This is a genomic window from Streptomyces sp. PA03-5A (assembly GCF_033792725.1).
GTDB lineage: Bacteria > Actinomycetota > Actinomycetes > Streptomycetales > Streptomycetaceae > Actinacidiphila.
This window is the reverse complement of the sequence record NZ_JARAVL010000021.1, coordinates 112,331-169,691: the sequence shown is the minus strand read 5'-3', so window position 1 is coordinate 169,691 and position 57,361 is coordinate 112,331. Positions and strand designations below refer to the sequence as shown.

Below are 57,361 nucleotides of genomic sequence, written 5' to 3'. Positions count from 1 at the left end.
CCCCGGTGGGCACCGCCTTCGCCGCGCTGCGGCGGGCCGCCGCCGTGGGCGGGCAGCGGCTCGGCGACGCGGCCCGGGAGGCGGTGGTGGCCGCGGTCGACGCCTGGGACGGCGCGCATCCGCCGCTCGGCGGCGACTGGACCGCAGCTCCGCTCGCCGCCGTACCCGCCGCCGAACGGCCCGGCGCACGGCTGGCGCTGCTCGCCGCACTCGCCCCGTACCGGATCACCGAGGCGGACGCCGAGGCCTGGCGGATCGCCGATCCCGACCCCTACGACGCCGATCTGGTGAGGGTGCTGGCCTTCGGCGCGATGACCGCGGTGCACCGGATCGAGACCTCGGTCCACGAGCCTTTGCGTCGCCCCAGGTTGACAGCCCATTGACAGAGCCACGACGATGCGTGGTGCCACTGGGGCCGATGAGCCCCGTGTGCACTTCGACCACTCGCCCGGTGACGCCTCGGCCTGCTCACGTACGGGGAGAGCTGCCGTCAGCCGCGCCCGCCGGGCCACGCAACGCCAAGATTGGGTTCTGCATGTCCATATCGCGACGTGTCACCGTCGGACGGCTGCTGGGCGTGAGCGCCGCGGCCGTCGCCCTCACCGCCGTGGGTGCCACCTCCGCCTGGGCCGGCGACTGCCCGGGCGGCAAGGGCTGGGACCGCGGTGGCCACCACGGCTACAAGCCCGGCCAGGGCGGCGGCACCAAGACCTCCACCGACCGCTGCGAGTTCTCGCTCGACGGCACGGCCTGGTACCCGTCGGTCAAGGTCGACGACGTCAACCTCAAGCCCGGCGAGGACGGCAAGGTCCACGTCAAGGTCCGGGTCGCGGACGGCTCCTCGTCCTGCACCGTGTCCCTCGCCTCCTACCGCACCCACGGCGCCACCTTCCAGACCTCCGGCAAGCAGGTGTTCCACGACTGGGACACCGTGAAGATCACCACCGGCACCGACACCCTCGACGTGGCCGTGCCGGACGTCACCTGCTTCGCGCAGATCGACCTGTACTACGGCAACAAGAAGTACGACGGCGTCCTGGACGCCAACGACGGCTACGAGCACGGCGACCTGCCCGAGGGCCCGGACCACGCGGTCATCGGCGACAAGAAGATCGCCTGGTGGAACGGCGGCACGAAGGACTGCACCACGCAGACCGTCCCGTCCACCCCCGCCACCTCGACCCCGACCACCCCCTCGGGCGGCGAGACCACCCCCGCCGGTGGCGAGACCACCCCGGCCGGCGGCGAGGAGACCACCCCCGCCGCGACCGAGACCCCCTCGGCCACCGCCCCGGCCTCGGAGTCGGCGTCGGCGTCCGCCTCGGCGTCCGAGTCCGTCGAGGCCGCGACCTCCGAGTCCCCCAACGGCGGCTCGGGTGACCTCGCCGAGACCGGCAGCAGCAACGTGGGCATGATCTCGGCCGCCGCGGCCGTGCTGCTGGCCGCCGGTGGCGGTGTGGTCCTCGCGACCCGTCGCCGTCAGGCCGCCGGCCGGCACTGACCGCGCACCGGCACCCGCCGGGCGGAGAAGGGGTACGGCTGCGTCAGCAGCCGTACCCCTTCGCCGTGTCGGGTCCGACAGCCGCCCGACGCGCTCTAGCCCCGGCTCCGTACGGATTGGAACAATCCGAACCTGACCGTAGGGACCGATGCGGGGGGCTGCATGACATCTCCGGGGGAGACCGCTGTCGGCGAGCGCTACCCGACCGTGGACGAGGTCGCCGCGGAGGCCAGGGCCCTGGCGCTCCGCCGGCCCGACGTCTGCCGGCTGCGGACGGTGGGCCTCTCCCGGGCCGGGGAGCCGCTGCTGCTGCTCTCGGTCGGGCACGGATCGCGCAACGTCCTGGTCGTGGCCGGCCCGCACGCCAACGAGATGGTCGGCGGTGCCACCGTGCTGCTGCTGGCCCGGCGGGTCACCGCCGACCCCGTGCTGCGGGACGGGGCCGACGCCGCCTGGCACTTCCTGCTCTGCGCGGACCCGGACGGCGCCCGGCTCAACGAGGCCGTCCCCGACGCCCGGTTCACCATGCTCGGCCACTACCGGCACTTCTTCCGCCCGCGCGCCGCCGAGCAGCCCGAGTGGCTGCCGGACGACGGCACGCTGGACGGCGCACTGCCCGAGACCCGCGCGCTGATCGGGGTCATCGACGAGCTGCGGCCGGTGCTGCAGTGCTCACTGCACGGCATCGACGTGGGCGGCACCTTCATCCAGGTGACCCGGGAGATCCCACGGCTCGCGGAGCGGATCGCCAAGTCCGCCGCCGAGTTCGACATCCCCCTGGAGGCCGGTTCCTCCGACGCCTTCCACTGGCCGAGCCCCGGCCCGGGGGTGTACGTGCTGCCGCCGCCCGGCGGCCCGCGCGAGGACGCCTCCAACTCGACCTGGACGTACGCCCACCGGTACGGCGGGGTCACCGCGATCGTCGAGGTGCCCATGTGGGCGTGCGACCGCGCCGCCGACACCTCGCCGCACCCGGGTGCCGACGGCGCGCTGCGCACGGCGGGGGAGGCGCTGCGCCGCGCGAGCCTGCTGGTCGGCGGGCTCATCGGGGAGGTGGGCCCGCACCTGCCCGGGGACGGCGGGCCGTTGCTGCGCGCGGCGCGGGAGATCGTCGCGGTCGGCCCGGCGCTGGCCGCGGACTGGGACCCGGCCCTGCGCACCGCGGCCGCGCCGCCGCTGCCCGCGATGACCCGGGCGCGGGTCAGCAGCGTCGAGATCTACGCGCAGCGACTGCCGCTGCGCGCCGCCGCGATGCTGCTGCGGGTGGTCCGTACCGTGGACCACGGGCCGACCCCGCTGGTGGCCGTGCGTGAACTGCTGGAGGGGCTGGTGGCGGACTGGTGCGAGGCGTACGAGACCGCCCACCGGGCCCGCTGGATCCCGGTGCGCCAGCAGGCGGAGCAGCACGCACGGGTGGTGCTCGCGGCCTTCGATCTGCTGCCCGGGTGACGCGACACGGGTAAAGCCTTGCGGAAGGCTTGCGGGTGGCAACCCTGAGTTGTCAAGCTGTTGCACACAGTCAACCCGAGGGAGGGGCACGTGCCTTTCGGTGAGCAGCCCGCGTACCTGCGCGTCGCCGAGGATCTCCGCCGCAAGATCCTCGACGGCAGCCTCCCTCCGCACACCCGCCTGCCCTCGCAGGCCCGCATCAGGGCGGAGTACGGGGTGTCGGACACCGTCGCCCTGGAGGCCCGCAAGGTGCTGATGGCCGAGGGCTTCGTCGAGGGCCGGTCCGGCTCGGGCACGTACGTGCGCGAACGCCCCGACCCGCGGCTGGTCGTGCGCACCGGCTACCGGCCGGGCAGCGGCCAGGCGACGCCGTTCCGGCAGGAGCAGGCCGACGAGGGCTTCAAGGGCACCTGGGAGTCGAACAGCTTCCAGGAGGCGGCGAACGCGCGCGTCGCGGAGCGGCTCGGCATCAAGCCGGGCGACCGCGTGATGCGCACGCGCTACCTCTACCGGACGGAGGGCGAGCCGATGATGATGGCCACCTCCTGGGAGCCGCTGTCGGTGACCGGCCGCTCGCCCGTCCTGCTACCGGAGGAGGGCCCGTTGGCCGGTCAGGGCGTGGTGGATCGCATGGCCGCGCTCGACGTCGTGGTCGACAACGTGGCCGAGGACGTCGGCGCCCGGCCAGGACTCGCCGAGGAGACCGCGGTGCTGGGCGGGGTGCCCGGTCACGTGGTCATCGAGATCCACCGGACGTACTACGCCTCCGGGCTCCCCGTCGAGACCGCGGACATCGTCATCCCGGCCGACCGCTACCGGGTGTCGTACCGGATGCCGGTGAAGTGACGCCGCCCGGGCGCCGGGCGAGGCGGGCAGCGCCGCTTCCGCGCCGGTGTCCGCAAATCCGCTGGTGGGCCGCGTGGGCGCGGGGCGCCGGCGGTGCGCGGGGTGTGCAGGGCGGCTCCGGGGCGCGCGCCGATGCGCGCGAGGCGCGGACAAGAGCCCCTTCTGAGTCAACTCCCAATCGAACATGGCCCGATCGAGTCGAATACTGCCCGAACGTGTCCGGCGCGTCACGTTCGGGCGTAGGCTCCGGCATATGCGCATCGCCGTTTCCTCGGACATGGACGAGCCCGTTGCGCGGCTGGTCGTCGACGAACTGCGCCGCCGCGGCCACACCGTGATCGCCTACGGCGCCCTGCGCGCCGGCGACCGCAAGGACTGGGCGTGGAGCGCGGAGAGCGCCGCCCGGGACCTCGCGGAGGGCCGCGCGGACCAGGCCGTCGTGTGCTGCTGGACGGGCACGGGGGCCGCCATCGCCGCCAACAAGGTGTCCGGCGTCCGTGCCGCCCTGTGCGTCGACGCCTACTCCGCGGACGGCGCCCGCAAGTGGAACGACGCCAACGCCCTCGCCCTGAGCCTGCGTCTGACCAGCGAGCCCCTGCTCAAGGAGATCCTCGACGCCTGGTTCGCCGGCGTCCCGAGCGGCGAGGACGACGACCGGGCCAACGTGGCGCACCTGGAGGACATCCGATGAGCGAGCTGGTCTGGGTCGTCATACGTCAGGACGACAACGGCAACCGATACCGGGTCGGCCGCTACGCCACCCGGCAGGAGGCCGAACATGTCGCCGACACCCTGGACGCGCGCGGCCACAAGCAGCTGTACCTCATCGAGCGGATCGACCGCCGCGCGTCGTAGCCGTCCACCGACGGCCGCCGCGGACAGCCGCCACGGATAGGGTGCCGCCCATGACGACGCACGACGTGACGGTGGTGGTCGGCGCGGCCGTGCTCGACCGGGGCAGGCTGCTCGCGGCGCGGCGCAGTGCGCCGCCGGAGCTGGCGGGGCGGTGGGAACTGCCCGGCGGCAAGCTCGAACCCGGGGAGACGGCGCCGCAGGCGCTGACCCGTGAGCTGCGCGAGGAACTGGGCGTGGAGGCCGAGGCGCTGGAGCGGGTCCCCGGCGAATGGCCACTGGGTCGCGGCTACGTCCTGCAGGTGTGGACGGCCCGCATCCTGTCCGGGGAGCCCCGGCCGCTGGAGGACCACGACGAGCTGCGCTGGCTCACGCCCGACCGTCTCGACGAGGTCGACTGGCTCGACCAGGACCGTCCCGCGGCCGCCTGGGCGGCGGCCCGGGCCGTCCAGGGGCCGACCCCGGGCTGACCGACCCGGCTTCCCCGGGACCGCCCCACGGCGCGCCAGGACGGATATGCGGCGCGGAATATCGGGTATGGGGGGATTGATCCGCCGACGGTCGGCCGGCCCTGAGCCGGTGGCCCTGCAATGGTCTGGGGTCCCCACACGTGAGCGGGAGCGAGGACGGCACAGGCAAGGGCGAGGACCCGGGACCCCCCGAGTCCCCGGCCGGGCACGGACGTGCCCACGCCGGTCTCCAGCCCGGACCCGCGGGACCGGCGCCGGGCGGGCCCACCGCTTCGGGGAGGCTCCTGGACACACTGCGGCTGGCCGTGGTCATGCTCGACACCTCCGGCCGCGTCCTGCTCTGGAGCCCGCTCGCGGAGGAGATGCTCGGCTGGGCGGGCGAGCACATCGTGGGCCGCCGGGTCTCCGCCCTGATCGGCCCCGGCGAGGACGGCCGGCCGTGGAGGACACCGCCCGCCGCCCGCCGGACGGCCTCCGTGCCCCGCCCCGGTCCCGCCGAACGCATCCTCGCCGAGCTGCTGCGCACCGGCCGCTGGGAGGGCATCCTCTCCGTCCGGCACCGCGACGGCCACCAGGTGCAGGTCGAGGCGCGCGCCTCGCTCCTCGTGGACGGCGACGGCCGGCCCTTCGTCCTGGTGTCGATCGCCGAGACCAGCCGGATCCGCAGCATGGAGCACGACCTGGCGGCACTGGACTCGCTCTTCGGCTCCTCGCCCCTCGGCGTCGCGATCTTCGACACCGAGCTGCGCTACGTCCGTGTCAACGAGGCCCTCGCGCGGATGAACGGCGTCCCCGCCCAGGACACCCTCGGGCACCGCGTCGAGGAGATCGTGGCCGCCGAGGCCGCCGACGAGCTCGCCACCCTCCAGCGGCACGTGCTGGCCACCGGGCGCGCGGTCATCGACGTCGTGGTGCCGGGCCCGGCCGGGGGGTGGCGCTCGGTGTCGTACCACCGGCTGGAGGACCGGGCGGGCCGGGTGCTGGGCATCAGCTGCACCGTGATGGACGTGACGGAGCGCCAGCAGAGCGCCGAGAAGATCGAGCGGGCCCGGCGCCGGCTGGCGCTGCTCAACGACGTCGGCTCACGCCTGGCGGACCTGCTGGACGTACGGCGGATCGCCGAGGAACTGGCCAGGACCGTCGTGCCGCGGTTCAGCGACTACAGCGGGGTGATCCTGCACGCGGCCGTGCCGGACGGCGGGGAGCTGCCCGGCGCCCCGTACGGGGAGCGCACCGAGATGCGCCAGCTCGGCATCGGGGCGGCCAAGGAGGGCCCCCTGGTCGACCGGATGATCGGCATCGGCAAGGTCATCCAGGTCGACCGGGCGTCCGTCTTCGGCTCCGTGCTGCACAGTGCGCGGCCCGCCCTGGTGCGCAGCGCGGACGAACTGCGCGACACCGTCGCCACCTTCCCGGGCGACCCCAAGGTGCAGGCCGCCCTGGACCTCGGCATCCACTCGCTGATGGTCGCCCCGCTGCGGGCCCGCGGCATCGTCCTCGGGCTGCTGGTCGTCAGCCGCGCCGGCGGGCGCGAACCCTTCGACGCCGACGACGTCGCCCTCGCCATGGAACTGTGCGACCGCTCCGCCGCCGCCCTGGACAACGCCCGCCTCTACATCCGCGAACGCGAGGGCGCCCTGATGCTGCAGCGCAGCCTGCTGCCGCAGAGCGTGCCCGAGCCGCCCGGCGTCGACCTCGCCTTCCGCTACGTCCCCGGCAGCACCGGGGCGGCGGCGGGCGGGGACTGGTTCGACGTCATCCCGCTCGCCGGCGGCCGGGTCGCCCTCGTGGTCGGGGACGTCATCGGCCACGGGCTGCGCGCCGCCGCCACGATGGGCCGGCTGCGCACCGCCGTACGGACCCTTGCCGCCCTGGAGATGGCGCCGGAGGAACTGCTGCGCCGCGTCGACGACCTCGGCGACGACCTGGCCGCGGGCACCGCCGAGGGCTGGACCGCGACCTGTGTCTACGCCGTCTACGACCCCTCCACCCGGCGGCTCGTCGTGGCCCGCGCCGGGCACCCGCCGCCGGTCCTGGTGGAGCCCGGCGCCCACGGGGGCGGCCGGGCCCGGCTGCTGGACTCCCCGGCCGGGGTGCCGCTGGGCGTCGGCGGCGTGGACTTCGAGTCGGTCGAGCTCGACGTGCCCGACTCCTCCGTCCTCGTGCTCTACACCGACGGCCTGGTCGAGGCGCGCGGCGAGGACATCGGGATCGGCATGGACCGGCTCCGGTCGGTGCTCGCCCGCCGTCCGCTGCGCTCCCTGGAGGAGGCCTGCGACGACCTGCTGGCCACCCTCGCCCACGGCCGTGAACCCGACGACGTGGCCCTGCTCATGGCCCGCCTCGGCGGCCTCCCGGAGGGCAGCACCGCCCACTGGACGTTCGCGGCCGAGCCGAGCGCCGTCCGCCGTGCCCGGCGCCAGGTACGGGAGACCCTCCGGGACTGGGGGCTGCGCGACCTCACCGACGTCACCGTGCTGCTCGTCAGCGAACTCGTCACCAACTCCCTGCGGTACGCCCGCGGACCCATCGGCGTGCGCATGGTGCGCGGCACCTCGCTGCTGGTCGAGGTCTCCGATCCGCTGCCCGACCCGCCCCGCCGGCGCGCCGCGGGCGAGGAGGACGAGGGCGGCCGCGGGCTGCAACTGGTCGCCCGCACCTCCCGTCGCTGGGGCACGCGGCACGGGCCGCTGGGGAAGACGGTCTGGTTCGAGCTCGCCCTCCCCGCCCCGGTGACCGCCCCGGGCGGCCCGCGCGGATGACCGGTCACGCACGGTTCGGCGGGCCGGAGCAGGGTAGTTGAAGTGGGGCGTCGGCGGAATTCGTACGCCTCGAGATGATGCTGTGATCGACAAGTGCATGTGCGGAACGGGGGTAATGCTGAATACTCGGCACCAGCCGGTCCGTATGTGTGAGCTGGAGGGGTCGGGCGTGAACGATGAGCCGTCGGGGGTTGTTGGGCCCCGGAACCCTGAGGCCGTGACACAGAGCGCCTGGCAGTCCAGTCCGCCCGGCTCCCTCTACGACTACATCCGGGTGGCCTCGTTCTCCCTCGGCCCCGACGGGCGGATCGAGCAGTGGAGCGAGCGCGCCGAGGAGTTCTTCGGCGTACCCGCCTCCGAGGCGCTGGGCCAGGACCCGATCACCGCCTTCGTCCCCGAGGACCGGCGTACCCGGGCGCACGAGCGCATCGCGGAGATCCTCGACGGGCGCGAGTGGATCGGCACCGTGCCGTACCGCGACAAAGCCGGCCAGGAGGGCCTGGCCGAGGTCTACGTCATGCCCTCGCGGAGCGAGACCGGCGGGCGCGGGGCGCTCTGCATCGCCGTGGACGTCCGCGTCCTGCGTCAGATCGAGACCGATCTCGCCTCCTCGCAGGCGGTGTTCGGCCAGTCGCCGATGGGCTTCATCCTCTTCGACACCAACCTCAAGCTGCTCCGCGTCAACCAGCGCTTCGCCACCGTCTTCGGCCGCAGCCCCGGCGACCACCGGGGCCGCACCCCGCACGACTTCCTCTCCCGCGTCGAGGCGGACCGGCTCACCGCCGCGCTCAAGCAGGTGCTCGACAGCGGCGACCCGGTGCTCGACATGACGATCGTCGGCACCGTCTCCTCGGGGTCCGGCGCCAACAACCGCAGGCGCTGGGCGATCTCGCTGTACCGGCTGCACAGCGGCAGCGGCCGCCCCATCGGCGTCGCCGGCCTCGCCCAGGACGTCACGGGACGCCAGCGCGCCGAGCGGGAGGCCGCGCACACCCGGCGCAACCTGGCCCTGCTCAACGAGGCCAGCCGGCGCATCGGCAGCTCCCTGGACCTGGAGACCACCGCCCGCGAACTGCTCGACGTCGCCGTGCCGCACTTCTGCGACCTGGCCTCCGTCGACCTCTACCAGGCGCTCCTGGTCGGCGAGGAGGGCCCGGTCGGCACCGCGGACGGCAGCGGCGAGGTCCGCCGGGTCGCCTTCGCAAGCGCCGTCTCCGACGCGCCCGTCGCCCCCCTGGACGGCGGCCACACGGGCGGCCCGGTCTCCGTGGGCGCCGTCCACCGCTACCCCTTCAACTCCCCCTGGGCGGGCGCCCTGCGCACCGCCCAGACCCAGGTCATAGGCGCCGACGGCGGCGATCCGGAGGTGGAGCTCGGCGAACTCGGCGGGGGCCTGGTGCAGTCCACCCTCGCCGTGCCCGTCGTCGCCCGCGACACCGTCCTGGGCCTGGTCCAGTTCGCCCGCGCCAAGGGCAGCGAACCGTTCTCCGAGCGCGACCGGATGCTCGCCGAGGAACTCGCCGCCCGCGCCGCCGTCTTCATCGACAACGCCCGGCTCTACCGGCGCGAGCACGAACGCGCCCTCATCCTGCAGCGCAGCCTCCTCCCGCCCGGCAACCCCGAGGCCGCCGGGCTCGACATCGCCTGCCGCTACCTGCCCGGCAACATGGAGACCGAGGTCGGCGGCGACTGGTTCGACGTCATCGAGCTCCCCGGCCACCGCACCGCGCTCGTCGTGGGCGACGTCATGGGCCGCGGACTGCGCGCCGCCGTCGCCATGGGCGAGCTGCGCACCGCCGTACGCACCCTGGCGCTCCTGGACATCGAGCCCGCCGACGTGCTCTCCGCCCTCGACGAGGTCGCCCGCGGCCTCGGGGGCAGCGGCGACGGCCGCAGCAACCGGCGCGGCAAGGAGGCCGACGGCTCGGACCTGTCCGAGGTCTACCTCGCCACCTGCGTCTACGCCGTCTACGACGCCATCACCCGGCGGGTCACCATCGCCAACGCCGGCCACCTGCCGCCGGTCCTGGTCGAACCCGGCGAGCAGGCCATGATGCTGGAGGTGCCCACCGGCATGCCGCTGGGCGTCGGCGGCGAGCCCTTCGAGGAGGTCGAGGTCGACCTGCCGGACGGCGCCCTCCTGGCCCTGTACACCGACGGTCTCGTCGAGTCCCGCAACCACCCGCTCGACGAGGGCCTGCGCGCCTTCCGTGCCGCGCTCGACGAACCCCAGCGCCCGCTGGAGGACGTCTGCGACCACATACTCGCCCGGCTCGACACCGCCCACGGCGAGGACGACATCGCCCTGCTCATGGCGCGCGTCCACGGCCTGCCCGAGGACTCCGTGGGGGACTGGACGCTGGAGCCCAACCCCCGTTCGGTGGCCCGCGCACGCGAGCTCGCCCGCGACTGCCTGGTCGCCTGGGGCCTGGCCGCGCTGGTCGACACCACCGAACTGCTCGTCAGCGAACTGGTCACCAACGCCCTGCGGCACGGCCAGGGCGACATCCGGCTGCGCCTGCTGCGCGACCGCACCCTGGTGTGCGAGGTCTGGGACGACGCGCTCGCCCAGCCGCGCCGCCGACGCGCCCGGGCCACCGACGAGGGCGGCCGCGGACTGCAGCTGGTCTCCCTGCTCAGCACCCGCTGGGGTTCCCGGCGCACCCACCGGGGCAAGACCGTCTGGTTCGAGCTGGACCTGCCCTCGGACGGCGAGGGCAGCACCGGCGAGGACACGATAGAGGCGCTGCTCAGCCTCTTCTGAGCAGCGCCTCCACCGCGGGGGAGTACCGCAGGGGTCAGCTCCTGCGCCGGATCCTGTTGCCGAGCCAGACCAGCGGGTCGTACTTGCGGTCCACCGCGCGCTCCTTGAGGGGGATGAGCGCGTTGTCGGTGATCTTGATGTGCTCGGGGCAGACCTCGGTGCAGCACTTGGTGATGTTGCAGTAGCCGAGCCCGTGCTCGTCCTGGGCGGACCGTTTGCGGTCCAGGCCCTGCTCCTCCGCCGCGTCCAGCGGGTGCATGTCCAGCTCCGCCACCCGCATCAGGAAGCGCGGACCGGCGAACGCCTTCTTGTTCTCCTCGTGGTCACGGACCACGTGGCAGGTGTCCTGGCACAGGAAGCACTCGATGCACTTGCGGAACTCCTGCGAGCGCTCCACGTCCTCCTGGAGCATCCGGTACTCGCCCGGCGCCACGCCCTCGGGCGGGACGAAGGACGGCACCTCCCGCGCCTTCTCGTAGTTGAAGGACACGTCCGTCACCAGGTCCCGCACCACGGGGAAGGTCCGCATCGGCGTGACCGTGATGGTCTCGTCCCGGCCGAACACCGACATGCGGGTCATGCACATCAGCCGCGGCCTGCCGTTGACCTCCGCACTGCACGAGCCGCACTTTCCGGCCTTGCAGTTCCACCGCACCGCCAGGTCGCCCGCCTGGGTCGCCTGCAGCCGGTGGATGATGTCGAGGACCACCTCGCCGTCGTGGACCTCGACCTGGTAGTCCTGCAGCCCGCCGCCGTCCGCGTCGCCACGCCAGACCCTGAAGTGCGCCGTGTACGTGCTCACCGGTCCAGCTCCTCGTCCGTCAGGTACTTCAGCAACTCGTCCTTCTCGAAGAGCGCGAGCAGGTCGGGCCGGATCGGGTCCATCTCGCGCCGCGTGACCGACACCTCGCCGAACGCGTCCGCCGGCTCGGCCAGTTCGCAGACCAGGTTGAGCTTGCGCCAGCGGCGGTCCATCTCCGGGTGGTCGTCGCGGGTGTGGCCGCCCCGGGACTCCGTGCGCTCCAGCGCCGCCCGGGCCACGCACTCGCTGACCAGCAGCATGTTCCGCAGGTCGATGGCGAGGTGCCAGCCCGGGTTGAACTGCCGGTGCCCCTCGACGCCGGCCCGCCGGGCCCGTACCCGCAGCGCGTCCAGCCGGGTCAGCGCCTCCTCCATCTCGCCCTGCCGGCGGATGATGCCGACCAGGTCGTTCATGGTCTGCTGCAGTTCCTGGTGGAGCGTGTACGGGTTCTCCGGGACTTCGTCCGGCACGGCCCCGGCCTCCGCGCTGAACGGCCGCAGCGCCTCCGCCGCGGCGGCGTCGACCTGCCACTCCGCGACGGCCGGACGCGTGCCGCCGGTCCCGGCCGCGTACTGCGCCGCGTGCAGGCCCGCCCGGCGCCCGAAGACCAGCAGGTCCGAGAGCGAGTTGCCGCCCAGCCGGTTGGAGCCGTGCATGCCGCCGGCCACCTCGCCGGCCGCGAACAGCCCGGGCACCCCGGTCGCCGCAGCCGAGTCCGGGTCGACGTCCACGCCGCCCATCACGTAGTGGCAGGTGGGGCCGACCTCCATGGCCTCGGCGGTGATGTCGACGTCCGCAAGCTCCTTGAACTGGTGGTGCATCGAGGGCAGTTTGCGCCGGATGACCTCGGCCGGCAGCCGGGTCGACACGTCCAGGAAGACCCCGCCGTGCGGGGAACCACGGCCGGCCTTGACCTCGGAGTTGATGGCGCGGGCCACCTCGTCGCGGGGGAGCAGTTCCGGGGGCCGGCGGTTGTTGTCCGGGTCCTCGTACCAGCGGTCGCCCTCGTCCTCGCTCTGGGCGTACTTCTCCTTGAAGACGTCCGGGACGTAGTCGAACATGAACCGCTTGCCCTCGGAGTTCCGCAGCACCCCGCCGTCGCCGCGCACCGACTCGGTGACGAGGATGCCCTTCACCGACGGCGGCCAGACCATCCCCGTCGGGTGGAACTGCACGAACTCCATGTTGATCAGCGGTGCCCCGGCCAGCAGCGCCAGTGCGTGCCCGTCGCCGGTGTACTCCCAGGAGTTCGACGTCACCTTGAAGGACTTGCCGATGCCGCCGGTCGCCAGCACCACGGCCGGCGCCTCGACGACGAAGAAGCGCCCCGACTCGCGGACGTAGCCGAAGATCCCGGAGACGCGGTCGCCGTCCTTGAGCACCCGGGTGACCGTGCACTCCTGGAAGACCTTCAGCCGGGCCTCGTAGTCCCCGTGCTCCCGGTAGTCCTCCTGCTGCAGCGAGACGATCTTCTGCTGGAGGGTGCGGATCAGCTCCAGGCCCGTACGGTCGCCGACGTGCGCCAGGCGCGGGTACTCGTGACCGCCGAAGTTGCGCTGGGAGATCTTCCCGTCCTTCGTGCGGTCGAAGAGCGCCCCCCAGGTCTCCAGCTCCCACACCCGGTCCGGCGCCTCGCGGGCGTGCAGTTCCGCCATCCGCCACTGGTTGAGGAACTTCCCGCCGCGCATGGTGTCGCGAAAGTGGACCTGCCAGTTGTCGTGCGGATTGACGTTGGCCATGCTCGCGGCGATGCCGCCCTCGGCCATCACCGTGTGCGCCTTGCCGAAGAGCGACTTGCAGATCACGGCGGTGCGCATGCCCTGCTCGCGCGCTTCGATGGCGGCGCGCAGCCCCGCCCCGCCCGCGCCGACCACGACGACGTCGTACGCGTGCCGTTCGACTTGTGCCATCAGAAGAACCTCGGATCGTCGAACGCCCCACTGGCGACCAGGTAGACATAGAGATCGGCGAGCGCCACGCTCACCAGCGACAGCCAGGCCAGCAGCATGTGGCGGGAGTTGAGCTTCCCCACCCAGGTCCACATGCGGTAGCGCACCGGATGCCGGGAGAAGTGCCGCAGCCGGCCGCCGACGATGTGCCGGCAGGAGTGGCACGAGAAGGTGTACGCCCAGATCAGGGCGATGTTCACCAGCAGCACCAGGGTGCCGAGGCCCATGTGGCCCCACGCCCCGTGCTCGTCCCGGAAGGCGAGCACGACGTCGTAGGTCAGGATCCCGGCGACCGGGATGGCGAAGTAGAAGAAGTACCGGTGGATGTTCTGCAGGACCAGCGGGAACCGCGTCTCACCGGTGTACTTCTCGTGCGGCTCGGCCACCGCGCAGGCGGGTGGCGAGGCCCAGAAGCCGCGGTAGTACGCCTTGCGGTAGTAGTAGCAGGTCAGCCGGAAGCCCAGCGGGAAGATCAGCACCAGCAGGGCGGGGGACAGCCCCCACCAGTCGCCGAACAGCGGCCAGCGTGCGCCGAGCGGCATGTCCACGCAGTTCGAGCCCAGGCAGGGCGAGTAGAACGGCGAGACGTACGGCTCGGCGTAGTAGTGCGCGTTCGCGAAGGCCCGCCACGTCGAGTAGACGACGAAGGCGCCCAGGCCGAGCGCGGTGAGCAGCGGCTGCAGCCACCAGCGGTCGGTGCGCAGGTGTCGTGCCGGAATGGCCGCGCGCCCGGCGGAAAGGACGCCGTGGCGCGCGGGTGGAGCGGGTGGTGTCGGTGGAGCGGGCGGTTGTGTGTCGGTGGCCAAGGACTACTCCTAGGGCGCTCGGCGGTCCGGCGCCCCCAGCCCTTCGTCTTCCGCGCCGGACCAGAGACTGGGGTCGTACGGCGTATCCGGGATCGTCACCATCTCCTGCCGCGCCTTCTGCCCGGCCGGGGTGGTGCCGACGCTGTCGCGCAGCAGCGCGAGGTCGTCGCTGAGGTGCTTGGTGTCGGCACGGACACGCCTCATGTCCAGGCTGTCGCCGACGTGCTGCTCCAGCTTGGACACGGCCCGGCCCAGTTCATCCAGCCGGCGTTGTACCGATGCAAGTTCGTCCTGCAGGGACATGGCTGTCCTCACCTCCGCCACGTTGCGGGTGCACGACGCTAACGCCAAGCGAGTGTCGCGCGTCACAGTCGCGCTTGGGAAGAGATCTGCAGGGATTGTCCCACCTACGGGTGGCGCGCGCCCGGTGCGAACGCGCCGTGGCGCGTGATTCCCCCGAAGGCCGCGCACCCGTGCGGGGGTGGTGTCCGGCGCACGGGGCCGGGGCCCGCGCAGGCGTTGCGCCGGGCGGGTGGGAGGCGGGGGCACGCGACGTGTCGACGGCGTCCGCGGTCGCGGAATGGCTTTCAGTAGGTGCGATAAGCGGCAAATAGGCCGTCCTGTGATCATGGCCCCCTCGCGGAGGTACGCACGCATGGCCCGCAGCGCCACCTTGATCCGCTCCGCGACCGCCGTGGCACTCGCCGCCGTGGTCGCCGCCTCCGCCGGGTGCTCCGCCGGCAAGGACGACCCCCTCGCAGGGACCGACCTTGCCTCGGCGCCCCGGGACGGGGTGCGCGACGGAGGCACCCTGCGCTGGGCCGTGGACGCGGCGCCCGGCACCCTGAACGCGTTCCAGTCCGGGGCGAACGACGCCACCGCCCTGGTCGCCGCGGCCGTGCTGCCCGCCGCCTTCCGGCTGGACGGGAAGGGCCGCCCGTACCTGGACACCGACCTGCTGCGGTCGGCCACGGTGGTGCGGAGCGAGCCGCAGCAGGTCGTGTCGTACCGGCTCAACCCCAAGGCGGTCTGGAGCGACGGCCGCCCGATCGGCGCCGCCGACTTCGCCGCCCAGTGGAAGGCGCTGCGCGGCACCGAGGACGCCTACTGGACCGCGCGCAACGCCGGGTACGACCGGATCTCCTCGGTCAAGGCCGGCAAGGACGCGCACGAGGTGAAGGTCACCTTCGAGAAGCGGTACGCGGACTGGCAGTCGCTGTTCACCCCGCTGTACCCCAAGGCCGTCACCGGCACCGCCAAGGCCTTCAACGAGGGGGCGCGCCGCGAGCTGCCGGTGGCCGGCGGGCCCTTCGCCGTCCGCAGCGCGAGCGGGAAGTCCGTCACGCTGGTCCGCAACACCAAGTGGTGGGGCGACCGCGCCAAGCTGTCCCAGCTGGTCCTCGCCGCCACGCCCGCCCACCAGCGGGCCGCCGACCTGGCCTCCGGCGCGCTGGACGTGGCCGAGGTCGACCGTGACGTGACCGGCAAGCACGTGGCCGTCTACCGGACGCGCGCCGCCTCCTACACGCAGCTCGCCCTCAACGGTTCCACCGGGCCGCTCGCCGACGAGCAGGTGCGGCACGCCGTGGCCCGCGCGGTGGACCGCCGGGCCATCGCCAAGGCGGTGCTGGCGCCCCTCGGCCTGCCCGACGAACCGCTCGGCAACCACCTGCTGCTGCTCACCCAGGCCGGGTACGCCGACCACAGCTCGGCCCTGGGCACGTCCGACACGAAGGCCGCCCGCGCCCTGCTCGCCGACGCGGGCTGGCAGCGCACCGCCCTGGACCCCGGGGCCGGGGCGGGCGGCGGCGGTGCCGGGGCGGCGGAACGCAACCAGGCGGCGCCCGCGCACAAGGTCGAGGTCAGCGTCGTCGAACCGGACAAGACGGTGCTGCGCAAGAACGGCAAGGCGCTGACGCTGCGCTTCGTCCTGCCCAAGTCCTCGGCGACCCTGAACACGGTCGGCGAGCGCATCGCCACGATGCTCTCCGGCATCGGCGTGCGCACCGAGCTGCAGCGGGTCTCCGACGACAGCTTCTTCCGCGACCACATCGCGGCCGGCGACTTCGACCTCGCCCTGTACGGCTGGCCCGGCACGGCCTTCCCGGCCACCGACACCCGCCCGATCTTCGCCAAGCCCGAGCCCGCGCCGGACGGCTCCCTGGTGGTCGAGCAGAACTACCCCCGGGTCGGCACCGACCTCATCGACCAGCTCTTCGACCAGGCCGCCGGCGAGCTCGACCCGGCCGAGGCCCGGGACTTCGCCGCCCGCGCCGACGCCCGGATCTGGGCGGCCGCGGGTTCCATCCCCCTCTACCAGCGCCCCGAGCTGGTCGCCCTGCGCAAGGACGTCCTCAACGCGGGTGCCTTCGGTTTCGCGACGCCGCGCTTCCAGGACGTCGGCTTCAGGAAGTAGGGCCGCACACGTGACGTCCGTCACGGTGGCCGGGCCCGCGCTTCCACCGTGCGAGGTGCCGTCCTCCCCCCGCCCTGCGGATCGGGGAGGCGGCCCGGCCCCGACCGACCCGGGACGATCATGCCCGGGCGGCCCTTGCCGCCCGGGCCCCGTACCATGGGGTGAGGCCGTGGCTTGACTCGCCCGGCGGGCTAGGTGTGCCGACGAGGGCACGCCGCCCCACCTACCTACCCGGGAGAAGCGCCCCAGTATGCCCACGCGTAACGACATTCGTAATGTCGCCATCGTCGCCCACGTCGACCACGGCAAGACGACGCTGGTGGACGCCATGCTCAAGCAGGCCGGAGCCTTCGCCGCGCACCAGCATCTGGACGACCGGATGATGGACTCCAACGACCTGGAGCGCGAGAAGGGCATCACCATTCTCGCGAAGAACACGGCCGTGAAGTACCACCCCAAGGGTGGCGGCGAACCCATCACGATCAACATCATCGACACCCCCGGCCACGCCGACTTCGGCGGCGAGGTCGAGCGCGGCCTGTCGATGGTCGACGCGGTCGTGCTGCTGGTGGACGCCTCCGAGGGCCCGCTGCCGCAGACCCGCTTCGTGCTGCGCAAGGCGCTGGCCGCGAAGCTGCCGGTCATCCTCTGCATCAACAAGACCGACCGCCCGGACTCCCGGATCGACGAGGTCGTCAACGAGACGTACGACCTGTTCCTGGACCTGGACGCGGACGAGGACCAGATCGAGTTCCCGATCGTCTACGCCTGCGCGCGGGACGGCGTGGCCTCGCTGACCAAGCCGGAGAACGGCACCGTCCCCGCCGACAGCGACAGCCTGGAGCCGTTCTTCTCCACGCTGCTGGAGCACGTCCCGGCCCCGGTGTACGACGAGGCCGCCCCGCTGCAGGCGCACGTCACCAACCTGGACGCCGACAACTTCCTGGGCCGTATCGCGCTGCTCCGCGTCGAGCAGGGCGAGCTCAAGAAGGGCCAGACGGTCGCGTGGATCAAGCGTGACGGCTCGATCGCGAACGTCCGCATCACCGAGCTGATGATGACCGAGGCGCTCACCCGCAAGCCCGCCGAGAAGGCCGGCCCGGGCGACATCTGCGCCGTCGCCGGCATCGCCGACATCACCATCGGCGAGACGCTGGCGGACCCGGAGAACCCGATCGCGCTGCCGCTGATCACGGTGGACGAGCCGGCGATCTCCATGACCATCGGTGCGAACACCTCGCCGCTGGTCGGCCGTGGCCCCGGCGGCAAGGGCGCCGACAAGTCGGCGGTCAAGGACCGCAAGGTCACCGCCCGCCTGGTCAAGGACCGCCTGGAGCGCGAGCTGATCGGTAACGTCAGCCTCCGCGTGCTGCCGACCGAGCGCCCCGACACCTGGGAGGTGCAGGGCCGTGGTGAGCTGGCCCTGGCCATCCTCGTCGAGACCATGCGCCGGGAGGGCTTCGAGCTGACCGTCGGCAAGCCGCAGGTGGTCACCCGCGAGGTCGACGGCAAGGTCCACGAGCCGGTCGAGCGCATCACCATCGACGTGCCCGAGGAGCACATGGGCGCCGTGACGCAGCTCATGGGCACCCGCAAGGGCCGGATGGACAACATGTCCAACCACGGCTCCGGCTGGGTCCGCATGGAGTTCGTCGTGCCCTCCCGCGGTCTGATCGGCTTCCGCACCGAGTTCCTGACCGGCACCCGCGGCACGGGTATCGCCCACTCCATCCACGAGGGCCACGAGCCCTGGTTCGGCCCCCTGGTGACCCGTAACAACGGCTCCCTGGTCGCCGACCGTGCCGGTGCCGTCACCGCCTTCGCGATGACGAACCTCCAGGAGCGCGGTGTGCTCTTCACCGACCCGGGCACCGAGGTGTACGAGGGCATGATCGTCGGCGAGAACTCCCGCGCCGACGACATGGACGTCAACATCACCAAGGAGAAGAAGCTCACGAACATGCGGTCCTCGTCGGCCGACTCGTTCGAGGCGATCGTCCCGCCGCGCAAGCTCTCCCTGGAGCAGTCGCTGGAGTTCTGCCGCGACGACGAGTGCGTCGAGGTGACCCCGGAGACGGTCCGCATCCGCAAGGTCGTCCTGGACCAGAAGGAGCGCGGCCGCACCGCCTCCCGCGCCAAGCGCTGAGGACCCTGCGGTCCGCGCCGGCGGCGCGGACCGCACCCTCGGCGGTTGCGCGGACACCGGCCCGGCCGTCCCCGTCCCACGGGGGCGCCGGGCCGCTTCGCGGCCGCTCCCGGACGAGTGCGGCGCGGATGCGACATCACGGGACATCCACGTCGATCACGGCGTGCGTGGAGCGCCGTTCTCCGTGAGGGCGGTCACATCGAGGGCCCTTTCCGGGCCGGTTGTGACCGAACTCACCGGGGCTCCGCCCGTTGCGCGCGGTTCGGTTCCCGGCGCGGCGATGTGTCGCGGTTGCGCCAGTGGCGTGGGCGCGACAGCTCGTTCCCTGTCGGCCCGTCAGGCACGTACATTCGCGTGGAATCTACGCGCTTTGAGGGCAACCGGATTTCAGTCCTGCGACGTCCGGATACCGGACGACGTTCACCGGTACTTGTGTTACAAGTCCGTTTCGTCGGTGTCTGTCTACAATCTAAATGTCCGAATTGCGGGATTGTTTTGGACCGGTTGTGACCAAAACGAGATCGTAAGTGTGTGGTTCGTAGGCCCAACGTGACCGATAGTTGGAGCCGTTGAGCTCGGGTCAATGGGTCCAAGCGCTTATGGGGAGCGCCGACTCACGAGCACAGGTGACCGGTATCACTGTCAGGGGTGTCAGTGAGGCCGGCCCTTTCACGTAAGAACAGTGACTCCTGAGGAGGCAAACCCATGCGCGGTGCCAAGAGCGCCACTTGGGTCGCAGGTGCGATCATCGTCGCTATGGCTGCTACCGCTTGCGGTGGCGGCGGTGGTGACAAGGGCAGCAGCAACGACGCTGGCGGCGTCAACCCCAACGGCAAGTTCTCCGTCGAGGTCGGCGAGCCGCAGAACCCCCTGCAGCCTGCCAACACCATGGAGTCCAACGGCAGCATCGTCGTCCGCTCGCTGTTCGCGCAGCTCGTGGACTACGACCCCAAGGGCAACATCGTCATGGTGAACGCCAAGTCGGTGGACACCAAGGACAACAAGACCTTCACGGTCACCCTGAAGGACGGCTGGACCTTCCACGACGGCACCCCGGTGACCGCCGAGTCCTACGTCAAGGCGTGGAACTGGGCCGCCAACATCAACAACGCCCAGACCAACGCGTCGTGGTTCGCCGACATCAAGGGCTTCGCGGACGTCCACCCCGAGAAGGAGGGTGCGAAGCCGAAGGCCGACGCCATGTCCGGCCTGAAGGTCGTCGACGACAAGACCTTCACCATCGAGCTCGCCACCCCGATCCCGTACTTCGTGTACAAGCTCGGTTACGAGGTGTTCTCGCCGCTGCCGGAGTCCTTCTACAAGGACCCGAAGGCCGCGGGCGAGAACCCGGTCGGCAACGGCCCGTACCAGTTCGTCAAGTGGGACCACAAGAAGCAGATCGAGGTCAAGCGCTTCGACGGCTACAAGGGCCCGGACAAGGCGAAGAACGGCGGTGTGATCTTCAAGAACTACACCGGCCTCGAGGCTGCGTACGAGGACCTGAAGTCCGGCAACGTCGACGTCCTGCGTCAGATCGGCCCGAAGGACCTCCCGGTCTACCGCGACGACCTCGGCGACCGCGCCGTGGACCAGGCGTACTCCGCCATCCAGTCCATCGTCCCGGCCTTCTACTCCAAGCAGTGGAAGAACGTCGACCCCAAGGTCATCCAGGGTCTGTCGATGGCGATCGACCGCGACACCATCACCAAGACCGTGCTCCAGGGCACCCGTGAGCCCGCCACCGGCTTCGTCGCCAAGGGCGTGCTGGGCTACCAGGACAACGTGGGCGGCGACGTCTTCAAGTACGACCCCGCGAAGGCCAAGGAGCTCATCCAGGCCGGCGGCGGCGTCCCCGGCAACAAGATCTCCATCCAGTACAACGCCGACGGCGGCCACAAGGAGTGGGTGGAGGCCGTCTGCAACAGCATCACCAACGCGACGGGCATCAAGTGCGCCGGCGACTCCAAGGCCGACTTCCAGAGCGACCTGGACGCCCGTGAGGCCCACGAGGTCAAGTCGATCTACCGCAGTGGCTGGGTGCTCGACTACCCCGTGAACGCCAACTTCATCCGTGACCTCTACGGCACCACCTCGGCGGGCAACCAGTCCGGCTTCTCCAACAAGGAGCTGGACGCGCTGATCAAGAAGGCCGACACCGCGGCCACGCTCGACGAGTCGGTCAAGGAGTACCAGGAAGCCGAGAAGAAGATGGTCGAGCTCATGCCCGCCATCCCGCTCTGGTACTACAAGGTCAACGCCGGCTACTCGGAGAACGTCACCAACGTCCAGTACGCCCAGAACGGTGACCCGATCCTCACCGGCGTCGAGGTCAAGAAGTAACCATCGCGTAGTGAGCACGCTGGCGCGGGGCTGACGGAGACGTCGGACGCGCGGGGTGCAGGCAACGGCTGGGGGGCCCTTCTCCCGTCTTCCCGAAGAGGAGGACGGGGGAAGGGCCCATCTCTGCTGCCACAGCGACTGACATGGAGGCACGATGGGGCGTTACGTCGCGCGGCGACTGCTCCAGATGATCCCGGTTTTCATCGGGACGACTCTGCTTATCTTTCTCATGGTCTACGCCCTCCCCGGCGACCCCGTACGGGCGCTCTTCGGCGACAAGGGCGCGGACCCGGCGACCGTGGCGCGGATCCGTCACGACCTCGGTCTCGACCAGCCGATCCTGAAGCAGTACTGGGATTACATGACGGGCATCATCCTGCACTTCGACTTCGGCAACCAGATCGCCAGCGGTCGGCCGGTGCGGGACGTGCTCGGCGAGGCCTTCCCGGTGACGATCCGGCTCGCCTCGCTCGCCTTCGCGATCGAACTGGTCGTGGGCATCGCCCTCGGTGTCTGGGCCGGCATGCGGGCGGGCAAGCTCGCCGACTCGCTGGTGCTGATCTTCACCCTGCTGCTGATCTCGGTCCCGGTCTTCGTCCTCGGCTTCATCTTCAAGCTGGTCTTCGCCTTCCAGCTCGGGTGGATGACACCGAACGTCCAGGACGACAGCAACTACAACCAGCTGCTGATGCCCGCCATCGTGCTGGCCGCGCTCTCGCTGGCGTACGTGGCGCGCCTCACCCGTACCTCCATAGCCGAGAACCTGCGCGCCGACTACATGCGGACCGCCATCGCCAAGGGCCTGCCCCGGCGCCGCGTGATCGGTGTGCACCTGATGCGCAACTCGATGATCCCCGTCGTCACCTTCCTCGGCACCGACATCGGCGCCCTGATGGGCGGCGCGGTCGTCACCGAGGGCCTGTTCAACATCCACGGTGTCGGCGGCACGATCTACGAGTCCATCCTGCGCCGTGAGGGGACCACGCTGGTCGGCCTCGTCACCGTCCTCGTGCTGGTGTTCCTCTTCACCAGCCTGCTCGTCGACCTGCTCTACGCGGTCCTGGACCCGAGGATCCGTTATGCCTGACGTCACCAAGACCGCCGTCGAGAACGCGGACCCGATGGGGGCCACGGCCGCGGACGCCGCTGCCGCCACCGGGCCCGCGCCCGCGGCGGAGAAGGCGCGCAGCCTGTGGGGCGACGCCTGGCGGGACCTGCGCCGCAACCCCTACTTCGTGGTCTCCGGCATCCTGATCCTGCTCCTCCTGCTGATCGCGGTCTTCCCGGGCCTGTTCACCAGTGCCTCGCCGACCTACGCCGACCTGCGGAACCACTACCTGGGCAAGCCCGAGTACGGCAAGGTCTTCTCCGCGGAGTGGCTCGGCTACGACGGGCAGGGCCGCAGCGTCTACGCCCGTGTGATCTACGGGACCCGCGCCTCGATCACGGTCGGCGTCAGCGTGACCCTCCTGGTCACCGTGCTGGGCGGCCTGATCGGCATGATCGCCGGCTACTTCGGCGGCTGGGTCGACACGATCCTGTCCCGGCTCACCGACGTCTTCTTCGCGGTGCCCTTCCTGCTCGGCACGCTGGTCGTCCTGAACTCCTTCACCGACCGCACCGTCTGGGTGGTCTCCGGCGCCCTGGCCTTCCTCGGCTGGACGCAGATCGCCCGCGTCATGCGCGGCTCGGTGATCACGATCAAGCAGGCCGACTACGTGCACGCGGCCCAGGCGCTGGGCGCGAGCACCACCCGGATCCTGTTCAAGCACATCCTTCCGAACGCCGTCGCCCCGGTGATCGTCGTCGCCACCATCGCGCTCGGCGGTTACATCTCGGCCGAGGCGACCCTGTCCTACCTCGGCCTCGGTCTGCCCACGTCCGTGGTCTCCTGGGGTCAGGACATCTCCGGCGGTGCCCAGCAGATCCGTACGGCGCAGCACATCATGCTGTACCCGTCGATCATGCTGAGCATCACGGTCCTGGCGTTCATCATGCTCGGCGATGCGGTCCGCAACGCCCTCGACCCCAAGCTGCGCTGAGGGAGGCGTACGTGACCACCATCGACAAGAACGCGGACGTGCCCGCGCCCCGTACCGGGGACGCCGCCGCTCCGCTGCTGGAAGTGCGCGACCTGCACGTGGAGTTCCACACCCGTGACGGCGTCGCCAAGGCCGTCAACGGTGTGAACTACACGGTGTCGGCCGGTGAGACCCTGGCAGTGCTGGGCGAGTCCGGCTCCGGCAAGTCCGTCACCGCGCAGGCGATCATGGGCATCCTCGACATGCCGCCCGGGAGGATCCCGCAGGGCGAGATCCTCTTCCAGGGCCGGGACATGCTCAAGATGTCGGGCGAGGAGCGCCGGAAGATCCGCGGCCGCAAGATCGCGATGATCTTCCAGGACGCGCTGTCCTCGCTGAACCCGGTGCTGACCGTCGGCTACCAGCTGGGCGAGATGTTCTGGGTCCATCAGGGCCTGTCCAAGAAGGAAGCCAAGGCCAAGGCCATCGAGATGATGGACCGGGTCCGCATCCCGGCGGCGAAGGAGCGGGTCAACGACTACCCGCACCAGTTCTCCGGCGGTATGCGCCAGCGCATCATGATCGCGATGGCGCTCGCCCTGGAGCCCGAGCTGATCATCGCCGACGAGCCCACCACGGCGCTCGACGTGACGGTGCAGGCGCAGGTCATGGACCTGCTCGCGGACCTGCAGCGCGAGTACAACATGGGCCTGATCCTCATCACCCACGACCTCGGCGTGGTCGCCGACGTCGCGGACAAGATCGCCGTGATGTACGCGGGCCGGATCGTCGAGACCGCGCCGGTCCACGAGATCTACAAGCGCCCGGCGCACCCGTATACCAAGGGCCTGCTGGAGTCGATCCCGCGCCTGGACCAGAAGGGCCAGGAGCTCTACGCGATCAAGGGCCTGCCCCCGAACCTGCTGCGCATCCCCACCGGCTGCGCCTTCAACCCGCGCTGCGAGATGGCGCAGGACATCTGCCGCACCGAGGTCCCCACGCTGCACCGGGTGACCGAGCAGGACGGCAGCGAGCTGCCGGGCCGCGGCAGCGCGTGCCACTTCTGGAAGGAGACGATCCATGGCTGACGTCACCAAGAACGACGAGGCCGTCTCCGACGAGGTGGCGGCGGTCGAGGCCGCGATCGCGCAGCCGGTCAAGCGGGGCGAGCCGATCCTCCAGGTGCGCAACCTGGTCAAGCACTTCCCGCTGACCCAGGGCATCCTCTTCAAGAAGCAGATCGGCGCCGTCAAGGCCGTCGACGGCATCTCCTTCGACCTGTACCAGGGCGAGACCCTGGGCATCGTGGGCGAGTCCGGCTGCGGCAAGTCCACCGTCGCCAAGCTGCTGATGAACCTGGAGCGGGCCACCGCCGGCGAGGTCTTCTACAAGGGGCAGGACATCACCAAGCTGTCCCGCCGCGCCCTGAAGGCCGTGCGCCGGAACATCCAGATGGTGTTCCAGGACCCGTACACCTCGCTGAACCCGCGCATGACGGTCGGCGACATCATCGGCGAGACCTTCGACATCCACCCCGAGGTGGCACCGAAGGGCGACCGGCGCCGCAAGGTGCAGGAGCTGCTGGACGTCGTCGGCCTGAACCCGGAGTACATCAACCGGTACCCGCACCAGTTCTCCGGCGGCCAGCGGCAGCGCATCGGCATCGCCCGCGGCCTGGCGCTCAACCCGGAGATCATCATCTGCGACGAGCCGGTCTCGGCGCTGGACGTCTCCGTGCAGGCGCAGGTCATCAACCTGATGGAGAAGCTGCAGGACGAGTTCAACCTCTCCTACATCTTCATCGCGCACGACCTGTCGATCGTCCGCCACATCTCCGACCGTGTCGGCGTGATGTACCTGGGCAAGATGGCCGAGATCGGTACCGACACCGAGATCTACGACCACCCGACCCACCCGTACACCCAGGCCCTGCTCTCGGCCGTGCCGGTGCCGGACCCGGAGGCGCGCGAGCACCGCGAGCGCATCATCCTCAGCGGTGACGTCCCGTCGCCGGCCAACCCGCCGTCCGGCTGCCGCTTCCGCACCCGGTGCTGGAAGGCACAGGACCGGTGTGCCACCGAGGAGCCGCTGCTGGCCATCCCGCAGCGCTTCAAGGGCGAGGACACCCCGGCCGCGCACGAGTCGGCGTGCCACTTCGCCGAGGAGAAGGACGTCGTCCACGCGGTGAACTGAGCACCGCCCGCACCACCCACGAGGGGCGCCCGCACGATTGCCGTGCGGGTGCCCCTCGGGCGTTCACGGCCGTACGGGGCGGCCGTCCGGCCCGGCGAGCGCGAGAGCGGTGAGGAAGGCCCCCTGGTGCGGGTCGGCCCAGTCGTCGTTCTCCGTGGCGTCCAGGAGCGTCCAGATGCCCCACTCGACCTGCATGTAGCGCACGGCCACCGGCCACAGGGCCACCTCGGCCGCGGTCAGCGTGCAGTGGCGGCGGTAGGCGTCGTGGAAGACGGCCCATTCGCCGGGCGTGAACGGCCGCGGCGGGGCGCCCGGGGACTCGGTGTGGAAGAGCAGCAGCGCCAGCGCGAGGTCGAGCAGCCGGGGCGCGTACTCGGCGTTCTCCGGGTCGATCAGGACCGGGCCGCCCTCGGCGTAGACCAGGTTGTTCGCCTTGAAGTCCATCGACGCGACGACACGGGGCAGGCCCGCGTCGCGCAGGGCGGGCAGCAGATGCGTCATCAAGGTCCGCGACCACAGCTCCAGCCGGGCCGTCGCGGCCTCGCGGACCGCCGGGGCGTGGCGGGCCAGGGCGGGGCGCAGCGCGTCGAGCTCGGCTTCGAGGTCCGCCGCTTCGTGGTCCGGCCAGATGAAGGCGGGGACCGCGGCGGGGCCGTCGGCGCTGTGGGCGTGCAGCCGTCCCAGCAGGTCGCCCGCCGCCTCGATGTCCGCCCCCGTACCGCGGTAGGGCCGGCCCTCCACCCAGGGGTAGGCCACCCAGTCCCCCTCGCCGATCCTGGCCGGGTTCGCGGCCGCCCCGTCGAGCGGGGTGACCACCGGGACGCCCCGCGCCGCCAGCGCGCGCGTCCAGCCGGCGACGGCCGCCGCCGCGGTCTGCGGCGATGCGGCCTTCTTCAGCGCCGCTTCCGTACCGGCCACACGGCAGCGGAAGACCGGCGAGTGCGGGTGGACCGAGCGGGCGGGACGGTCGCCCTCGGCCACCCCGAAATGGGCGAAGACGTCGGCGAAGGGCCGGGAGCGCGCGAGGGGCATGGCGGGGATCCTGTCCTGCCGGGAGACCCGGCCGCGGCGTGCGGGGCGGTCAACGGTCCCATGGCGGCGCCCACTTCGGCCACGCATATAGAGCGGTCCGCCCCGCCACCGAGGTGCGGTGACGGGGCGGACGCGGTGCCGGGAGCCGGCGCGGCTTACTTCAGGTAGCCGATGTTCTCGTAGCGCAGGTCCTGGAAGCCGTAGGCGCCGATGTTGGCCAGGTCCTTCTTCACCGCGTAGATGTCGGGACGCTGGTACAGCGGCAGCAGGTTGGCCTGCTGCCAGATCAGCAGGTCCGCGGCGTTGGCGTCGTCGATCGCCTGGGCCGGGTCGGTGTCGGCGGCGGCCTTGTTCATGGCCGCGTCCAGCTCGTCGCTGCCGACGCCGGTGTAGTTCTGCTGGATGTTGTCACCCACGGGCTTGGCGTAGATCGACTTGGTCGACGACACCGGGAAGGACGTCCCGAGCCAGGAGAAGGCCGTCAGGTCGAAGCTGCCGGTGTTGACGTACTTGTCGAAGAACTCCTGCAGCGGCACCGACTTGATGTTCAGCTTGATGCCGACCGCCTTGAGCATCGGCTGCATCAGCTTGCCCTCGTTGGCGGAGGTGCTGACGTTCGCCGGGATGACGAAGTCCAGCTCAAGGGTCTTGCCGCCCTTGGTGCGGAACTCGCCGCTCTGCTTCCAGCCGGCCTCGTCCAGCAGGCTCTTGGCCTTGGCCTGGTCGAAGGTGCCGATGCCGGTGGAGTTGTCCTTGTAGCCCTTCTGGTTGGTGACGAAGAAGTGGTTGTTCAGCGGCTTGGCGTCCCAGTCCAGACCCTGCAGGTCGGACTCGGCGATGGCCTGCCGGTTCAGGGCGGACATGATGGCCTGGCGGACCTTGACGTCCTTCAGCGCGCCGCGGGCACCGTTGAAGGTGACGTGGCGGTAGTTGGGACCGGCCGCCTTGCGGATGTCGGCGCCCTTGACCTCCTTGGCCTGCTTGTAGGCGGCCGAGTCGGGGCCGACGTTGAAGAAGTCGACCTCGCCGTTGGCGAAGGCGCCGGCGGTGGCGTCCGAGTCCAGCGCGCGGTAGATGATCTTGTCCAGGATGGCCTTGTTGCCCCACCAGCTGTCGTCGCGCACGACGGTCAGGGTCTTGGTGGTCTTGTCGATGCCCTGGAACTTGAAGGCGCCCGCGGTGACCGGGAACTTGCCCAGGTAGCCGGTGTTGAAGCCGTCGGCGGTGCCGACGACCTTGGCCGGGTAGAGCGGGCTGAACAGGCCCTTCCAGTCACCGTAGGGGCTGGAGAAGGTGACCACGGCCTCCTGGTCGTTGGCGCCCTTCGCGACGCTGCTGATCAGCTCGTAGCCGGTGCTGGAGGAGATCTTGTACTTGGCGTCCTTGCCGTTCAGCGCCTTCCAGCTGGCCTCGAAGTCCTTCCAGGACAGCGGGGTGCCGTCGGACCACTTGGCCTTGGGGTTGATCTTGTACGTGACGACCTGCTTGCCGGCGGTGTCGGCGACCTCGGCGGAGGTCAGGTAGTCCGGGTTCGGGGTGACCGTGCCGGCGGCGTCCGACATCATGATGATCGGCATCACGGCGCGCTCGACGTCGTAGCCGTCGGCCAGGGTGCCGTCGATCTGGTTGTAGTTGAAGTTCTCGGCGATCTCGCCCAGCGGCCAGTTCAGGGTGCCACCCTGCTTGAGCTGGTCGCGGTCGGTGGCCTTGATGTTGTTGGCGCTCGACTTGGGCACCGAGTTCTTCTTGGACGCGGCGTCGCTCTTCCCGTCCCCGCCGCCGCACGCGGTCAGGGTCAGCGCGCTCGCCGTGGCCAGCGCCACCACGGCGACGGACATACGTGTTCTGTTCAACGGACTCTCTCTCCTCTTACGGGGTGGGAAATCACACGACGGTGACGGCGGCGGCGAAGTGGCAGGCCGCGGTGTGGTCGCCCGCCAGTCCGGTCGGTGCCGGGTCCTCCTCGCGGCACCGGCCGCGGTCGGACTCGTCGAGGGAGGCGAACTTCGGGCAGCGGTTGCGGAATCGGCAGCCGGTCGGCACGTCCGCGGGGCTGGGAAGGTCACCGGTGAGCAGGATGCGCCTGCGATCGCGCTCCTTGCGGGGATCGGGCAGCGGCACCGCGGAGAGCAGCGCCTGGGTGTACGGGTGGGAGGGTGCTTCGAAGACGGCCTCGGCGGACCCGAGTTCGACGATCCTGCCGAGGTACATCACCGCGATCCGGTCGGCGATGTGCCGCACGACGGACAGGTCGTGCGCCACGAAGAGGTAGCTCAGGTTCATGCGCGCCTTGAGCTCGTCCAGCAGGTTGAGCACACCGGCCTGGATGGACACGTCCAGGGCCGAGACCGGCTCGTCCAGGACGACCAGCTTGGGCTCCAGCGCCAGCGCCCGCGCGATGCTGATGCGCTGCCGCTGCCCGCCGGAGAACTCCGCCGGGAAACGGTCCACGTGGTCCGGGTCGAGGCCGACCTGGTTCAGCAGTTCCGGCACCCGGGCGGCGATGCGGTCCCGGGACCAGCCGTGGGTCCTAAGGGGCTCGGCGAGGATGTCGCCGACCGGCATCCGCGGGTCGAGCGCGGCCATCGGGTCCTGGAAGACCACCTGAAGGTCGCGACGGAGCGCCTTGCGGTCGGCGCCCTTCAGGCCCCGGATGTCCTTGCCGAAGACGGTGACCGTGCCGGACTGCCCGGAGGGCAGGTCGAGGATCTCCAGCAGTGTCGTGGTCTTGCCGCAGCCCGACTCGCCCACCAGGCCGAGCGTTTCGCCCTCGCGGACGTCGAAGCTGATGCCGTCGACCGCGCGGACCTCGCCGACCTTGCGCTTGATGACCGCACCGTGGAGCAGCGGGAAGTGCTTGACCAGCCCGTCGACCTCCAGCACCGGGGCGCGGTCCGCGCGGGGCACGGAGTCGGCAGGGGCCTGCGGCACGGGCGGTACCGGGTAGATGGTCGCGGGGTCGAGGGAGCCGCCCGCCACCAGCTCGTGGCTGCGGTGGCAGGCCGTGGGGTGGTTGCCCCCCTCGCGCACCGTCAGCTCGGGCTCGATGCGCCGGCACACGTCGATGGCGATGGGGCAGCGGGCCGCGAAGGGGCAGCCGGTCGGCAGGTCCACCAGCGAGGGCGGGTTGCCGTCGATCGGGGTCAGCGCGTGGCGCCCGCCGTCGTCGAGCCGGGGGATCGAGCCGAGCAGACCGATGGTGTACGGCATGCGCGGGGTGTAGTAGACGTCGTCCACGGTCCCGGTCTCCACCGGGCGGCCCGCGTACATCACCTGGACCCGGTCGGCGAAGCCGGCCACCACGCCCAGGTCGTGGGTGATCATGACGATGGCGGCGCCGGTGACCTCCTGGGCCTTCTTCAGGACGTCGAGGATCTGCGCCTGGATGGTCACGTCCAGGGCGGTCGTCGGCTCGTCGGCGATGATCACCTCGGGGTCGTTGGCGATCGCCATGGCGATCATCGCGCGCTGGCGCATGCCGCCGGAGAACTCGTGGGGGAAGGCGTCGGCGCGCCGCGCCGGGTCCGGGATGCCCACCAGGTCCAGCAGCTCGATCGCGCGCTTGCGGGCGGTGTCCTTGTCCAGGTCCTGGTGGATCCGCAGCGCCTCGACGATCTGGTTGCCGACGGAGTAGACCGGCGTCAGCGCGGACAGCGGGTCCTGGAAGACCATCGCGATGTCCTTGCCGCGGATCTCGGTCATGTCCCGGTCGTCCAGCTCCAGCAGCTCGCGGCCGTGCAGCTTGACCGAGCCCTTGATGTCGGCGGTCTCCGGGAGCAGTCCGAGGACCGCGAGGGAGGAGACGGACTTGCCGGATCCGGACTCGCCGACGATGCCGAGGACCTCGCCGGGACGCACGGAGAAGGACACGCCGCGCACGGCCCTGACCGGCCCGGCCTCGCTCGGGAAGGAGACGTGGAGGTCGGTGACCTCAAGGGCGGGGGGCGTCTCGCTCACGACGTGCGTCCTTCCTTGGACGTGCTCTTCTTGGTGGTGCGGGGTGCGCGGGCCTTGGCGCCGCTGGAGTTGGGGTCGAGGGCGTCGCGCAGGCCGTCGCCGATGAAGGCGATGGACAGGCAGATCAGCACCAGGCAGCCGGCCGGGAAGTAGAACAGCCACGGGAAGGACGGGGCCGCCGGGGTGCCGGTGGCGATGACCGTGCCCAGCGAGACGTCGGGGGACTGCACGCCGAAGCCGAAGTAGGACAGGCTGGTCTCGCCGATGATCGCCGCGCCGACCTGGATCGTCCCGTCGATGATCAGCATCGAGGCCATCGACGGCAGGATGTGCCGGAAGATGATGACCGGCGCGGGCACGCCCATGTACTTGGCGGCCTTGACGAATTCACGGTCCTTCAGGGTGAGCGTCATGCTGCGGACCACCCGGCCGGTGATCATCCAGCTGAAGGCCGCCAGCAGCACCACGAACACCAGCCAGGTGGTGCCCTGGAACAGGGGCGACAGCACCGCGATGATCAGGAAGCTGGGCATGACCAGCAGCAGGTCGACCACCCACATCAGGGAACGGTCCGTCCAGCCGCCGAAGTAGCCGGCGCTGGCGCCGACCGCGGCGGCGACGAACGTGCAGATGAGACCGGTCAGGATGCCGATGACCAGTGACTTCTGCATACCGCGCGCGGTGAGTGCGAAGAGGTCGGAGCCGGTCTGGTCGGTGCCGAACCAGTGGCTCGCCGACGGCGGCTTCTGGAAGGCGGTGAAGTCGAGTTCGGTGTAGTCCCACTTGTAGAACAGCGGTGAGACGTACGCCATCAGGAAGAGCAGGACCAGCATGACCAGGCCGAACAGGGCCATGCGGTTGCGCGCGAAGCGGACGGCGGTGAGCCGGAGCCGGCTGCTCGCGCGGCGCTTGGCGGGCTGGTCGCCCGGCGCGGCGGCGGGCACTTGCGCCGGAGGCTGTACGGAGGGGGTCTGGACGGCCATGGGTGGAGGCTCCTGGGAACGCGGTTTCGGGGCGGCGGAGGGGTGCGGTGGGTCTCAGCGCACCCGTACGCGGGGATCGAGCGCCGCGTAGAGCACATCGGACAGCAGGCCGGCGATCAGGACCACGAACGCCGTGAACATGCCGACGGCGGCGACCGCGTTGACGTCGTTCGTGCTGATGGAGTTGACCAGCCACTCGCCCATGCCGTGCCAGCCGAAGATCTTCTCCGTGAAGGTCGCGCCGGTGAAGAGCAGGACGACGTTGTAGACCAGCAGCGGGACCACCGGGAGGACCGCGGTGCGCAGGCCGTGCTTCATCAGCGCCGCCCGCCGCGACAGGCCCTTGGCCCGGGCGGTGCGCAGGAAGTCGCTCCCGAGGACGTCCAGCATGGTGCTGCGCTGGTAGCGGCTGTAGAGGGCGACCTGGATGACGATCAGGGTCAGGCTGGGCAGCAGCAGGTGCTGCAGCCGGCTGGCGAGGATCTCCCCTGTCCCGGTCAGGCCGGGATCGTACTCGCCGGTGTACTCGATGACCTTGTGGCCCACGGCGTCGTTGATGTCGATCGCCCAGAGCTTGAAGGTCACCGCGATCACGAAGACCGGCATGGCCAGCACGAAGAACGACGCCAGTGTGGTGACCCGGTCCGATGTCCGGTACTGCCTGATGGCCCCCCAGGCGCCCACCAGGACACCGCCGATGGAACCCAGGATGGTGGCGATCAGCAGCAGGCGCGTGCTCACCCCGACGCGCCGGCCGAACTCGTCGTTGACCTCACCGCCCGTGACGGTCCGTCCGAGGTCCCCGTGGGCCACGCCGTTCGCCCAGTGGGCGAAGCGGACCACGACCGGGGTGTCGGGGTTGAGGTTGTAGTCGTTCAGGGTGGCCGTCACAGAGGACGCGGCCACCGGGGGGTTGCGGCCTGCGAAGTTGGCCCGCGGGTTGAGGCTGATCGCCGCCAGGAAGTACGTGAGGGAAGCCGCGATGAGAACCAGCGCCACGTGGTTGATCAGTCGGCGCAGCAGGTAACGGCCCACGGCTCACACTCTCAGTCGGTTCGTTTCGAACAAATAACAAGGTTGAACTTTCTTTGCCGGCCGCGTCTGACATAGTTGTGTAGCACGGCCGAAACATTTGCACCCGGGCCGTCTGCGCAGGTCGTGCGCATTCCACTCGGGCTTGAAGGGTTGATGGGACTTTCGCAACCGAATTATGGCCGCGTCAACGAGCGCCGGTTCGTCGTGATGGATCCTTTATTTTTTTGGTCGAAATTTAACCCGACTATCGGGATAACCCTCATTGACGGGCCGGCGCATAGGGAAAACCCTCTGTCCCCCCTCGGGAACCCCCGGGCCGGTGAGCCGCTGTGCAATATGTATGGGTTTGCGATGTCATGGTGAGTCTCGTGTCCTTCATGGCGTAGAGAGCTCCCCGAGGAGGCATCCGATGCGACGGAGCGCGGCGAGGTGGGCCGCCGGCACGGCCGTGGCCGCCCTGGTGGCCACCGGCTGCGGGGGCGCAGGAGGCGGCTCGACCGGCGCCTCCGGGGTGTTCAGCGCCTCGTGGACCGATCCGCAGAATCCGCTGGAGCCCGCCAACACCAATGAGGTGCAGGGCGGCAAGGTGCTGGACATGATCTTCCGCGGCCTGAAGAAGTACAACCCGAGGACGGCGGCCGCCGAGAACGTCATCGCCGACGCGATCACCACCACCGACCAGCGGACGTTCAGGATCAGGCTCAAGGACGGCTGGACCTTCAGCAACGGCGAGAAGGTCACCTCCGGTTCGTTCATCGACGCCTGGAACTACGGGGCGCTGGTGACGAACAAGCAGATCAACGCGTCCTTCTTCCGGTACGTCGAGGGCTACGACAAGGTCCACCCTCGGTCCGGCAGGCCGGCTGCCGGGAAGCTCTCCGGCCTGACCAGGCAGGACGACCTGAACTTCACCGTCAAGCTCAACCAGAAGTTCTCCACCTGGCCCGACACCCTCGGCTACGCCGCCTTCATGCCGCTGCCCCGGGCGTTCTTCACCGACCACGCCGCCTGGCTGCGCAAGCCCGTCGGCAACGGCCCGTACCGCGTGGAGTCCTACACCAAGGGCCAGGGCATGCGCCTGCGGACGTGGGCGGGGTACAAGGGCGGTGACGCGGCCGTCAACGGTGGCGTGGACCTCAAGGTCTACACGGACAACACCACCGCCTACACCGACCTGCAGGCCGGCAACCTCGACCTGGTCGACGACGTCCCCGCCTCCCAGCTGAAGAACGTGAAGGGCGACCTGGAGGGCCGCTACCTCAACACCCCGGCCGGCATCATCCAGACCCTCGCCTTCCCGCTCTACGACAAGGCCTGGTCGGGCGAGAACTCCGAGAAGCTCCGCCAGGGAATCTCCATGGCGATCAACCGCAAGCAGATCACCCGGCAGATCTTCCAGAACACCCGCATCCCGGCGCGGGACTGGACCTCACCCGTGCTCGGCGCGGACGGCGGCTTCGACGACACCCTCTGCGGCCGCACGTGCGACTACGACCCCGCCCGGGCCAGGCAGCTGGTCAAGGAGGGCGGCGGCCTCCCCGGAGGCACCATGAGGATCACGTACAACGCCGACAGCGGTTCCCACAAGGACTGGGTCGACGCGGTCTGCAACAGCATCAACAACGCGCTGGGCAAGGACGACGCCTGTGTCGGGGACCCCGTCGGCACCTTCGCCGACTTCCGCAACCAGATCGTCAACAAGCGGATGAAGAACCCGTTCCGGGCCGGGTGGCAGATGGACTACCCGCTGATCCAGAACTTCCTGCAGCCGCTGTACTACACCGACGCCTCGTCCAACGACGCGCACTTCAGCGACCCGCGGTTCGACGAGCTCGTCGACCGGGCGAACGCCGAGAGCGACACCGCCAAGGCCGTCGACACCTTCCAGCAGGCCGAGCGGATCCTGCCGCAGCAGGTCCCGGCGATCGCCCTGTGGTACCAGAACGGCAGCGCGGGCTGGTCCGGGCGGCTCTCCGCCGTCGCCCTCAACCCCTTCAGCGTCCCCGTCTACAACCAGATCAAGGTCAGCTGACGCCCATGGGACGGTACGTCATCCGCCGTCTGGTGCAGATGATCCCGGTCTTCGTCGGCACCACCGTGCTGATCTTCGTCATGGTGTACGCGCTCGGCGACCCGGTCCAGGCCCGGTGCGGGGACCGCGCCTGCGACCCCGCCACGGCCGCGCAGATCCGCCACGACCTGTACCTGGACCACCCGCTGTGGCAGCAGTACCTGCACTACATGGGGCAGATCTTCCGCGGCGACTTCGGGGTCGCGTGGAACGGCCAGCCGGTCACCGAGCTGCTGGCCACCGCCCTCCCGGTCACGCTGCGGCTGACGGTCCTCGCCGTCCTCTTCGAGATCGTCATCGGCATCACCCTCGGCGTCCTCACCGGGCTGCGCCGCGGCCGTCCCGCCGACACCGCGACGCTGCTCGGCACCCTCGTCGTCATCTCCGTGCCGACCTTCGTCACCGGCTACGTGCTGCAGTACCTGCTCGGCGTCAAGTGGAACCTCATCGCGCCCTCGGTCTCCTCCGAGGCCCGGTTCGACGAACTGATCGTGCCGGCGCTCGTGCTGGCCCTGACCTCGCTCGCCTACGTCACCCGGCTCACCCGCACCTCCGTCGTGGAGAACGTCCACGCCGACTACGTCAGGACCGCCGTCGCCAAGGGGCTGCCGCGCCGCCGGGTGATCATGCGTCACCTGCTGCGCAACTCCCTCATCCCGGTGGTCACCTTCATCGGCACCGACATCGGGGCACTGATGGGCGGGGCCATCGTCACCGAGCGCATCTTCAACATCCACGGCGTGGGCTACCAGCTCTACCAGGGCATCCTGCGGCTCGACTCGGCCACCGTGGTGGGCTTCGTGACCATCCTGGTCATCGTCTTCCTCCTCGCGAACCTGCTGGTGGACCTGCTCTACGCCGTCCTCGACCCGAGGATCCGCTATGCCTGAGCCGCGCAACCACCCCGACGAGGCCATGGAGCCGGCCGGCGGGACGGGAGCCGCCATGGGCCTGGGGCAGGACGAGGCACGCACCCTGGAGCGGGCGCCCGGCCCCGGAACGGCGCCGCCCGCCCCGGCCGCCCTCCCCGGGGCGGACCGGCCGCGCAGCCTGTGGTCGGACGCCTGGCGGGACCTGCGGCGCAACCCGGTCTTCGTGATCGCCGCGCTGGTGATCCTCTTCCTCGTCGTCATCTCCGTCTGGCCACAGCTCATCGCCCCCGGCAACCCGCTCAGCTGCAACCTGGACAACTCCCAGAAGGGCTCCGCGCCCGGCCACCCCTTCGGCTTCGACACCCAGGGGTGCGACGTCTACACCCGGGTCGTCCACGGGGCGCGCGCCTCGGTCACCGTGGGCGTCTGCGCCACCGTCGGAGCGGCCCTGCTCGGCGCGCTGCTCGGCGGCCTCGCCGGTTACCACGGCGGCTGGGCCGACGCGGTGCTGTCCCGGGTGAGCGACATCTTCTTCGGCATCCCGATCGTCCTCGGCGGCCTGGTCTTCCTGTCCGTCGTCACCAGCACCACCGTCTGGCCGGTGGTGGGCTTCATCGTGCTGCTCGGCTGGCCGCAGATCGGCCGCATCGCCCGCGGCTCGGTGATCACCGCCAAGCAGAACGACTACGTCCAGGCCGCCCGCGCCCTCGGCGCCGGCACCACCCGTCTGCTGCTGCGGCACATCGCGCCCAACGCCGTCGCGCCCGTCATCGTCGTGGCGACCATCGCGCTCGGCACGTACATCTCCCTGGAGGCCACCCTGTCCTACCTCGGCGTCGGGCTGAAACCGCCCACTGTCTCCTGGGGCATCGACATCTCCCAGGCCTCCACCCAGATCCGCAACGCACCGCACATGCTGCTGTGGCCGGCCGGGGCGCTGAGCGTGACGGTGCTGGCCTTCATCATGCTCGGTGACGCGGTGCGTGACGCCCTCGACCCCAAGCTGCGCTGATGGACGGAGGAACGATGGCAGCCGCAGCCCGGGACGAGCCGCCCCTGCTCGACGTCCGCGACCTGCACGTGGAGTTCCGCACCCGGGACGGCGTCGCGCGGGCCGTCAACGGGGTCTCCTACGCGGTGCGTCCCCGTCAGACGCTCGCCGTGCTGGGCGAGTCCGGCTCCGGCAAGTCCGTGACCGCGCAGGCCGTCATGGGCATCCTCGACTCGCCGCCCGGGTTCGTCACCCGCGGCGAGATCCTCTTCCGCGGCGAGGACCTGCTCACCATGGGCGCCGAGGAGCGCCGCAAGGTGCGCGGCGCCAGGATGGCGATGATCTTCCAGGACGCGCTGTCCGCCCTCAACCCCGTGCTGACCGTCGGCGAGCAGCTCGGCGAGATGTTCCGCGTCCACCGGGGGATGTCCCGCAAGGACGCCCGGGCCAGGGCGGTGGAGCTGATGGACCGGGTGCGGATCCCCGCGGCGCGCGAACGCGTCGGGCAGTACCCGCACCAGTTCTCCGGCGGCATGCGCCAGCGCATCATGATCGCGATGGCGCTGGCCCTGGAGCCCGAGCTGATCATCGCGGACGAGCCCACCACCGCGCTGGACGTCACCGTGCAGGCGCAGGTCATGGAGCTCCTGGCCGAGCTGCAGCGCGAGTACGGCATGGGCCTGATCCTGATCACCCACGACCTCGGCGTGGTCGCCGACGTCGCCGACCACATCGCGGTGATGTACGCGGGCCGGATCGTGGAGACCGCGCCGGTCCACGAGATCTACAAGCGGCCCGCACACCCGTACACCAAGGGCCTGCTGGACTCGATCCCGCGCCTGGATCAGAAGGGCCGGGAGCTCTACGCGATCAAGGGCCTGCCCCCGAACCTGCTGCGCATCCCCACCGGCTGCTCCTTCCACCCGCGCTGCCCCCTGGCCCAGGAGGTGTGCGCCACCGACGAGCCGGAGCTGTACCGGATCAGCGCGCGGCGGGGCAGCGCCTGCCACTTCTGGAGGGAGTGCCTCGGTGAGCACCAGCGGTGAGCCCGTGCTCCAGGTGCGCGGGCTGTACAAGCACTTCCCGCTCACCCAGGGGATCCTCCTCAAACGGCAGATCGGCGCGGTGAAGGCGGTCGACGGCGTCGACTTCGACCTGTACCGGGGCGAGACCCTCGGCGTCGTCGGCGAGTCCGGGTGCGGCAAGTCCACCGTGGCCCGGCTGCTGGTCCACCTGGAACGGGCCACCCGAGGGCAGATCCTCTACAAGGGGCAGGACATCACCAAGCTGTCGGGCAGGGCCCTGAAGGCCGTGCGCCGGAACATCCAGATGGTCTTCCAGGACCCGTACACCTCGCTCAACCCGCGGATGACGGTCGGCGACATCATCGGCGAGCCGTACGAGATCCACCCCGAGGTGGCCCCGAAGGGTGACCGGCGCCGCCGGGTGCAGGAGCTGCTGGACGTCGTCGGCCTGAACCCGGAGTACATCAACCGCTATCCGCACCAGTTCTCCGGCGGCCAGCGGCAGCGCATCGGCATCGCCCGCGGGCTGGCGCTGCGGCCCGAGGTGATCGTCGCCGACGAGCCGGTCTCGGCGCTGGACGTCTCGGTGCAGGCGCAGGTCGTCAACCTGATGGAGAGGCTGCAGGACGAGTTCGACCTCTCCTACGTCTTCATCGCGCACGACCTGTCCATCGTCCGGCACATCTCGGACCGGGTGGCGGTGATGTACCTCGGGCGGATCATGGAGACCGGCGACGGCACCCAGATCTACGAGCACCCCACCCACCCGTACACCCAGGCGCTGCTGTCGGCGGTGCCGGTGCCCGACCCCGGGGCGCGCGAGCACCGCGAGCGCATCATCCTCAGCGGTGACGTCCCGTCGCCGGCCAACCCGCCGTCCGGCTGCCGCTTCCGCACCCGGTGCTGGAAAGCGCAGGAACGCTGCACGCTGGAGGTGCCGGAACTGGCGGTGCCCGCGGTGTTCCGCGGTGTGGACTCCCCGGCGGCGCACGACAGCGCGTGCCACTTCGCCGAGGAGAAGACGGTGGTGCCGCCCGAGCCGCCCGGCGGGTGAGCCACGGAAAGGCACGACCCGCGCCCGGTGGTGCAGGGGTGTGGGCGCGGGTCGGGGCTCCGAACGGAGACGTCTGTCGGCCCGGGTCAAAGGGTCCTGTCGGCGGGCGTCTCCTCGGCCGCGGCGAGCGCGGGGTCGAGGACGACGTCCTCGCCGCGTGCCGCGGTCGTCGGTTCCTCGGGGAAGTGGCACGCGCTCAGGTGCCCCTCCCGGTTCCCCTCCAGGCGTACCAGGGGCGGTTCCTCGGTCGCGCACTTGTCCTGCGCCTTCCAGCAGCGCGTGCGGAAGCGGCAGCCGGACGGCGGGGAGACGGGCGAGGGGACGTCGCCGGCGAGCCGGATCCGCTCGTTCGCCTCCCGCTCGTCCGGGTCCGGCTCGGGCGAGGCGGACAGCAGGGCGTGGGTGTACGGGTGGCGGGGCCGTTCGTAGATGTCCCGGCGGTCGCCGACCTCCACGATCCGCCCGAGGTACATCACGGCCACGCGGTGCGAGAAGTGCCGCACCACCGCGAGGTCGTGGGCGATGAAGAGGAAGGCGATCCCCAGTTCCCGCTGCAGGCGCTGCAGCAGGTTGACCACCTGGGCCTGGATCGACACGTCCAGCGCCGACACCGGTTCGTCCGCCACGATGAGCTTGGGCCCCAGCGCCAGTGCCCGGGCCACCCCGATGCGCTGCCGCTGGCCCCCGGAGAACTCGTGCGGGAAGCGGTTGTAGTGCTCGGGGTTGAGGCCCACGGTCTCCAGCAGCTCGCGCACCCGCTTCTCGCGGCCGCCCGGCGGGTTGATCCCGTTGATCTCCAGGGGCGCCGACACGATGTGCCCGACGGTCTGCCGCGGGTTGAGCGAGGCGTACGGGTCCTGGAAGATCATCTGGATCTCGGAGCGGATCGGGGCCAGCTCCTTTCGCGAGGCGTGCGTGATGTCCCGGCCCCGGTAGGCGATGCGTCCCGCGGTGGGCTCCAGCAGCCGCGTCACCAGCCGCCCGGTGGTGGACTTGCCGCAGCCCGACTCGCCGACCAGGCCCAGGCTCTCGCCCTCGGCGACGGCGAGGTCGATCCCGTCCACGGCCCGCACGTCCGCCACGTGGCGCTTGACCAGGAAGCCGCTCCGCACGGGAAAGTACTTGCGCAGGCCGGTCACTTCGAGCAGCGGGCTCATGGTCTCCCTCGGCGTGTCGTCCTGCTGCGGGGCGCTCACCGCGCACCTCCGCCCAGCCGCGGCCGGATCTGCCCGGCGAAGATCTCCCGCTTCCGGTCCTGGCCCAGGTGGCAGGCGGAGCCGCGCCGCTCGCCCTCGGGGATGCCGGGCCGCTCGGTGACGCAGCGCCCGCCAGCGACCTCCTCGGTGAAGGTGCACCGCGGGTGGAAGGGACACCCTGAGGGCGGGTTGAGCAGGCTGGGCGGTGTGCCGGGGATCGGGGACAGGGGCAGGTCCACCGGCGCCGACAGCCGCGGGATGGAGGCCAGCAGGCCCCAGGAGTAGGGGTGCTCGGGCGTCTTCAGGATCTCGCGCACGGTGCCGCGCTCCACGCAGCGCCCCGCGTACATCACCATCACGTCGTCCGCCGTGTTGGCCACCACGCCCAGGTCGTGGGTGATGATGACGATCGCCGTGCCCGTCTCCCGCTGCAGGTCCTTCAGCAGGTCCAGGATCTGCGCCTGCACGGTGACGTCCAGGGCCGTCGTCGGCTCGTCCGCGATGACCAGCGCCGGGTCGCAGACCAGCGCCATCGCGATCATCGCGCGCTGCCGCATGCCCCCGGAGAACTGGTGCGGGAAGTCGTCCACCCGCAGCCGCGGCTGCGGGATCCCCACCCGGGCGAGCATCTCGACCGCCCGCTCCCGGGCGGCCTTCTTGGAAGCGCCCATGTGCTTCATGTACGGCTCGGCGATCTGCCGGCCGACCGTGTAGTACGGGGAGAGCGCGGTCAGCGAGTCCTGGAAGATCATCGCCATCTTCCGGCCGCGCAGCCGTTCCAGGGTCCGTTCGGGGGCGCCCGTCAGCTCCTGCCCGTCCAGCACGATCTCGCCGCGGATGGTGGTGTTGCGGGGGTTGTGCAGACCGAGGACCGCCAGGTTGGTGACCGACTTGCCGGAGCCGGACTCGCCGACGATGCCCAGGGTCCTGCCGCGCTCCAGGTCGAAGGAGAGCCCGTCGACGGCCTTGACCACGCCGTCCTCGGTGGCGAACTGCACGTACAGGTCACGGACCGACAGGAACGGCCCGGACGGCGCGGGGTCCCCGGGCCCGGGCGGCCCCGCCTCGGTCTTGGTGAGGATGTTCAACGGTGCTTCTCCTCTGCGTGCCGGGGAGCGTCCCGGCTCACGAAAGCCTGATCCGGGGGTCGATGAGGGCGTAGGCGGCGTCGACGACGATGTTGCAGGCGACGATGATCGTGGCGCCGATCAGCATCACGGCCATCTCCAGCGGCAGGTCGCTGCGGAGCACGGCCTGCACGGACAGCAGGCCGAGGCCGTGCAGTCCGAAGGTGACCTCGGTGATGATCGCGCCGCCGAGGACCGCGCTCAGGTCGATGCCGAAGATGGTGATGATGGAGGCGGCGGCGCCGCGCAGCGCGTACCGCAGGAACACGTAGCGGGAGGACATGCCCTTGGCGCGGGCGGCCCGGATGTGGTCCTCGGACATCTGCTCCACCATCAGCGAGCGCGTCTGCCGGCTGTAGTTGGACCAGAAGATCACCGACAGCACCATGCAGGGCAGGATCAGCCCCTGCACCGAACCCCACGGGTCGTGCGACCAGTCCGGGTCGTGTCCGCGGTCCAGCAGGTGCCAGCTGCTGGCGAACAAGCCGATGGCGATCGGTCCGAGGAAGTAGATCTGCACGGAGTTGCCGACCAGCGAGATGCCGCTGGCGATCCGGTCGAAGGCCTTGCCCTGCTGCCAGGCGGCGATCAGCCCGAGGCCGACGCCGACGCACAGGAAGACGGTGGCGCCGCCGACCGCCAGCGACAGCGTGGTCGGGTAGCGGTCGGCGATGGTGCCCCAGACGGGTTGCTGGTCGGCGAAGGAGTAGCCGAAGCACGGCGCCGGGCAGTACCCGATGGGCATGTCGCGGCCGGCGAAGATGCCGACCATGAAGTGCCAGTACTGGGTCCAGATCGGCAGGTCCAGGCCGAGGTTCTTGCGGATCAGGGCCACGTTCTGCGGGCTGCAGTTCTTGCCGCAGGACAGCAGCGCCGGGTCGGAGGGCAGGAAGAAGAAGAGGAAGTACGTGATGGCGCTGATCAGCAGCAGGATGACCAGCGCGCCCAGCACACGGCGTACCAGGAAACGCAGCATGGGTCAGGCTCTCCGTCGGTTCCGTCGGGGCGCCGGTCCCGGCCCGGGGAGAGGCCGGGACCGGCGTGTCTGCGCGGGGACTACTGCTTGACGAAGATCGTGTTCGGGTTGATGGTCCCGTAGACCTCGTTGTAGGTGACGCCGCCGAGGCCCGAGCCGTGGATGTTGAAGTACTTGTCGAAGATGAACGGGATCTGCGACGTGTCGTTCTTCAGCACGTACTCGGACAGGGTCCGCCACTCGTCGTTCTGCTTGTTGATGTCCGTGATCGCCAGGATGCGGTCGATCTCGGAGTTGACGTGCTCGTCGTTGAGGAACGAGTAGTTGTTGGTGCCGTCGGCGAGGTTGCGGCCGTCCAGGGTCGGCGGGACCACGGTCGAGGCGCTGGGCCAGTCCGCGCCCCAGCCGGTGCGGTAGATGTCGTACGGGGTGTCGAGCTTGCCGACGACCGTGTAGTACGAGGTCGGGTCGATGGCCTTGCGCTGGACGTCGAAGCCGGCCTTCTCCAGGGCCTTCTCGATGGTCAGCGACACGTTCTGCCAGCGCGGGGTGTTGGCGTAGGCGTAGGAGAGCTTGACCTTGCCGGTGACCCCGGCCTCCTTCAGCAGCTCCTTGGCCTTGTCGACGTCACCGGTGGGCTTGTCGAGCTTGCCGAAGGGGTCGTACTTCTTCCAGCCGGCCACGGTCGGGCTGATCAGGGTGGTGCCGAGCTCGCCCTGGGCGCCGCCGCCGAAGGCCTGCTGGACCTGGGTCATGGGGAAGGCGTACATGATCGCCTGGCGGATCTTCGGATCCGTGATCCGCTTGGTGTTGATGTTGATGACCTCGACGTACGGCTGGTACTGGTTCACCGTCCGCGACTTGTACTGCGCGTCCGTCGTCAGGGTCTGCATCTTCGACGGGTCGGAGGAGCCGGACAGGTTCACCGCGTACTTGTCGTTGCCGTCCTCGGCCGCGAGCCGGTTGGTCAGGCCCGGTTCGGCGATGCCGAGCTGGAAGTTCCAGCTGTCCGGGTAGGCGTTGCGGATCGGGTCGGTCTTCGGGTCCCAGTTGGTGTTGCGCTCGAAGACCAGCTCCTTGCCCGGCTTGTAGCTGGCGATCTTGTACGGGCCGGTCGCGACCGGGTGGTTGTTGTACTTCTGCTTGTCGTCCTTGGCCTTGGGCACCGGCGAGATGTTGGGCATCGCGGCCGCGTAGGGCGTGTCGGCGTGGGCTTCCAGGAAGTGGAAGACGATGGTCTTGTCGTCCGGGGTGTCGATCTTGTCGGAGGGGATCTCCTTGCCCTCGTACGGGCCGGTGTACGCCTTGCGGTAGTCGGCGCCGTAGAGCCACTTCTGGATGTACTGCGGGCCCTGCGTCTGGTAGTCGGCGAAGAGCCGCTCGATGCCGTACTTGACGTCCTTGGAGGTGACCGGGGTGCCGTCCTCGAACTTCAGGCCGTCCTTGAGGGTGAAGGTCCAGGTCTTCGCGCCGTCGGAGGACTTGCCGGTGTCGGTGGCGAGGTCGCCCACGAGGATCGTCTTGCCGGTCTTGGCGTCGATCTTGTAGCCGGTCAGCGAGCGGTTGTAGAGCAGCTGGACCGACAGCTGGTCACTGACGTACTGCTGGCCGGGGTCCAGGTAGTCGAAGCCCGCCTGGTCCAGGTCGTACGCCGTGCCGCCCTTCGCGGCCCCCGGGACCTCCGGGGCGGGGCCCTTGGAGTCGGCGGCCGTGCCGATGCCGAAGTTCTGCACGGTGGCCTGCTTGCCCTCGCCGCCGCCGGTGCCCGTCCCCCCGCCGCCACCGCTGCTGCATGCGGCGGACAGTGTCAGAGCCCCCAACGCCAGGAACGCGGAGGCGTAACGCGCCTTGCGAATTCTCATTGATCCCTGCCTGTCAGTGAACCGAACTGCGGATACCGACGCGCCCGGTCTCCCCCCACAGGGGCCCGGCGCGGCGGCTTGGACACCTAGCGCACGGTCTTGGGATCGAGTGCGTCCCGGACCGAGTCCCCGAGCAGGTTGAAGGCGACCACGAAGATCACCATGGCGATGCCGGGGAAGAACATGAAGGTGACGTCGGATTCGTAGTACGCCGCGGCCTGCTGGAACATCAGTCCCCAGTCCGGGGTGGGCGGGAGGATTCCGACGCCGAGATAGGAAAGGCCCGCCTCGGCGGTGACGTTCACCGGGAGCAGCAGGGTCGACTGGACCAGGATCGTGGACCAGATGTTCGGCAGCAGTTCCCTGCGGATGATCCGCGCCGACGAGGCGCCGCTGATCCGCGCGGCCTCGATGAACTCGCGCTCGCGCAGGCTCAGCACCTGGGCGCGCACCAGCCGGCCCACGCTCATCCAGCCGAGGACGAACTGGACGATGACCAGCGCCGCGATGCGCACGTAGGTCGGCTCCTCGTCGCGCGGGGAGACGAAGAGGGCCACGATCACCGGCGTGAAGGCGATGAAGAACAGCTGCTGCGGGAAGGACAGCATCAGGTCCGAGAACCGGCCCACGAGGTAGTCGGTGCGCCCGCCGAGATACCCCTGGACGAGCCCGATGAGCACGCCGACGACGACGGAGACCGTGGTCACGGCGAGGGCGATGCCCAGCGAGGTGCGGATTCCATAGATCAGCAGGGTGAACACGTCCCGGCCGAGCTGGGGTTCGAGCCCGAACCAGAAGTCGCCGTCGATGCCGCCGTTGGGCTTGAGCGGGATCCCGTAGCTGTTGAGCAGGCCCAGGTCCTGGCCGTACAGCTCGTAGGGGTTCTTGCCGTACACCTTGGAGATCAGCGGCGCGGCCAGCGCCACGACGAGGTAGAAGAGCACGACGCCGGCGCAGACCATTCCGGTGCGGTCGCGGCGGAAGCGCATCCAGGCGAGCCGGCCCGGGGAGCGCCCGACGAGTTCGGAGGGTTCCTTGCCGGTGCCCTCGACGGGGGCGGGCGCCTCTGCCGGAACGGGTTCCGGCCGGTTCGCGGCCGTGCTCGGACTGGACATGGTCATCTGCCCCCGCACCAAGGAGTTTTGGTGGCGCATGTGAACGCCCGTGGCTAGCTAGCCGGTATTGGGCAATGGATTTGGCGGCCAGTCAAGGGGGTGAAGCGATCGGGAGACGAGATCGCCGTTATCTTGGGGCAAGGTTTTGGATATCGTCGCGAACGCGTGCTTGACAGCTTCCGCGGTCCATCCGCGAATGCGGAGGATTCGGGATGAAATTCTTTTACACGCAGGCAACTTGATCGACGCATCACCGATATACGGACGCGCCACGCTGAGCAGCGTACGGCCGTGCGGGTGCCGTGGGCCGGCCGGGGTGATCACACATCGCCCCGGCCGGCCGCCGTACGTCCGCGGTGAACGCTGGACCGGCCCGGTACGTATCCCCTCGGAAGGCCAAAGGACAGTGCTGCCGGAGGGGCCGGGGAGGTGGCCATGCGGCAGGCGTATCGGCTCGGAGGAACGGTCTGTGCCGCCCTGGCGGCCGCCGAGGCGGCCTGGCTGGGCCAGGACCTCGTCCAGTTCCGGGCGGAGGGCGCCGTCAGGGTGTGGGCGGGTCTCGCGGTACCCGTCGGCGGGGCGCCGTTGGTGACCTCCACGGTGGACCTGCTGCTGCTCGGGCTCTACGTGGCCGCCGCGGTCGCGTCCCTCAAGCCCGGCGGCGTCGGGGTCCTCGGGGCGGCCGCGGTGCTCACCCTGGCGCTGCGCACCCCCACGGCGTACCTCCTGGCCCCCTCCTCGGGCGGCAGCCCGCCCGGACTGCAGGGAGCCCTGCTGGTGACCGCGGGCGGGCAGATCGCCGGTGCCCTCGTACTGCTGGTCGTCGTACGGCGCACCGGCGAGGACGCGCCCGCCCCGCCGCGGCCCGCGGCGGGCGTGCTGGCGGGGATGCTGCTGCTCGTGGTGGCGCTCATCACCGGCGTCCTGGAGTTCTCCCGGCGGTCGGACCCGGCGGCGCCGCTGCCGCCGGGCTTCTTCTGGCGCACCGTGGGAGGCGGCTACCTGGTGGACTCCCAGTTGGGGGCGCCCTACGAGTGGCTGGTCTGGGCGACGGCCGGCCTGGCCGCGGCCGCGGGCTTCGCCGCGTTCGTACGGGCCCCGTTCGCCCGGCCGCTGGGCATCTGTGTGGCCGGGCTGCTCGCCGTGACCGCGGTCCCGGTGATCGGCACCTCGAGGATCGACGCCCCGGGCGCCGACGACTTCGCCGCCGCCTTCGCGGTGGGCGCCGCGCTGGTGGTGACGCTGTTGCTCGTCCCCGGCGACCTGGCGGCGGTGGGCGTACCGGGCGGCGATCCGTACGTGGAGGCGGAGGTCCCCACGGCGGCGGACAACCTGTCCATGCCGCTGTACGAGCAGACCGCCGTCCTCCCCGTCTTCGGCTCCTACCCGCAGCCGCCGCCGCCCGGCCCCGCCTCTGAGGCGCGGGCGGCGTACCTGCAGGACCCGCCCTAACCTGTCACGACGCCCAGGGAACGCTTCAGGAACGCGACCTGGAGCAGGAGCAGGTTCTCGGCGACCTCCTCCTGCGGCGTCATGTGCGTGACCCCGGACAGCGGGAGCACCTCGTGCGGGCGGCCCGCGGCCAGAAGTGCGGAGGACAGCCGCAGGGTGTGCGCGGCCACCACGTTGTCGTCGGCGAGGCCGTGGATGATCATCAGCGGCCGGACCTCGTCCGCCGGGTCCGCCAGTCCGGCGTCGGTGACCAGGGAGTTGGCGGCGTACACCGCCGGCTGCTCCTCGGGGTGGCCGAGGTAGCGCTCGGTGTAGTGCGTGTCGTACAGCCGCCAGTCGGTGACCGGCGCGCCCGCCACCGCGGCGTGGAAGACGTCCGGGCGGCGCAGCACGGCGAGCGCCGCCAGGTACCCGCCGTACGACCAGCCGCGGATGCCCACCCGGGTCAGGTCCAGGGGGTAGCGGCCGGCCAGGGCGTGCAGCACGTGGACCTGGTCGTCGAGCGTGACGCCCGCGAAGTCGCCGGCGATCGCCTTCTCCCAGGCGGGGGAGTGCCCGGGGGTGCCCCGGCCGTCCGCGACGACCACCGCGAAGCCCTGGTCGGCCAGCCACTGCGCCTGCAGGTAGCCGCGCTGGGCGCTCACCACCATCTGGCCGTGCGGCCCGCCGTACGGGTCCATCAGCACCGGCAGGGGTCCGTCGCCCTCCCGGTGCCCCGAGGGGAGCAGCACCGCCGCCGGGACGCCGCGCTCGCCCGCGCTGACGAGCACCGGGCGCGCGGTGAGGACCGGGGTCTGGGCGTGCGAGGCGATCTGCGTCACCGGCTCGCCGTCCCGCAGCACCCGGACGGCCGTGGCGGCCGACTCCAGCGACGCGGACGACAGCACCGTCACGGCCCCGGCGCGCACCGCGGAGTGCACGCCCGGGCCGCCGCTCAGCCGGACCGCTCCGGCGGGGCCTCCGTCGGCGCGGTACACATGGATCTCGCCGGTCTCCGGGTCCTTGGCGCCGTGCCCCGCCGAGGCGGACAGCAGGACGCCGTCGCCGTCCGTCCCGAGCACCGCACGCACGTGCAACTCCGGTCCCGTCCAGGGCTGTTCGCCGACGAACAGCGCTCGCGAGCCGTTCTCGTCGGAGATGCGCACGAGGCGCTCGCCGGACAGCCAGGCGGGCACCCCAGGGAAAAGATCAAGCCAGATTTCATCGCTGTCCCGGTGCACCTCCCGGGTGCCGCCGGTGGCGGTGTCCACCGTCAGGTACAGCTGCTCGCGCTGGTCCCGGGTCTGGACCAGCAGCAGCGGCGGGCCCGCCGCCGACCAGTGCACCTGAGCGAGGTACGGATAGCGCTCGCGGTCCCACTCCACCGGCGTCGCCGCCCCGTCCAGCGTCAGCAGGACCAGCGTGACCTCGGCGTTCGGGGTGCCGGCGGCGGGGTAGGCCACCTCGGCGGGCGGCTGCGCGGGGTTCGCGGGGTCGGCGATCCACCAGCGGCGGACCGGGGACGCGTCCACGCGGGCCGCCAGTACGGAGGCACCGTCCGGGGCCCACCAGTAGCCGCGGCTGCGGGACATCTCCTCGGCGGCGATGAACTCCGCCAGTCCGTAGCCGACGTCCGGGCCCTCGGGCTCGGCCAGCGCCCGGTCCTCGCCGCCGTCGGCGCCCACCACGCGCAGCGCGCCGTCCGCCACGTAGGCCACCCGGCGGCCGTCCGGCGACGGACGCGGGTCCACCACGGGGCCGGGCACGGCGATCTCACGGGCCGTGCCGGCCCGCAGCTCCGCCGTGAAGAGCCTTCCGGACAAGGCGAACGCGGCCAGCTCCACCGCGTCGTCGGTCGCGTAGCCGACGATTCCCGCCGAACCTTCCCGGCTGCGCTCCCGGCGCGCCCTCTCCTGCGGCGACAGTTCCTCCGCCGCGCCCGACAGCAGCACCCCGGGGTCCGCCGCGACCCGCTCGGCACCGGACTGCGGGTCCAGCACCCACAGCAGGTGCGAGCGGTCGGTGCCGGAACGGGAGCGCAGGAAGACGATCCGGCCGCCGTCCGGCGACACGGTGAAGGCGCGCGGGGCGCCGAGCGAGAACCGCTGCGTGCGGGCGTACTGCCGCGGGAACGAGAGCGCTTGCGTCATGGGGGGAGTGTGCCACCGCCCGCCGGTGAGCCCGGCGCACGCCAACCACGAGATCCGGCCATGCGCCCCCGCGTGCTCCCGTGCGACGAGCTATGCGGTGCGCCACAAAGTTATGATCCACTGCCGAGAGTGGGTAACAACCGGTTGGCAAGTGCTGTCGGACTCTGAGGCCCTGGAGGTGTGCCGCTGTGGCACTTTCGATTTCGGCGGTGCTGCTGCTGCTGATCGTCGTCTTCCTGCTGGTCAGGAAAGCCGGTTTGAAGGCGGGGCACGCGGTGGTCTGCGTACTGCTCGGGTTCTACCTGGCGAGTTCCTCCATCGCGCCGACGATCCGGGACCTCACCACCAACGTCGCGGGCATGATCGGCGACTTCAAGTTCTGAGCCCGTGGCTTCCCCCTGGTGAGCCGCGGGGCCTGCCCTAGGCTCTCCTCATGACCGCACCGCCCGCCCGCCGACTGCTGCTCGTCCACGCGCATCCCGACGACGAGTCGATCAACAACGGCGCCACCATGGCCAAGTACGCCGCCGAGGGCGCGCTCGTCACGCTGGTGACGTGCACCCTCGGCGAGGAGGGCGAGGTCATCCCGCCCGAGCTGGCGCACCTGGCCCCCGATCGCGACGACACCCTCGGCGCGCACCGGACCGGCGAACTCGCCGACGCCATGGCGCAGCTCGGCGTCACCGACCACCGTTTCCTGGGCGGCCCCGGGCGCTTCCGGGACTCCGGGATGATGGGCGTGCCGCAGAACGACCGGCCGGAGAGCTTCTGGCAGGCGGACCTCGACCTCGCGTCCTCGTACCTCGTGGAGGTGATCCGCGAGGTCCGTCCGCAGGTCCTGGTCACGTACGACCCCGACGGCGGCTACGGCCACCCCGACCACATCAAGACGCACCGGGTCTCCATGCGCGCCGCAGAACTGGCCGCGGAACCGGCCTACCGGCGCGACCTCGGCGGCCCGCACTCCATCGCCAAGATCTACTGGAACTGCATCCCGCGCCGCGTGGTCGAGGAGGGCTTCGCCCGGCTGCGCGGGGCCGGCCGGCAGATCCCCTTCGAGGGCATCGCGACCGCCGACGACGTCCCGGGCGTGGTGGACGACGGCCTGGTGACCGCCGCCATCGACGTGGAGGCCCGCTACGCCGGGCAGAAGGCCGCGGCGATGAAGGCCCACGTCACCCAGATCGCGGTGGACGGCCCGTTCTTCGCGCTCTCCAACGACCTCGGACAGCCCTTGTTCGGTGCCGAGTTCTACCGTCTGGTCAAGGGCGTGCCCGCGCCGGCCGGGAGCCTGGAGGACGATCTGTTCGCGGGGACCGGGGCATGAGGCGCGCCGCCTACCCGTTGCTCGTGGTCCTGGGCGTGCTGGTCGCCGTCGCGGGGTCGCTGGTCCAGGCCGCCTGGTTCCCGGGCGGGTTGCTGCTCGCGCTCGCCGGGAGCGCGGCGCTCTTCCACGGCGGCGCCCGGCTGACCGGCACGCGGCTGGGCGCCGTGGTGCCGGCGGCGGTGTGGCTGATCACCGTGATGCTGCTGAGCTCCGCCCGCCCGGAGGGTGATTTCCTGTTCGCCAACGGAATCAGTCCGTACGTCTACCTGTTGGGCGGAGCGATGGCCGGCGTGATGTCGGCCACGCTTGTGCAACCCCGTCCTCCCGCCGGTGGATCACTTGAGGCACCATAGGCGCCACGTTGCGTCCGTTACGGAGCGAGCGTCGCCCGTTTTGGCGGTTGACGTCACATAAACCCCTTTGATCAGGGCGGTCTCCATCCGGCGGGCAGGCGGCTCCGACGCGGCGCCCAGTATGGTGGTGCGCGCCGCCGGGCCGCCCGCGGAAAGGCCGTGACGGGTGGCGAAGCGAACCGGGAGAGCCTGCTTTGAGTCGTGAAACTGATCGTCCGTCCCCCGGCCCCCAGGGCCGGGGCGGAGCCGCGTACCCGTCGGGTACCCCGCCGTACGGAACCCGACCGTTTCCGTCGCTGCATCCGCAGGAGGACCCGCGCGACGGGGCCGCGACCGGGGAGCCCGCTGCGGCTCCCGCCGCGGAGGAGACCAAGACCGAGACCACGCTGACCACCCGGGTGCGCATCAACATCCCCGGGTCCCGACCGATCCCGCCGGTCGTCGTCCGCACGCCCGTCGAGGGCGGCGCGGAGGGAGGGGCGCCCGCCGGGTCCGCCCCGTCGGCCCCCGAGGCCGAGCCGGCCCCGCTGTCCACGGGCTGGGCCGCCGGCGGCGGCACCGGGGCCGGTCAGGGCGTTCCGGCGCCCGCGCCGGAACCCGCCGCGGAGCCCGCGCCCGCGCCCAAGGGCGAGAAGCCGGCCAGCGACTGGTTCGCGCCGCGGAAGGCCGCACCCAGGCCCGAGGCCGGCCCGGGGCCGGGCCCGGCGCCCGGTCCCGAGGCGACGCAGGGGTTCTCCGCTCCCGAGGTCACCCAGCCGATGCGGCTCGGCGACATCCCCGCCCAGCCGGGCCCCATGGAGCGCGGACCGGTCCCGGGACCTGGCGCCGCCCCCGGCGGCCCGCGACGCGGTGGCATCCCGTACCTGAACGACGGAGCGGTCGGCCCGGCCGGTCCCGGCGGTCCGGTGGCGCCGGGTGGCCCCGGCGGCCCCGCGGGTCCCGGTGGCCCCGTGATGCCGGGCGGCCCCGGCGGCCCTGGGGGCCCCGCGGGTCCCGGACGCCCCGCGCCGGCACCACGCCCGTTCCCCGGCGGCCCCGGCGCGGGGCCCGCCGGTCCCGGAGCAGGCGCGCCCTTCCCGGGGCAGCAGCCACCGGCCGGCCCCACCACGGGCCCGGTCACCGGGGAGATGCGGGTGCCCCCGGCGGGCCCTGCCGCCGCCCGGCCGCCGTTCCCCACGCCGTTCCCGTCCTCCGCGGCCGACCGGATGTCCGGCGACACCGTCGTCAGCGGCATCCCGGCGGTTCCCCCCGCGGGACCGTCCGCCAACCGGCCGGCCCCGCCCGCCGGCCGTCAGAGCGCGGCGCAGCCCGAGGCCAAGGGCCGCTCCAAGCTCATACTGGCGGGCGTCGGCGTGCTGGGTGTGCTGGGCATCGCCTACGGCGCGGGACTGCTGATGGACCACTCCGACGTCCCGGCCGGTACGACCGTCTACGGCGTCGGGATCGGCGGCAAGACCAAGGACCAGGCCGTCGCGGTCCTCGACCAGGCGCTCGGCTCCCGGAAGAACGCGCCGATCACCGTCACCGTCGGCGACCAGCGCACGTCGCTGAAGCCCGCGGCCGCCGGTCTCGTCCTCGACACCGACGCGACCGTCCGCAACGTGGCGCACCGCGACTACAACCCGGTCACCGTCATCGGCTCGCTGTTCGGCGGCTCGCGCGCCGCCGAACCCGTGCTGACCACGGACAGCGAGAAGCTCCGCGCCCAGTTGGAGAAGCTCTCCCGGGGGCTCGGCGGCTCGGGCTCCGAGGGCATGGTCAAGTTCGTGAAGGGCAAGGCCGTCGCCGTCCCCGGCAAGCCCCACGAGGGCGTGGACGTGGCCGCCTCGATCGACACCGTCACCGCCGCCTACGCCACGCAGGTCGCCACCGGCAAGGCCGGCGCGGTCAGCCTGAAGGTCACCACCGTCCAGCCCAAGGTGACCCAGGAGGCGCTCGACAAGGCCGTCAGCGGCTTCGGGAAGACGGCCATGTCCGGATACGTCATGGTCCGAGCGGGCGCCGCGGAACCCGTCCCGTTCAGCCCGCAGAACTCGCTGTCGAAGATCCTCACGATGGTGCCCGACCAGGACGGCAACCTGACGCCGTACATCGACCGCAAGGTGCTCAAGGGCCTGTACGGCGGCGCCTTCGACGGTGTCCTGGTCGAGCGTGGGGACGGCAGCAAGACCGCCGTCACCCCGGAGGACGTCGCCTCCGCGATGCTGCCCGCCCTGCAGACCACCGACACCGCCAAGAAGACGGTGACCATCGAGGGCACGTCCTGACCCCCGGTCGCCCGATCCACGCGTGAAGGGTGTGGCCCCGGTACCCGTACCGGGGCCACACCCATGACATCTGTCATCCGCGGGACAGGACGCCCGGCACTGCCGCCCGGACCGTGCCGTCGGCGACGCTGCTGCCATGACCGCAACAGTGTTCACGCACGTGAGCAAGAGCTTCGGTCAGGTCCGGGCCGTCGACGACCTGAGCCTGACCCTCCACCCGGGTGAGACCGTCGCCCTGCTGGGCCCCAACGGCGCCGGCAAGTCGACCACGCTGGACCTGCTGCTGGGGCTGCGCACGCCCGACTCCGGCACCGTCGAGGTCTTCGGGACCACCCCGCGCCGGGCGATCACCGAGGGCCGGGTCGGGGCCGTGCTGCAGAGCGGCGGCCTCATGGAGGAGGTCACCGTGCGCGAGCTGGTACGGCTCGCCTGCGACCTGCACCCGCGGGCCCACCCCGTCGCCGAGGTGATGGCGGCCGCCGGGCTGGAGTCCATCGCCGACCGCAAGGTCGACAAGCTCTCCGGCGGCCAGGAGCAGCGCGTGCGCTTCGCCCTGGCCACGGCGGGCGCGAGCGACCTGCTGGTCCTCGACGAGCCGACCACCGGCATGGACGTCTCCGCCCGGCAGGCCTTCTGGGAGGCCATGCGCGGCCAGGTGAAGCAGGGCCGTGCGGTGCTCTTCGCGACCCACTACCTGGAGGAGGCGGACGCCGTCGCCGACCGGGTGCTCGTCCTGCAGGGCGGCCGGCTGGTGGCCGACGGCACCGCCGCCGAGATCAAGGCGCGGGCCGGGGCCCGGCGTATCGTCTTCGACCTGGACACCCCGCCGGACGAGCCCGCCCTGCGGGCCCTGCCGCGGGTCACGGACGTGGAGGTCACCGGGCGCACGGTGCGCATCCGCTCCACGGACGCCGACGCGACGGTGCACGCGGTCTACGCGGCTGGGCTCTACCCCCGGCACCTGGAGGTCGCCGGGCTCGGCCTGGAGCAGGCCTTCCTGGCCATCACGGAGTCGTCCAAGGAGTCCACGGAGGAGGTGGCGGCGCGATGAGGACGCTGGCCCGGCTGGAGATCCTGCGCGTCCTGCGCAACCGCAGGTTCATGTTCTTCTCGGTGCTGTACCCGGTGCTGCTCTTCATGATCCTCACGGCGGGGCAGAAGGCCGCGATGGTGCCGTACTACATGGTCGCGATGTGCGCCTTCGGCGCCATGACCGCCGTGCTCATGGGCAACTCCGAGCGGATTGCCCGGGAGCGCGACAAGGGCTGGGTGCGCCAGCTGCGGCTCACCGCCCTCCCCGGGCGCGGCTACGTCCTGGCGAAGATCGCCGCGGCCGCCACGGTCAGCCTGCCCTCGATCGTGCTCGTGCTGCTCGCCGGCGGCGCCGTGAAGGGCGTGCGGATGGCCGCCTGGCAGTGGGCCGGGGTGCTGCTCACCAGCTGGGCGGGGAGCTTCGTCTTCGCCGCGCTCGGCGTGGCCATCGGCTACGTCGCCTCGGCGGAGACCGCCCGCCCCATCGCGATGATCGCCTACTTCGGGCTCGCGCTGCTCGGCGGCCTGTGGATGCCCTTCAGCTCCTTCCCCGGCTGGCTGCGCGACATCGCGAACCTGCTGCCGGCCCGGCCGTATGCGGCGCTCGGCCAGGCCGTCGAACTCGGCCAGGCCCCGCACGCCCGGGACATCGCCGTACTGGTGGTCTACGGGCTGGTCTTCGCCGGGACGGCCGCTTGGATGTACCGCAAGGACACCGCGAAGGCCTGAGAGGAGAACGATCGTGGCCGCCGGAACGACACAGCAGCGGGAGGCCGCCGAGCCCCGGGACGCCCCGGCCATCGGCAGGGCCCCGGAGAACCGCCGCCAGGCCGTGGTCAAGCTGGTCTGGGTGGCCATGTGGATGCTCTACCTGGGCGCCCCGGTCAGCGACCTCGCCGAGGGCGGGCACGGCCTCACCGCGACCGTGCTCGGCTGGCTCGGGCTCACCGCCTTCGTCGCCGCCTACCTGGGCATCGTCTTCCTGCGGACCAACGCGGAACACCAGCCGCGGTGGGTGTACGGGCAGCTCCTGCTGCTCGGCGCGCTGGGCCTGCTGATGACGTTCACCCTGGGCGACGCCTTCCTCGTGCTGTTCGTCTACCTGGCCGTCGGCTGCGGGGCAGTGCTGCCCGGTCGGCAGGCGCGCTGGGCGATCCCGCTGGTGACCGCGGTGCTCGCGGCCGTCGCCGGGCTCACCGGGGCGAACCAGGCCACGGTGGTCTCGCTGCTCGTGCCGTGCCTGCTCGGCGGCTACGCCATGACCGGGGTGCGCCAGCTGGTGCGCACCACCCGCGAACTGCGCGAGGCCCGGGCGGCGGTGGCCCAGCTGGCCGCCACGGAGGAACGCCTGCGGCTCGCCCGCGACCTGCACGACCTGCTCGGCCACTCGCTCTCGCTGATCACCCTCAAGAGCGAACTGGCCGGGCGCATGCTGCCCGGCCGTCCCGAGGACGCCGCCGCGCAGGTCGCCGACATCGAGCGGGTCAGCCGGCAGGCCCTCGTGGACGTGCGGGAGGCCGTCAGCGGCTACCGCAGGCCCACCCTCGCCGCCGAGCTCGCCGGCGCCCGTGGCGCGCTGCAGGCCGCCGGGGTCCGCGCCGAGCTGCCCGCGACCGTGGCCGCCCCGCTCGCCCCGGAGGCCGAGGGCGCGCTGGCCTGGGCCCTGCGCGAGGCCGTCACCAACGTCGTACGGCACAGCGGCGCCGCCCGCTGCGTGGTGACCGTCGCCGAGGACGACGGCACGGTACGGCTCACCGTCGCCGACGACGGGCGCGGCCCGGGCCCCGGCGGCACACGGTGCGGCAACGGGCTGACCGGCCTGGAGGAGCGCCTGATGCTCGCCGGTGGCCGTCTGGAGACCGCCGCGGACGGCGGCTTCACCCTCCACGCCGTCGTCCCTGCCGACTACGCTCACGGCCATGATCCGGGTGCTGCTGGCGGAGGACCAGTCGATGGTGCGCGAGGCCCTGGCCGCGCTGCTGGGGCTTGAGGAGGACATCGAGGTGGTCGCGCAGGTCGCGCGCGGCGAGGACGTCGTCGGAGCGGCCCGCGACGCCGGGGCGCAGGTCGCCCTCCTCGACATCGAGATGCCCGGCGCGATGACCGGCCTCGACGCGGCCGCCGTGGTGCGGGCGGAACTGCCCGGGGTCCGCGTCGTCATCGTCACCACCTTCGGCCGGCCCGGGTACCTGCGCCGGGCCATGGAGGCGGGCGCCGACGCGTTCCTGGTCAAGGACGCGCCCGCGGGGGAACTCGCGGAGGCGGTGCGCAGGGTGCTGCGGGGGGAGAAGGTGATCGACCCGGTGCTCGCCGCCGCCGCGCTCTCGGAGGGGGCCGACCCCCTCACCCCGCGCGAGCGCGACGTCCTGCGCGCGGCGGCCGACGGTTCCCTCAACGCGGACATCGCCCGGCGCCTCCACCTCTCCGAGGGGACCGTCCGCAACTACCTCTCCACCGCGATCCAGAAGACCGCCGCGCGCAACCGCGCAGAAGCGGTCCGCATCGCCCTCGAACGCGGCTGGCTCTAGCCGCCCGCCGCCCGTGCCCACCCGTTCCGCCTCGCGGCGGACCGCCTGCCACAACCCGCCTGCATGCCGGCACCCCCCGGTCAGTTGAGGAGCGCCCGGGCGGCCCGCGCCTGCCGCCGCATCGCGGTCGCGGCGGAGGGCTCCGCCTCGGCGAGCACGTCCGCGTACGCCTCCATCTCCGCGGCGCCCCGCGCGAAGTCCCCCTTCCGCACCAGGAGTTGGGCGTGTTCGAGGCGCAGCCGTGCCGGATGGTGGGGCAGCAGCAGCGCCAGTTCGACCGCCCACAGCTGCGTCGTCAGGTGCTCCGGCCGTGCCGAGGCCCACGCGCGGATGTTGTTGAGCACCCGCAGCACGATGTCCAGGGGATCCGCGGGTTCCAGCATCGCCGGGGAGGGCGCGGCCCCCGTCGCGCCCGCCACCAGCAGGCGCACGTCCTCCTCCCCGAGCCGCCGGCCGCCGTTGAAGGGGTCGGTCAGCACGAAGACGCCCGCGGGGTCGCCGAAGCCCACGACGAAGTGCCCGGGGAGGGCGACGCCGTGGACCGGGCCGCCGGCGCGCCGGACGACCTCCATCCAGACCACCGACAGCAGGATCGGCAGCCCGCGCCGTCGCTGCAGCACCTCGTGCAGCAGCGAGGACTCCAGCCGCTGGTAGTCGGCCGGGGAGCCGCCGAACCCGCAGCGGCCGGCGAGCAGTTCGGCGGTGGCGTCGGCCCACTCGGCGGGGCCGGTGAGGCCGTATGGCAGGAGCCCGGCGAGACGGTCGAGTTCCATCTGCGCCGCGTCCGTCCCGGCCTCGTCGAGGGACGGGTCGGCCTCGGCCCCGATGAGCAGGCACAGGTCCGCGAGGTCGGGGCGCACCTCGCGGGCGGCCTCGGCGAAGCGCTGCCTGGTGGAGTCGTCCATACCGGGGTTCTCACCCTTCCGCGGACAGCGGGCCGCGCCGGTAGTGGTACGCGTGGTGGGTGGTGAAGCCCATCCGGTCGTAGAGGGCGCGCGCGCCCTCGTTGTCGGTCTCGACCTGCAGGTACGCGCCGGAGGCGCCCTCGTCCAGGGCCTTGCGGGCGAGCGCGGCCATCACGGCCAGGGCCAGTCCGCGCCGCCGGTGGGAGGGGGCCACCTCGACGGCGCCGAAGGAGGCGAAGCGGCCGTCGACGACGCAGCGCCCGATCGCCGCGGGCCCGGTGTCGGCGGGGTCGCCGTCCCCCGGCACCGTGGCGAACCACACCGAGGGGCCGCCGGTGAGCACCTTCAGGGCCGCGTCGCCGAGGTCACCCGTGCGGTGGTAGCGGGCGAGCCACGCCGCGTCGGCCTCGCGGGACAGGCGTACGGCCTCGGCGCCGGGCAGGTCCGCGATCGGCGCCAGGGCGGCCGTGCGCAGCAGGGCGTGGCCCTCCGCCGTCCAGCCGAGGCCGCCCAGCGCCTGCGCCAGCGTCTCGTCGGAGTCCTCGCTGCCGGTCGTGACCTGCACGTACGCCGGCAGTCCGCGATCGCCGTACCAGCGGGCGATCCGCGCGGCGGCCTCCGTCAGCGGGACACCCGGATCGCCCAGGGGCAGCACGGAGTTGGCGCGCCGGGTGAAGCCGCCGGCCGCCCGCAGCGTCCACGCGCCCAGCCGGGCGGCCTCCTGCGCGGGCCAGCAGCGGGAGGCCGATTCCTGC

At 71.4% G+C, this 57,361-nt stretch carries 46 protein-coding genes and 1 pseudogene (1 of these 47 only partly in view); 30 read left to right on the top strand and 17 right to left on the bottom strand.

The window, feature by feature from the left end:
- From PV410_RS26075 to PV410_RS26035, 9 genes and pseudogenes are all read left to right on the top strand, one after another.
- Positions 1–383, top strand: a pseudogene (locus tag PV410_RS26075) (carboxymuconolactone decarboxylase family protein); the annotation flags it as partial.
- A 152-nt stretch (positions 384–535) separates the two neighbouring features.
- The gene (locus PV410_RS26070) at positions 536–1,501 is read left to right on the top strand and encodes an LAETG motif-containing sortase-dependent surface protein (RefSeq protein ID WP_500328040.1); all 966 of its coding nucleotides are present in this window, start codon (positions 536–538) and stop codon (positions 1,499–1,501) included.
- Positions 1,502–1,663: 162 nt separating this feature from the next.
- Positions 1,664–2,950, top strand: coding sequence for a M14 family zinc carboxypeptidase (locus PV410_RS26065; protein WP_500328038.1), 1,287 nt, complete (start codon positions 1,664–1,666; stop codon positions 2,948–2,950).
- A gap of 90 nt (positions 2,951–3,040) precedes the next feature.
- Positions 3,041–3,796 carry a GntR family transcriptional regulator gene (locus PV410_RS26060; RefSeq protein ID WP_500328037.1) on the top strand — a complete coding sequence of 252 codons (756 nt, stop codon included), beginning with the start codon at positions 3,041–3,043 and terminating at the stop codon, positions 3,794–3,796.
- Between the two features lie 253 nt (positions 3,797–4,049).
- Entirely contained in the window at positions 4,050–4,487 is a 438-nt protein-coding gene (locus tag PV410_RS26055; protein WP_500328035.1) for an RpiB/LacA/LacB family sugar-phosphate isomerase, read from the top strand.
- A complete protein-coding gene (locus PV410_RS26050) occupies positions 4,484–4,651 on the top strand; it encodes an SPOR domain-containing protein (RefSeq protein ID WP_326572633.1) in 168 nt (55 codons plus the stop codon). The genes PV410_RS26055 and PV410_RS26050 overlap by 4 nt, the downstream gene beginning before the upstream one ends.
- A 50-nt stretch (positions 4,652–4,701) precedes the next feature.
- Positions 4,702–5,118 carry a (deoxy)nucleoside triphosphate pyrophosphohydrolase gene (locus PV410_RS26045; RefSeq protein ID WP_499513742.1) on the top strand — a complete coding sequence of 139 codons (417 nt, stop codon included), beginning with the start codon at positions 4,702–4,704 and terminating at the stop codon, positions 5,116–5,118.
- A 140-nt stretch (positions 5,119–5,258) separates the two neighbouring features.
- Positions 5,259–7,880 carry a SpoIIE family protein phosphatase gene (locus PV410_RS26040; RefSeq protein WP_500328034.1) on the top strand — a complete coding sequence of 874 codons (2,622 nt, stop codon included), beginning with the start codon at positions 5,259–5,261 and terminating at the stop codon, positions 7,878–7,880.
- Positions 7,881–8,025: 145 nt separating this feature from the next.
- Complete coding sequence (locus PV410_RS26035) at positions 8,026–10,644, top strand: SpoIIE family protein phosphatase (protein WP_500328033.1); 2,619 nt, start codon at positions 8,026–8,028, stop codon at positions 10,642–10,644.
- A 34-nt stretch (positions 10,645–10,678) separates the two neighbouring features.
- On the opposite strand, the gene PV410_RS26030 is transcribed toward PV410_RS26035, so the two are convergent.
- The 4 genes from PV410_RS26030 to PV410_RS26015 are packed head-to-tail and all read right to left on the bottom strand — an operon-like array spanning position 10,679 to position 14,504.
- A complete protein-coding gene (locus PV410_RS26030; protein ID WP_500328032.1) occupies positions 10,679–11,446 on the bottom strand; it encodes a succinate dehydrogenase/fumarate reductase iron-sulfur subunit in 768 nt (255 codons plus the stop codon).
- Positions 11,443–13,356 carry a fumarate reductase/succinate dehydrogenase flavoprotein subunit gene (locus tag PV410_RS26025; protein ID WP_500328030.1) on the bottom strand — a complete coding sequence of 638 codons (1,914 nt, stop codon included), beginning with the start codon at positions 13,354–13,356 and terminating at the stop codon, positions 11,443–11,445. Before PV410_RS26025 ends, PV410_RS26030 begins: the two co-directional genes overlap by 4 nt.
- Positions 13,356–14,201: a succinate dehydrogenase subunit SdhC gene (sdhC, locus tag PV410_RS26020; RefSeq protein ID WP_500328029.1), complete on the bottom strand. Its 846-nt coding sequence runs from the start codon at positions 14,199–14,201 to the stop codon at positions 13,356–13,358. Before sdhC ends, PV410_RS26025 begins: the two co-directional genes overlap by 1 nt.
- A gap of 9 nt (positions 14,202–14,210) precedes the next feature.
- Positions 14,211–14,504, bottom strand: coding sequence for an Rv0250c family protein (locus PV410_RS26015; protein WP_499513748.1), 294 nt, complete (start codon positions 14,502–14,504; stop codon positions 14,211–14,213).
- Between the two features lie 352 nt (positions 14,505–14,856).
- Here PV410_RS26015 and PV410_RS26010 point away from each other — a divergent pair, with 352 nt between their 5' ends.
- The 7 genes from PV410_RS26010 (at position 14,857) to PV410_RS25980 (ending at position 25,317) form a co-directional block, all read left to right on the top strand.
- Positions 14,857–16,617: an ABC transporter family substrate-binding protein gene (locus PV410_RS26010; protein ID WP_500328027.1), complete on the top strand. Its 1,761-nt coding sequence runs from the start codon at positions 14,857–14,859 to the stop codon at positions 16,615–16,617.
- A gap of 250 nt (positions 16,618–16,867) precedes the next feature.
- Positions 16,868–18,763, top strand: coding sequence for a translational GTPase TypA (typA, locus tag PV410_RS26005; protein ID WP_499513750.1), 1,896 nt, complete (start codon positions 16,868–16,870; stop codon positions 18,761–18,763).
- Between the two features lie 705 nt (positions 18,764–19,468).
- The gene (locus PV410_RS26000) at positions 19,469–21,103 is read left to right on the top strand and encodes a peptide ABC transporter substrate-binding protein (RefSeq protein ID WP_500328026.1); all 1,635 of its coding nucleotides are present in this window, start codon (positions 19,469–19,471) and stop codon (positions 21,101–21,103) included.
- A 154-nt stretch (positions 21,104–21,257) separates the two neighbouring features.
- Complete coding sequence (locus tag PV410_RS25995; protein ID WP_500328025.1) at positions 21,258–22,190, top strand: ABC transporter permease; 933 nt, start codon at positions 21,258–21,260, stop codon at positions 22,188–22,190.
- The gene (locus tag PV410_RS25990) at positions 22,183–23,145 is read left to right on the top strand and encodes an ABC transporter permease (RefSeq protein ID WP_500328023.1); all 963 of its coding nucleotides are present in this window, start codon (positions 22,183–22,185) and stop codon (positions 23,143–23,145) included. Before PV410_RS25995 ends, PV410_RS25990 begins: the two co-directional genes overlap by 8 nt.
- Before the next feature lie 11 nt (positions 23,146–23,156).
- Positions 23,157–24,212, top strand: a complete 1,056-nt coding sequence (locus PV410_RS25985) for an ABC transporter ATP-binding protein (protein WP_500328022.1) — start codon at positions 23,157–23,159, stop codon at positions 24,210–24,212.
- Positions 24,205–25,317: an ABC transporter ATP-binding protein gene (locus tag PV410_RS25980; protein WP_499513755.1), complete on the top strand. Its 1,113-nt coding sequence runs from the start codon at positions 24,205–24,207 to the stop codon at positions 25,315–25,317. Before PV410_RS25985 ends, PV410_RS25980 begins: the two co-directional genes overlap by 8 nt.
- 63 nt (positions 25,318–25,380) lie before the next feature.
- Here the strand turns inward: PV410_RS25980 and PV410_RS25975 are convergent, their stop codons facing one another.
- The 5 genes from PV410_RS25975 to PV410_RS25955 form a co-directional block, all read right to left on the bottom strand.
- Positions 25,381–26,349: a phosphotransferase enzyme family protein gene (locus PV410_RS25975; protein WP_500328020.1), complete on the bottom strand. Its 969-nt coding sequence runs from the start codon at positions 26,347–26,349 to the stop codon at positions 25,381–25,383.
- Between the two features lie 155 nt (positions 26,350–26,504).
- Positions 26,505–28,202: an ABC transporter family substrate-binding protein gene (locus PV410_RS25970; RefSeq protein WP_500328019.1), complete on the bottom strand. Its 1,698-nt coding sequence runs from the start codon at positions 28,200–28,202 to the stop codon at positions 26,505–26,507.
- A gap of 31 nt (positions 28,203–28,233) precedes the next feature.
- The gene (locus PV410_RS25965; RefSeq protein WP_500328018.1) at positions 28,234–30,306 is read right to left on the bottom strand and encodes an ABC transporter ATP-binding protein; all 2,073 of its coding nucleotides are present in this window, start codon (positions 30,304–30,306) and stop codon (positions 28,234–28,236) included.
- Positions 30,303–31,289, bottom strand: a complete 987-nt coding sequence (locus PV410_RS25960; RefSeq protein WP_499513759.1) for an ABC transporter permease — start codon at positions 31,287–31,289, stop codon at positions 30,303–30,305. The genes PV410_RS25965 and PV410_RS25960 overlap by 4 nt, the downstream gene beginning before the upstream one ends.
- A gap of 54 nt (positions 31,290–31,343) precedes the next feature.
- Entirely contained in the window at positions 31,344–32,324 is a 981-nt protein-coding gene (locus tag PV410_RS25955) for an ABC transporter permease (RefSeq protein ID WP_499513760.1), read from the bottom strand.
- Between the two features lie 409 nt (positions 32,325–32,733).
- On the opposite strand from PV410_RS25955, the gene PV410_RS25950 reads away from it, so the two are divergent.
- The 5 genes from PV410_RS25950 to PV410_RS25930 are packed head-to-tail and all read left to right on the top strand — an operon-like array spanning position 32,734 to position 38,337.
- Positions 32,734–34,356 carry a peptide ABC transporter substrate-binding protein gene (locus PV410_RS25950; protein ID WP_500328016.1) on the top strand — a complete coding sequence of 541 codons (1,623 nt, stop codon included), beginning with the start codon at positions 32,734–32,736 and terminating at the stop codon, positions 34,354–34,356.
- Between the two features lie 5 nt (positions 34,357–34,361).
- Complete coding sequence (locus PV410_RS25945) at positions 34,362–35,285, top strand: ABC transporter permease (protein WP_500328015.1); 924 nt, start codon at positions 34,362–34,364, stop codon at positions 35,283–35,285.
- Positions 35,278–36,279: an ABC transporter permease gene (locus tag PV410_RS25940; protein ID WP_500328014.1), complete on the top strand. Its 1,002-nt coding sequence runs from the start codon at positions 35,278–35,280 to the stop codon at positions 36,277–36,279. Before PV410_RS25945 ends, PV410_RS25940 begins: the two co-directional genes overlap by 8 nt.
- A gap of 14 nt (positions 36,280–36,293) precedes the next feature.
- Positions 36,294–37,304, top strand: coding sequence for an ABC transporter ATP-binding protein (locus tag PV410_RS25935; protein ID WP_500328012.1), 1,011 nt, complete (start codon positions 36,294–36,296; stop codon positions 37,302–37,304).
- Positions 37,288–38,337 (top strand): ABC transporter ATP-binding protein, encoded by a 1,050-nt coding sequence (locus PV410_RS25930; protein ID WP_500328011.1) that lies wholly within the window; start codon positions 37,288–37,290, stop codon positions 38,335–38,337. The genes PV410_RS25935 and PV410_RS25930 overlap by 17 nt, the downstream gene beginning before the upstream one ends.
- An 86-nt stretch (positions 38,338–38,423) precedes the next feature.
- Here PV410_RS25930 and PV410_RS25925 read toward each other — a convergent pair whose 3' ends face one another.
- The 5 genes from PV410_RS25925 to PV410_RS25905 all read right to left on the bottom strand — a co-directional run bounded on the left by PV410_RS25925 (position 38,424) and on the right by PV410_RS25905 (position 44,613).
- The gene (locus tag PV410_RS25925; protein WP_500328048.1) at positions 38,424–39,494 is read right to left on the bottom strand and encodes an ABC transporter ATP-binding protein; all 1,071 of its coding nucleotides are present in this window, start codon (positions 39,492–39,494) and stop codon (positions 38,424–38,426) included.
- 35 nt (positions 39,495–39,529) lie between these two features.
- Positions 39,530–40,621: an ABC transporter ATP-binding protein gene (locus PV410_RS25920; RefSeq protein ID WP_500328010.1), complete on the bottom strand. Its 1,092-nt coding sequence runs from the start codon at positions 40,619–40,621 to the stop codon at positions 39,530–39,532.
- Between the two features lie 37 nt (positions 40,622–40,658).
- The gene (locus PV410_RS25915) at positions 40,659–41,636 is read right to left on the bottom strand and encodes an ABC transporter permease (protein ID WP_500328009.1); all 978 of its coding nucleotides are present in this window, start codon (positions 41,634–41,636) and stop codon (positions 40,659–40,661) included.
- An 80-nt stretch (positions 41,637–41,716) separates the two neighbouring features.
- A complete protein-coding gene (locus PV410_RS25910) occupies positions 41,717–43,498 on the bottom strand; it encodes an ABC transporter substrate-binding protein (protein WP_500328008.1) in 1,782 nt (593 codons plus the stop codon).
- Between the two features lie 86 nt (positions 43,499–43,584).
- Positions 43,585–44,613, bottom strand: coding sequence for an ABC transporter permease (locus tag PV410_RS25905; protein ID WP_500328006.1), 1,029 nt, complete (start codon positions 44,611–44,613; stop codon positions 43,585–43,587).
- A 435-nt stretch (positions 44,614–45,048) separates the two neighbouring features.
- On the opposite strand from PV410_RS25905, the gene PV410_RS25900 reads away from it, so the two are divergent.
- Positions 45,049–46,065: a hypothetical protein gene (locus PV410_RS25900; protein WP_500328005.1), complete on the top strand. Its 1,017-nt coding sequence runs from the start codon at positions 45,049–45,051 to the stop codon at positions 46,063–46,065.
- Here PV410_RS25900 and PV410_RS25895 read toward each other — a convergent pair.
- Positions 46,062–48,194: a S9 family peptidase gene (locus PV410_RS25895; protein ID WP_500328004.1), complete on the bottom strand. Its 2,133-nt coding sequence runs from the start codon at positions 48,192–48,194 to the stop codon at positions 46,062–46,064. The two genes, PV410_RS25900 and PV410_RS25895, sit on opposite strands and share 4 nt — an antisense overlap.
- Positions 48,195–48,382: 188 nt before the next feature.
- Here PV410_RS25895 and PV410_RS25890 point away from each other — a divergent pair, with 188 nt between their 5' ends.
- From PV410_RS25890 to PV410_RS25855, 8 genes are all read left to right on the top strand, one after another.
- The gene (locus PV410_RS25890) at positions 48,383–48,577 is read left to right on the top strand and encodes a hypothetical protein (RefSeq protein ID WP_431950994.1); all 195 of its coding nucleotides are present in this window, start codon (positions 48,383–48,385) and stop codon (positions 48,575–48,577) included.
- Positions 48,578–48,627: 50 nt separating this feature from the next.
- Positions 48,628–49,521, top strand: a complete 894-nt coding sequence (mshB, locus tag PV410_RS25885) for an N-acetyl-1-D-myo-inositol-2-amino-2-deoxy-alpha-D-glucopyranoside deacetylase (protein ID WP_500328003.1) — start codon at positions 48,628–48,630, stop codon at positions 49,519–49,521.
- Positions 49,518–49,874 carry a DUF6113 family protein gene (locus PV410_RS25880; protein ID WP_499513773.1) on the top strand — a complete coding sequence of 119 codons (357 nt, stop codon included), beginning with the start codon at positions 49,518–49,520 and terminating at the stop codon, positions 49,872–49,874. The genes mshB and PV410_RS25880 overlap by 4 nt, the downstream gene beginning before the upstream one ends.
- A gap of 194 nt (positions 49,875–50,068) precedes the next feature.
- The gene (locus tag PV410_RS25875; protein WP_500328002.1) at positions 50,069–52,141 is read left to right on the top strand and encodes a VanW family protein; all 2,073 of its coding nucleotides are present in this window, start codon (positions 50,069–50,071) and stop codon (positions 52,139–52,141) included.
- Positions 52,142–52,277: 136 nt separating this feature from the next.
- Positions 52,278–53,192 (top strand): ABC transporter ATP-binding protein, encoded by a 915-nt coding sequence (locus tag PV410_RS25870; protein WP_500328001.1) that lies wholly within the window; start codon positions 52,278–52,280, stop codon positions 53,190–53,192.
- Positions 53,189–53,902, top strand: coding sequence for an ABC transporter permease (locus PV410_RS25865; RefSeq protein WP_500328000.1), 714 nt, complete (start codon positions 53,189–53,191; stop codon positions 53,900–53,902). The genes PV410_RS25870 and PV410_RS25865 overlap by 4 nt, the downstream gene beginning before the upstream one ends.
- 13 nt (positions 53,903–53,915) lie before the next feature.
- Positions 53,916–55,163 carry a sensor histidine kinase gene (locus PV410_RS25860; RefSeq protein ID WP_500327999.1) on the top strand — a complete coding sequence of 416 codons (1,248 nt, stop codon included), beginning with the start codon at positions 53,916–53,918 and terminating at the stop codon, positions 55,161–55,163.
- Positions 55,093–55,701, top strand: a complete 609-nt coding sequence (locus PV410_RS25855; RefSeq protein ID WP_500327998.1) for a response regulator — start codon at positions 55,093–55,095, stop codon at positions 55,699–55,701. The genes PV410_RS25860 and PV410_RS25855 overlap by 71 nt, the downstream gene beginning before the upstream one ends.
- A gap of 80 nt (positions 55,702–55,781) precedes the next feature.
- On the opposite strand, the gene PV410_RS25850 is transcribed toward PV410_RS25855, so the two are convergent.
- Together PV410_RS25850 and PV410_RS25845 are read right to left on the bottom strand one after the other, a co-directional pair.
- Entirely contained in the window at positions 55,782–56,606 is an 825-nt protein-coding gene (locus PV410_RS25850; RefSeq protein ID WP_500327997.1) for a transglutaminase family protein, read from the bottom strand.
- 10 nt (positions 56,607–56,616) lie between these two features.
- Positions 56,617–57,361: the 3' portion of a GNAT family N-acetyltransferase gene (locus PV410_RS25845; RefSeq protein WP_500328047.1), read on the bottom strand. The gene runs 281 nt beyond the window's last position; only the last 745 of its 1,026 coding nucleotides appear in the window; its start codon lies off the right edge, out of view — the gene reads right to left on this strand; it ends in the stop codon at positions 56,617–56,619.

Bases quoted from the DNA above. Each gene is read 5' to 3' on its own strand.
- PV410_RS25895 (WP_500328004.1), bottom strand. From the start codon at position 48,194: ATGACGCAAGCGCTCTCGTTCCCGCGGCAGTACGCCCGCACGCAGCGG.
- PV410_RS25935 (WP_500328012.1), top strand. From the start codon at position 36,294: ATGGCAGCCGCAGCCCGGGACGAGCCGCCCCTGCTCGACGTCCGCGAC.
- PV410_RS25960 (WP_499513759.1), bottom strand. From the start codon at position 31,289: ATGGCCGTCCAGACCCCCTCCGTACAGCCTCCGGCGCAAGTGCCCGCC.
- PV410_RS26070 (WP_500328040.1), top strand. From the start codon at position 536: ATGTCCATATCGCGACGTGTCACCGTCGGACGGCTGCTGGGCGTGAGC.
- PV410_RS26055 (WP_500328035.1), top strand. From the start codon at position 4,050: ATGCGCATCGCCGTTTCCTCGGACATGGACGAGCCCGTTGCGCGGCTG.
- PV410_RS25925 (WP_500328048.1), bottom strand. From the start codon at position 39,494: ATGAGCCCGCTGCTCGAAGTGACCGGCCTGCGCAAGTACTTTCCCGTG.
- PV410_RS25940 (WP_500328014.1), top strand. From the start codon at position 35,278: ATGCCTGAGCCGCGCAACCACCCCGACGAGGCCATGGAGCCGGCCGGC.
- PV410_RS25880 (WP_499513773.1), top strand. From the start codon at position 49,518: ATGAGGCGCGCCGCCTACCCGTTGCTCGTGGTCCTGGGCGTGCTGGTC.
- typA (WP_499513750.1), top strand. From the start codon at position 16,868: ATGCCCACGCGTAACGACATTCGTAATGTCGCCATCGTCGCCCACGTC.
- PV410_RS25855 (WP_500327998.1), top strand. From the start codon at position 55,093: ATGATCCGGGTGCTGCTGGCGGAGGACCAGTCGATGGTGCGCGAGGCC.
- PV410_RS25990 (WP_500328023.1), top strand. From the start codon at position 22,183: ATGCCTGACGTCACCAAGACCGCCGTCGAGAACGCGGACCCGATGGGG.
- PV410_RS25905 (WP_500328006.1), bottom strand. From the start codon at position 44,613: ATGTCCAGTCCGAGCACGGCCGCGAACCGGCCGGAACCCGTTCCGGCA.
- PV410_RS25945 (WP_500328015.1), top strand. From the start codon at position 34,362: ATGGGACGGTACGTCATCCGCCGTCTGGTGCAGATGATCCCGGTCTTC.
- PV410_RS26015 (WP_499513748.1), bottom strand. From the start codon at position 14,504: ATGTCCCTGCAGGACGAACTTGCATCGGTACAACGCCGGCTGGATGAA.
- PV410_RS25910 (WP_500328008.1), bottom strand. From the start codon at position 43,498: ATGAGAATTCGCAAGGCGCGTTACGCCTCCGCGTTCCTGGCGTTGGGG.
- PV410_RS25975 (WP_500328020.1), bottom strand. From the start codon at position 26,349: ATGCCCCTCGCGCGCTCCCGGCCCTTCGCCGACGTCTTCGCCCATTTC.
- PV410_RS25915 (WP_500328009.1), bottom strand. From the start codon at position 41,636: ATGCTGCGTTTCCTGGTACGCCGTGTGCTGGGCGCGCTGGTCATCCTG.
- PV410_RS26065 (WP_500328038.1), top strand. From the start codon at position 1,664: ATGACATCTCCGGGGGAGACCGCTGTCGGCGAGCGCTACCCGACCGTG.
- PV410_RS26010 (WP_500328027.1), top strand. From the start codon at position 14,857: ATGGCCCGCAGCGCCACCTTGATCCGCTCCGCGACCGCCGTGGCACTC.
- PV410_RS25950 (WP_500328016.1), top strand. From the start codon at position 32,734: ATGCGACGGAGCGCGGCGAGGTGGGCCGCCGGCACGGCCGTGGCCGCC.
- PV410_RS25850 (WP_500327997.1), bottom strand. From the start codon at position 56,606: ATGGACGACTCCACCAGGCAGCGCTTCGCCGAGGCCGCCCGCGAGGTG.
- PV410_RS25995 (WP_500328025.1), top strand. From the start codon at position 21,258: ATGGGGCGTTACGTCGCGCGGCGACTGCTCCAGATGATCCCGGTTTTC.
- PV410_RS26035 (WP_500328033.1), top strand. From the start codon at position 8,026: ATGTGTGAGCTGGAGGGGTCGGGCGTGAACGATGAGCCGTCGGGGGTT.
- PV410_RS25980 (WP_499513755.1), top strand. From the start codon at position 24,205: ATGGCTGACGTCACCAAGAACGACGAGGCCGTCTCCGACGAGGTGGCG.
- PV410_RS26050 (WP_326572633.1), top strand. From the start codon at position 4,484: ATGAGCGAGCTGGTCTGGGTCGTCATACGTCAGGACGACAACGGCAAC.
- PV410_RS26025 (WP_500328030.1), bottom strand. From the start codon at position 13,356: ATGGCACAAGTCGAACGGCACGCGTACGACGTCGTCGTGGTCGGCGCG.
- PV410_RS25870 (WP_500328001.1), top strand. From the start codon at position 52,278: ATGACCGCAACAGTGTTCACGCACGTGAGCAAGAGCTTCGGTCAGGTC.
- PV410_RS26000 (WP_500328026.1), top strand. From the start codon at position 19,469: ATGCGCGGTGCCAAGAGCGCCACTTGGGTCGCAGGTGCGATCATCGTC.
- mshB (WP_500328003.1), top strand. From the start codon at position 48,628: ATGACCGCACCGCCCGCCCGCCGACTGCTGCTCGTCCACGCGCATCCC.
- PV410_RS25900 (WP_500328005.1), top strand. From the start codon at position 45,049: ATGCGGCAGGCGTATCGGCTCGGAGGAACGGTCTGTGCCGCCCTGGCG.
- PV410_RS26045 (WP_499513742.1), top strand. From the start codon at position 4,702: ATGACGACGCACGACGTGACGGTGGTGGTCGGCGCGGCCGTGCTCGAC.
- PV410_RS25865 (WP_500328000.1), top strand. From the start codon at position 53,189: ATGAGGACGCTGGCCCGGCTGGAGATCCTGCGCGTCCTGCGCAACCGC.